The sequence below is a fragment of the Streptosporangium sp. NPDC006007 genome, from assembly GCF_040614315.1.
In the GTDB taxonomy this organism is placed as follows: domain Bacteria; phylum Actinomycetota; class Actinomycetes; order Streptosporangiales; family Streptosporangiaceae; genus Streptosporangium.
The window spans coordinates 56,510-97,874 of sequence record NZ_JBEXUG010000022.1 but is presented as its reverse complement, the minus strand read 5'-3'; the positions used below and the strand labels follow the sequence as shown (position 1 = coordinate 97,874).

The window sequence follows — 41,365 nt, the reverse complement described above, 5'->3', positions numbered from 1 at the left end:
CGGCCCGCCACGACGCGCGGTGTATCTGGCGAACAGCGCCGACAGAGTCGTCTTGCCACTGCCGCCCTTACCAACGAATGCCACCCTCACGACGATGATCCAATCTGATTATGAAAATCATTGCAGGCCTGAGAGTGATTATCATGCCACGGCCGAGCCGCGCGTGGGCCGGTTATGGCTGCGGAGAGTGAGGGCCGGGCGATGGCCTGACTGATATTGATGCTTTTCTGGTTAATAGTGATGTTTTGGGTGATTGTGGTGGATAAATCCGGAGGATTCTCCGGGTCGCCCTCGCCGGGATTTTCGTGGTGACGCCGGCCCCGGGCACGGCCGGGCTGGGACGCACGCTGAGGGCCACCCCGCCCGCGCCTGTGGAGGGACCGGGAAGGCCGTCATGGTGGCCGCCGGCACGGTTCCGCTCGCCGGCACGGTTCCGCTTGGCGGGCACGGTCCCGCCCGGCGGGGCGTCGCAGCGGTCCGGGGTGTCAGCGGTCCGGGCCGTCCGCCCGCCGCCGGCCGTGGCCGGTGTCGTCGGGCTCAGGGCCTTCCGCCGGTCGGCGCGGGCCGCGCGGCCCCTCCGGCGCGTCGCGCGGCGGCCGGAGGGGCTCGGCGCTCCGCGCCTCGTCCTCCTTCCGCGGATCTCCCAGGTGACCCAGGTCGTGGAAGCGGGTGGTGAACCAGGAGGCGAAGGAGGCGGTGACCACGCCCAGCAGGCCGAGGCCGCCCAGCATGAGCACCCCGCCGACCCATCGGCCCCTGGCGGTGACCGGATAGACGTCGCCGTAGCCCACGGTGGCGATCGTGCTGATCGCCCACCACGCGGCGTCACCGAAGCTGTGGATGGTCGCCCCCGGCGCGCCGCGCTCCACATGCAGTACGGCGAGGGCCGAGGTGAGCCCGAACAGCAGGGCGGTGAGCCCCGCGTAGGCCGCGACCTGCGCCTGGAACTCCAGCCTGCCCCGCCGGCGCCGGATCGACGCTCTGCTGATCATGCTCACCGCCCGGAGCGGGCAGAGGGTGGGTACGGCCAGGATCACCAGCGCCAGCCAGTTGCCCCGCAGGAACGCCCGGCGGTCGGGGGTGAGCGCCAGCCGTACGACGACGTCGGCGGCGAACAGCGTCCAGGTGCCCAGCAGGACCGTCCGGCACACCGCGGCCCACGGGTGGGGGAGGCCGGGGGCCAGCACCAGCGCCGCGAAGGCGGCCAGGAAGGCCAGGGAGGCGAGGATCAGCGGAATCTCGCTCGCGCCCTCCCAGCGCCGCAGCCGGGAGGGGACGCTCCCGGAGTGGGACGGCCGCGTGGGGACACCTCCCCGACGGGGCGGTTCGCCCGCCGCCGGGGCCTCCCCCTCAACTCGATGCCTGCCCGTAACGGACATGGTAGTTACGGGCGCCGGGCGAAGTGGTGGCGGGCGCCTGGGGAGGGGGCGGGTGTCGCGTGGAACGTCGCCGCGGGGTTCCGGAGATCAGGGTATGGCGGCGTACCAAACCGTATGGCACGGTAGGGGCGTGGCCGACAGAACAGGACCGGCTGGACGAGGGGCTCACGATTCCGGCCGCCCAGGGGGTTCCGGCGCTGACCATCGAGCCGCTGCGCGAGCGGCTCGCGCCGACCAGGGGGTCCTTACCCTGACCGGTGGCCTGCCCCGGCTCCGCGCGCTGATCGAGGGCGCCGACCACGTGGACGTCAAGACCGTCGAGGGGGACCTTCCCCTCAGAGAGTTCCTGTACGGGCTCCTCTCCTGGCAGCCGGGCTGGGTGCGATTCCTCTACCGGATCCGGGCCGTGCTCGTGCGGCTGCTCGGCATGCGGCAGGAGGGCGTGCCGTCCGCCTCGGGGATCCGGCCCGAGGACATCTCGTTCACCCCCGGTGACAGGGCCTCGTTCTTCACCGTGGTCGACGCCGAGGAGGACCGTTTTTTCGTGGCGGGCGTCACCGAGTCGCATCTCACCGCCCATCTCGCGGTGGTGGCCGAGCCCGGACGCTTCCACGTCGTCACGATCGTGAGGTATCACCGCTGGACCGGTCCGGTCTACTTCACCGTCATCCGGCCCTTCCACCACCTGGTGGTCCTGAGCATGGCGAGGGCGGGGGCCCGGGGAGCGCGTCCCTCGTGACGCGGGCGGGGGTGACCTCGCTGGGCGGGTTCTCCCCGTGCGCGCCCTCCACACGGCGGCCGGCGGGCCGGCGACCCCGGGCCGGCCGGCCCGCCGGGAGAGCCCGGGACCGCATGCCGGTCAGTCGCGCACCCGCTCCAGGCCCCAGCGGCGGCGCAGGGTGGTGTCGGCGGTCTCGAACAGCAGGTCGACGCCGATGCCGATGATCAGGATCACGATCATCGTGGCGAGCAGGCCCGCCGAGTCGGCGAGCTCGCGATCGTAGTAGAGCCGCTCGCCCAGCGAGGACTGGTGGGCGATGATGACCACCAGCTCACCGGCCATCAGCGAGCGCCAGGCGAAGGCCCAGCCCTGTTTGAGCCCGGCGAGGAACGACGGCAGCGACGCGGGCAGGATCACGTGCCGGTACAGCTGCAGGCGGCGGAAGCCGAGCACGTGACCCGCGCGCAGCAGGGTCGGCGAGGTGTAGTCCACCCCGGTGATCAGGCCGTTCGCGATGGACGGCGCGGCGCCGAGGACGACCACGAAGGTGATCGCGCTCTCGGTCAGCCCGAACAGCAGGATGGCCAGCGGGAACCAGGCGATCGACGGCATGGTCTGCAGGCCGGTGATCAGCGAGCCGAAGGCGGCCCTGAGCACCCCGACCCGGGACACCAGGGCGCCGACAGCCAGCCCGACCAGCACCGACACGGCGAAACCGGTGACCGCGCGGCGCATCGTCACCGCGACGGCCTGCCAGTATTCGGGGGTGGACAGGCGCTCGCCGAGCTTGCCGAAGGTCTCGGCGGGGCCGGCGAAGACGTACTCGGGCCAGCGTCCGCTCCACACCACGACCTGCCAGATCGCCAGCACGATGCCGACGGCCACGACCATCGGCCAGAGGCGGCCCCAGACGCGCCCGGCCCGTCCGCCGCTCCCGCTCCCGCCCAGTTCGAGGGCGTCCAGACCGGCGAGCCGCCGGGCGTGGAGATCCGAGGAGTCGGCGGGGGAGCCGGCGGGGGACGCCTGCTCAACGGCCATGGCGGAGCACCTCCTGGCGCAGCCGGTCGGTGATGGCGGCGGCGAGCGTGGCGACCCGGGGTGAGTCGATGACGCGGGGGCGGTCGATCCCGACCGGGAACTCCTCGGCCACCCGGCCCGGCCGGCTGCTCAGCAGGACCACCCGGTCGCCGAGCCGTACGGCCTCGCGGACGTTGTGCGTGACGAACAGCACGCTGAGCCCGCGCTTCTGCCAGATCCGTTCGAGCTCGTCGTGGAGCAGGTCGCGGGTCATCGCGTCCAGCGCGCCGAACGGCTCGTCCATCAGCAGCACGTCGGCGTCCTGGGCGAGCGCGCGGGCCAGGGAGACCCGCTGGCGCATACCGCCGGACAGCTCGTGCGGGCGCTTGGCGCCGAAGCCGCCCAGGTGGACGATCTCCAGGAACTCCGCGGCCCTGTCCCGCCGCTCCTTTCCGGCCACGCCCTGTACCCGCAGCGCCATCTCGACGTTGGCGGAGACGGTGAGCCACGGGAACAGCGCCGGTTCCTGGAACATCATGGCGATCTTCCGGCCCTGGGTGTCGATCCGGCCGGCGGTCGGCCTGTCCAGCCCGGCGACCAGCGAGAGCAGCGTGCTCTTGCCGCAGCCGGACGCGCCGAGCAGGCTGACGAACTCGCCCGGCCGGACGGAGAGTGAGACGTTGTCGAGAGCCGGCAGCCCGTTCCTGCCCTGGCCGTAGGTCTTGGAGACGCCGTCCAGCCGGATCGCGGGCCTGTCGCCCTCGGTCCGGCCGGCCGCCCGCTCCGTGAGCGGAGTCGTCATGTGCCCTCCTGGTGGTTGTCGGTCGGGCGGTTATCTGTCGGCTACCTCTGCCTGGCCGCCGGCCTTGAGGATCTCGTTGAGGGACCTCAGGTCGTAGATGCCGTTCAGGTCGACCGGCTCCAGCAGCCCGACCTTGACCGCGTGGTCCGCGCTGCCGATCAGCGAGGCGGCGATCGGGTCGTTGGTGAAGGTGATGTTCTTGAACGCGCTGTCCAGGACCTCCTGCTTGAGCGGCTTGCCGCTCAACCTCTCCAGCGCGGCGTTCACGGTCTTGGCGGCGTCGGCCGGGTCTGCGTTGATGGCGGCGTTGGCCTCGACGTGGCCTTCGAGAAGCCGCTTGACCGCCTCCGGGTGCTCGGCGGCGAACTCCTGGCGGACGATCAGGTGAGTGATCACGAACTGCCTGCCGGGCCAGAGGTCGCGCTCGTCGACGAGGATCTTGCCCTTGCCCTCCAGGACCAGGCGGCTGGCGAACGGCTCGGGCACCCAGGCGCCGTCGATGTCGCCGGTGGCGAAGGTCTGCAGGGTCTGGGAGTTCTCCTGGGGGACGATGTGCACGTCGCCGCCGCCCTTGGTGTCGGTTCGCAGGCCCTTCTCCCCCAGCCAGTGGCGCAGGGCCACGTCCTGGGTGTTGCCGAGCTGCGGCGTGGCGATCTTCTTTCCCCTGAGGTCCTCGGCGCCGTTGATCCCGGGTTTGACGACCAGGTAGACGCCCCCGGAGGCCGCACCGGAAATGATCTTGATTGCCCTGCCCTTCGACTTGGCCCAGGCGTTGACGGCCGGGTTGGGGCCGATGTAGGTGGCGTCGACGGCGCCGGAGAAGACCGCCTCGATCGCGGCCGGCCCCGCGTTGAAGGTGCTGGTGGTGAGCTTGGTGCCGCCGAGGTGCTTGGCGAACAGGCCCTTTTCGACGCCGACCAGCGCCGTGGAGTGGGTGATGTTCGGGAAGTATCCGAGCCGGACCTCCGCGAGGCCGTCCCCGCCGCCGGAGGCCGCGGCCCCCGGCGCCTTTGAGCCCCCGCAGGCGGTTGCCAAGGTCGTGAGCGTCAGTACGGCCAGCGCCGCCACCACCCCGCGAACCCCGCGAGCGTTCATGCCTACTCCCTAATTCCTACTTAATAAGTCGGTTAGGTGCATATAAGGGCTCGGTGAGGGTGTGTGTCAAGCCGGAAAGTCCGCAGCGGGAGGCACCGTTACCGCTTCGTACTCTTCCGTGCGGCCTCGGTGACCGTCCCGGGGGTCGATCGGGCGGACGGGTGCCCGGTGGACGCTCGAAGGTGACGTGAGGGGGGATCAGCGGGAGGGCTCGACGGGAGGGCTCGACGGGGCCGGCCGTGGCCGGCCGCGGGGCGTCAGCCGCAGATGGCGTCCAGGCTGGCGGGCCTGTCCGCGCCGTGCCGGTGGGCGTTGCCCGAGGAGCCGGAGGTGGCGGAGGAGGCGCCGGCCGACCTCGCCAGTACGGCGCCGACCTTGCGCTTGATCAGGTCGTAGTCGGGGTTGCCGGTGTCGATCAGCGGCGGGACGAACTGGAAGCTTCTGATCTTGGAGCTCTTCACCTTCTCCGACAGCTCGATCAGGTTCGGCAGCAACTCCTGCGGAATGTCGGTGGAGACCGCGTTCTTCGCGGCGTCGGTCAGCCTCTCGAAGCTCTTGAGCACCGTCACCGGATCGGCCTGCTTGGTGACGGCGTTCATCAGGCACTTCTGCCGGCCCATCCGGACATAGTCATCACTGTAGGTGCGAGCCCTGCCGAACCAGAGCGCCTCCTCACCCGACAGCCTGCGGGTGCCCGGCTGGATCAGGCCCTCGTTCTGCCTGCCGTACACGATGGGATCCTTGACGGTGAGCCTCACCCCGCCCATCGCGTCGATGATCTTCGCGAAGCCGAACATGTCGACCATCACGTAGTGGGTCACGTCGAGCCCGGTGAAGTCGCTGATCGTCCTCTTCAGCAGCGCCGGGCCGCGCCGGCCCTTGGCGGCGCCGGGGACCATGGCCGGGTAGTCCTCGGCGTACTGGAAGACCTCGTTGAGCATGCCCGGCGTGTACGGAGGCTCGCCCTTGAAACCGTAGGGGAAGCGGTCGTGGGCCGGACCGGGCGGCATCGGGACGTTCTCCAGGTTCCTGGGCAGGCTGAACAGGATGGTCGCGCCGGTCCTGGTGTCGACGCTGGCCACGGTCATGCTGTCGGTGCGCACCCCGGGCCGGCCGGCCGCCGCGTCCGCGCCGATCAGCAGGATGTTGAGCCGCTCGCGCCCCTTCCACGGGTCCACCGGGATCGGGATGGCGCTCTCGGCGAAGACGGAGGTCACCATTCTCTGGGAGAGGTAGGCCAGCCGGGCCGCGTAGGCCATCGGGGCCACGATCAACGCGCAGAGCAGCCCGACCGCGACGGCCGACAGGTAGCGGGCCGGAGCGGTCGGCGACTCCGGCCGGACCAGCTGGTAGGAGCGGATGACCACGGCCACCGTGACGGCGGCGAGGAGCAGCGCGCCCAGCGCGAAGGTCCAGAGCCAGATGGGCTGCACGGCCAGGGAGAGCAGTTCCGGCCGCGCGGTGACGAGGGCGGCCGTGATCGAGGTGACGATGATCGCGTAGACGCCCATCAGCGCGGCACCCGTCGCCCGCCGGCCCACCCACAGATGCGCCAGGCCCCACAGCACGGCTGATCCCAGCGTGAGCGCCAGGCTCGACCTGACGTTCAGACGACTCCTGTTACCTGCCATCTGCTCAACATCTCCCGTCCATTGCCCCCCATGTTGCAGATTAGTAACGGTTTTCGGGTGAATGGACTATGTACCCTCACGACGCGCTGAGAAGCCTGAGTCAAGATTCAGTGCGTGGATGTCCGACGGTTCCGGGGGTTACCGACCCTCAAATCACCGTCAAGAAGGACACCTGCCGGGTTTTGCCCGGCGGAGAGGGGGATTCCCAGGTAAGGCCTGCGAGGGAGACCCCGTGCGAAGAACGATCAGTGTGATCCTCATCGTGCTCGGCTGCGTTTCGGCGCCGCTCGCCCTGGTCGGATTCTGGGTGACGGAGGAGATCGGCAACACCGATCGCTACGTCGAGACGGTGGCCCCGCTGGCCGGGGACCAGGCCGTCCAGAACGCCGTCACGGAGCGGATCACCACCGCGATCATGCGGCCACTGCGGAAACTGGACCCCTCCGTCTCCGACGCCTCGGTACACGGGGCCGTGGACGCGGTCGTCGGTGGTGAGGACTTCCCCGCGGTCTGGGCGCGCGTCAACCGGGTGGCGCACCGGCAGGTCTCCGCGATCCTCTCCGGCGAGGGCAGCCCCCCGCTCTCCGCGCGGGGCGGGACCGTCGCCCTCGATCTCGCCCCGGTGTACGAGCCGGCCAGGCGGGCGCTGGTGGACGCCGGACTGCCGATCGCCGCCCGCCTTCCCGACCTGCACCCCATGGTCGAGCTGTTCTCCTCGGCGGAACTGGAGAGGGCACAGACCGTCTACGCCTGGCTGACCAGGCTGAAGCGGGTCCTGCCGGTCCTGTCGGTGGTCCTGCTCGTGGCGGGGGTGCTCCTGGCGAGGAACCGGGAGATCGCCCTGATCGGCGCCGGACTCGGCCTGGCCGCCGGCATGGCCGTGCTCGCCGTGGCCCTGGCCGTCGCCCGCGGCGTCTACCTGCCCACCCTCGACGGCGGAGGGGTACAGGCCGACGCTCTGACCGCGATCTTCCACGCGCTGACGGGTTTCCTCCGGGGCGGCATGCGCCTGATCTTCGCGGCCGGGCTGATCCTGGCGGGGACGGTCTTCCTCCTGCGCCGCAGACGGGCCTCCCGCCCAAGCCCGGCCGGTACGGGGCCCGCGACGGGGACGCGGATCTGACCCGTCGCCCGGCTCACCGGAACGGCGCGTCACCGGTCCGCTCGGCGGTGCGTCACCACCGTGCGGCGCCCGCCGGCGAGGTCACCACCGTGCGGCGTCCGCGAACGAGGTCGCGGCCGGACGGTAGCCGAGCCGGTCGCGGGCGGCGGTGATGTCCAGGGTCCGTTCCACGGCCAGGTGCCCCACCGCGTAACGGGTGAGCCGGGGCGGATCCGCCCGCCGGAGGAGCCGGAACGCCGCCTCGGCGGCGACGGCGAGCGGCTCCACGAGCGCGAGGGGCAGATAGTACGGCTCGGCGTCGACGCCGCGCTCCTTCAGGATCGCCCGCAGGGCGTCGTCGAGGACGACGGGTTCGGCGTCCGCGACGTTGAAGACACCGTGCCCGACGGGACCGGCCGCGGCGAGCAGGCATGCCTGGACGAGGTTGTCCACCGAGGTCAGGCTGATCCGCTGGCGCCCGTCCCCAACGGCCAGGAGCCTGCCCTTGCGCACCGCTCCGAGAACCCGGGGGAGCAAGGTCGTGTCCCCCCTGCCGTAGACGGCGTGCGGCCTGAGGACGACGGCCCTCTCCAGCACCCTCTCCGCGGCGGCCTTCGAGGCCCCGTAGGCGTTGACGTACCGATCGGCCGGCGCCGTGTCCTCGGCGGCCATGACGGTCGGCCGGAACGGGTCGTAGACGCTGGCCGTACTCACGTGCACGAACCTGGCCCGGGGGAAGGCCGCCGCGGCGTTGCGGGTGCCGTCCACGTTGGCCGCCCAGATCTCCTCCGGAGGCCCCCAGTCGGTGACGCTCCCGGCGCAGTGGATCACCGCGTCCACCTCCGGCGGTTCCGGCCTGTCGCCCAGGAGATCCCAGCGCGTGTACGGCGCGCCGCCCACGTGTCCGGGCTCCACGGCCGGCCTTCTGCCGAAGGCGGACACCGTCCACCCCTCGCGTACGGCCGCGCGGCAGACCGCCCCGCCCACGAACCCCGACGCCCCCGTCACCCCGACCCTCACCGCCCCCTCGCCCTCCTCCCCGAGTCCGCGGGGGGCGGGCTCGCGGGGGTCGGGTTCGCGTCTCCGCCCGGCCGGGTCCGCGGGGCGCCGGGCCGGTGGCCGTACCGCTCAGGCACGGCGGGCGACCAGCTCTCGCAGAGCCGCCCGGTCGAGCTTGTCGGCGCGGCCGGAGCGGGGGAAGGCGTCGAGGGGCTCGATGCGGTCGGGCAGGGCCGAGGCGTCCACGATCTCGGGAAGGGCCTTCCTGAGCAGGCCCTCGTCGTAGTCCCCGGCCGGGATGACGGCCAGCACGACCTCCTCGTCCCCGGTCTCGGGGTCGGCCAGCCCGACGATCGCGGCCTCGGCCACGCCGGGCAGGGCGGCCACGGCGGGTTCGTAGAGGCCGGGGTAGATGTTCACCCCGTCACGGAGGATCATGTCCTTCTTCCGGCCGAGCAGGACCAGCCGGCCCTCCTCAAGACGGACCAGGTCGCCGGTGGCGACCTCCCGCAACGGCTCCTCGCCGAGGTAACGCCGGGCGAGGTGCGGCCCGGACACGAACAGCTCGCCGTCGTCGGCGATCCGGACGCCCACCCCGGGAAGGGGGGCGCCCAGGAGGTCGCCCTCGGCCTGGGCGAGCTTCTCCCGGGCGGAGGCGACCGCGATCGGCAGCGCCTCGGTCATCGCGTAGACCGACAGCACCTCCGGTCCGGCCTCCATCGCCCGGCGGAGCACGGCCGGGGGCGCGGGCGCCGCGCCGAGCAGCAGGTAGCGCAGCGTCTCCGGCAGCCTGGGTGTCCGGCGCAGCAGCCGGTCCAGGTGCACGGGGACGGCGAAGGCGTGGGTGGCCCTCCTGGTGGCCAGCTCGTCGGCGAGGTCGCCGTTCCCCGGCAGCGACCAGGTCGCCCCGGCCAGTAGCGCGGGAAGTCCCAGCATCAGCTGGTCGGTGTGGACGATGTCGCCGGGTTCCAGCGGGAAGGCGCTCCGGAACAGCTCCAGTCCCGCGGCCAGCGACCCTCGGGTGTGCACCACTCCTCGTGGACGCGCCGTGGTTCCCGAGGTGAAGATCACCGCCGCTGCCTGATTTGCTGAAATTTCGGATATGTCCGGTGCCTTGGCGTCGGACATGTCCGCCGGGCCGGTGACGGGGTGAAGGAGGCGGGAGAGGCGTAGGGCGCCTCGGGGCACTCCCGGCAGCCAGGGGCCCGTGTAGAGGTGACGGACCGGGCGCCCGGGGAGGGGGTCGCGAAGGTTCGGCAGCAGCAGGCCCCGGCGGCGGGCCAGGCCCTTGAACGGCCCGCTCAGCGTGTAGAGCAGGGACTCGGCGATCACCCAGCTTGGCCGGGTGGCGGCCATGCGGGCGGTGAGCACCTCGGGGGCCAGCCCGGGGTCGGCGAGCACCAGCGTCCCGCCGGCGGCCACCGCCCCCAGCGCGAGCGCCACCGCGTCCACCCCCGGCCGCACCGCGAACAACACCCCGTCCCCGGACAGCCCGGCCGCCGCGCCGGCCCGCGTGGTCGTCGCGTCCGGCTGCCCGGCCGCCGCGCCGGTCCGCGTGGTCGTCGTGTGGAGCCGTCCGGTCATGGCGTCGCGGACCGCGTTCACCCGGCGGGCCAGCTCGGCGTAGGAGATCTCCCGGCCCCGGCCGTCGACGATGGCGATCCGCTCGGGCTCCCCCTCGGCGACGGACATGATCCCGGTGATGACGTCGTTCATGTCGCGGTGATCCACAGGTGTTCGTAGGTGGGAATGAGGACTCCTCTGGCCGCGCGCCGCCGTACGACACGCACGTGGTGGGAGAGCAGGACCGAGGTCACCGCACGGATCTCGGCGAGGGCCAGCGGGTAGCCGATGCAGAAGTGCGGACCGGCCCCGAACCAGAGCCGGCGCAGTTCGGGCGGGTGCCCGCGCGACGGGTCGAACGGGCCGTAGGCGCGGGCGCAGTTGTGCGTCACGATCAGCACCCGGTCACCGGGGCGTACCGGCACCCGGCCGACCCGCGCGGGCGAACCCACCGAGCGCAGCATCACCGGTGTCGGCGTGGTGACCCGCATGGCCTCCTCGATCACCCGGTCCAGGTCGTCCACCGGCGTCCGGTGGTCGTGCAGGAGGGCGATCAGCCGGGGCACGAAGGTGGCGACCGTCTCGGTGCCGGTCAGGAAGAAGGCTCCGGCCGCGCCCCGGGCCTCGGCCGCGGACAGGCCCTGCGCCCGCATCCGGCCCATGACGGTGGACTCGTCTCCGGCCTCGTAGGCCGCCTGCGCGACGTCCCCGATCCCGTCCAGCACGCGCCGGGCGCTCGCCACCTGCCGGCCGGTCAGCCGCCGCGAACGCAGCGAGACCATCGAGACGACCCGCTCCCCGTCAGCGAACAGCTCCCTGGCCCGCGCCTCGGAGATCTCGCCCAGCCCGATCACCCGGCAGATCACCGCCCCGGCCATCACCCGCATGGCGTCCACCAGATCGACCGTCTCACCCCGTCCCAGCCGTGCCGAGAGGTCGTCGAGCGGCTCCCGCAGGACATCGGCGACCAGCGCGGAGACGTACGCCGAGGTGAACAACGGCATCAGCTTGCGGCGCAGCGCCAGATGACCCGGGCCCTCCATGTTGAGCAGCACCGAGGGGCCGAGCACCGGCGTCCACAGGTCCCCGGGCGATCCGGGGCCGTCCTTGCGGAACCGCTCGTCGGTCAGTACGGCCCGCGCGGTGGCGGCGTCGTTCACCACCACCCCGAGCCGGGGGACCCGGACCACCGGCCCGAGACGGGCCAGCAGCCGCATCAGCGGGTAGACGAAGGGGTGCGCGGCCAGGTGGAGCCGGGTCTCGTGGTTCACCGGATGTCGATCACTTCGGGCCGGTAATGGTGGTCGGCGTACCAGGCCAGGGTGCCCGCCAGGCCGTACGCGCGCAGCCGGCGGACCGAGCCGAAGACGACCACGTCGCGGCGCGAGCCGTACGAGGAGGTGATCTTGCGGACCCGGTTCACCAGCGCGCGGTCCTCGTGCGTCTCCTCGATCGCGGTCCTGGGAAAACCTCCGGCCCGCTCGTACAGCGAGGCGGTGATGGCCAGTGTCGCGCCGGGCATCATCACGTACGGCCCGAGGTACTCCGGTGACCGGTTGCTCGGCCTGAGGCGGCCGAACGCGGCGGCCACGTCCACCACGAGCGGGATGAAGCGCCGCTCCCAGAACTTCAGCGGGAACTCGTCGGTCCTGGGCAGCAGCCGGCCGCCGACCATCTCCAGCCCGTCGCCGAACGCGCGCCGGATGTTGCGCACCCAGTCGGGGCGGGGCAGGCAGTCGGCGTCGGTCCTGGCCAGGTGGGTCGCGCCGTGCGCGATCGCGTGCCGCATGCCGGTGTCCGATGCGGCGCCGGTGCCCTTCCGGGACTCGGTGACCACCTGGACGCCGTGCCGCCGGACGATCTCGGCGGTGTCGTCGGTGCTGACGTTGTCCACCACGACGAGCGTGAAGTCGCGGTCGTCCTGGCCGGCCAGCGCCCGGAGGGTCGCCTCGATGCCCCCGGCCTCGTTGTAGGCCGGAACGATCACCCAGAGGTCCATCACATCTCCACCAGCATCACGCCCGTGCTGATCCCGCCGCCCAGGCCGAGGAGCGCCACCCGGTCCCCCGGTCTCCAGCCGCCCAGCGCGAGTTGGAGGGGCAGTGTGGCGGAGGCGCAGTTGCCGTGCTCGGGGAGGCTGACCACCAGCCTGTCGTCGGGGATGTCGAGCACCTTGGCGAGGAAGCGCAGGTACGGCAGCGCCACCTGGTGCACCGCCACGACGGCGAAGTCGTCCCAGGTCAGGCCGGTGCGCTTGAGCGCGTTGAGGAAGAGGTCCGGGCCGACCCGTTCGAACGCCTCCTTCAGCCGCCGTCCGTCGCCCCGGAAGTAGGAGTACTCCGGGTCGCGCGGGTGGGTGGAGCCGCCGCCCGGCAGGGTGCCGATCGCCCATGCCGTGGAGTCGGCGGAGAAGTCGCGGTAGAAGATGCCGCGTTCCGGGTCCGCGCTCATCAGCACCGCGGCCCCGGTGTCCGACAGCGTGTATCCGGCGAAGGAGTTCACGAACTCCGTCCGGTCCCTCACCTTCCATCGGATCGCCCGTGACGGGATCTCGCCGGAGCAGACCAGCACCTTGCGGTGGGCCCCGGACAGGATCAGCGCCTCGGCCACCTGGATCCCGTTGAGCATGCTGTTGCAGGCGTTCTTGACGTCGAACACCGGGCACGACAGCCCGAGTTTGGCCGCCACGATGTGCGCGGTCGCGGGCTCCACCATGTCCTGCGAGGCGGAGGCGAAGATCAGCAGATCGGCCTCCGCGTGGTCGAGCTCGCGGGCGGCCTCGGCCGCCAGGTCCGACGCCTGCTGGTGGTCGCCGGCGACATGCCGCGACCGGATACCGGTCAGCCGTTCGACGACACCTCGATAGGGGACGTATCCCTCAATCCGCCGTTCCACCTCCGCGCTGGTCATGGTCCGCTGCGGCAGATACGTCGCGACGCCCGTGATCCGGGCCTTCATCGCTCCCCCTAGCTGGCATCAATTTTCTGAATATCGCGAAATGTACCGAAAAGGCGGGCGATTGTCCTGGTCGGCTGTCCCGGCGGGCTCAGGAGACGGGCCGGACGGGGGCCGGGGTGATCGGCCGCCGTCGACCGCCGTCGGCCGCCGGAAGTGGTCCGCGTCCGGCGCGGCGGCGCGTCCGGACGCGGGAGGGGCGCCACGGGGTCGCGAGGCCGCCTGCCGGGCCTCCTCCCACCTGGCCACGTGCCCTCGTCGCGGCCGACGATCACCCGCCACCCGGGAATCACGGGCTCGGCGGGTGTGGCTCCAGCGCTCTCCAGAGCGCGGGGCGTGTTTCCCGGTGGCCCGGCGGTCCCGCCGTTTTCACCGGGATCCCCGCCGAGTTTTTCCGATGTGCCTCGCCGAGCCTCATGAGCGGGGCCGGCGCGCCCCGTCCAGATCCGGTGAAAGCGCTCCGTGATCTTTATCGCGGCGGGCCAAGTGGCCTCGTCTGCCGGGTTTCCCCGCCGAGCTGCGGCGATAAGTTGAAAAAAGTTCACTCTGTGAACGCCGCGGTGGGAGGGGCCTCGAAACGGCCCCTTCCGGGGGCCCTCAGGCGCCATCGGCGGGAAGGTGTCCGGCGCTCACCCAGTCTCGGTCGGGCCTTATATGAGGCTAAGTGCACCCGATATCTCTTTGATTGGAGCGATTTTTAATCTTCAGGCCCGCAGAGCGCGATGAGAAAGGCTCGCTATGGTTATGAAGGTGCAATTGACCGATATATCCGACCTGAAGGGCATCTTTACGAAAGAGTAAATTGAAAATAATCTTGTCATCGGAGTTGCCGTGTTCCGCCGACCAGGCTGGAGTCCACTGCCTTCATGGCTCATCCATTACCCAGGCCCTCGCCGGCCCCTCAGCCGTCCCCCACCGCTCAGTGGTCCGGCGGTGCCCACGCGCCGCCCACCGCCTCGCCCACCCCCGGTGAACCTCCGTCCGGCCCTCAACAACTCCCGGCCCCGCCCCGGGGAGTGGACGGCGAGTATTCGGGGATTGATCCCGCGCTGATGGACGACTTCGAGCGAGGACTCGGCCGGGCGGCGGACACGCTCGGCCGGAACGAGCCGAGGATCCGCCGCACCCTGCAACAACTCGACCTGGACACCTCAGGACTGAACACTCTGCGTGAGGTGCGGAACTGGATCGGGACCAGCCGTCCCGACCTGCGGCGCCGCAGTGAGACGATCCGCGCCGAACGCACGGAGTGGGGGTCCTTCGCCGGTCTCCCCGGCGGACTGACCGCCTTCGACGAGGCGCTGTACGGCAAGGCCGCCCGCGACCCCGACGTCTACGCGGCGATCGTCAAGCTGACCGAGGGCGCCGAGAAGGGCGAGGCCGACGGGAAGACCCTGGCGGAGCTGGAGAGGCGGACGGGAGACGCGACCTTCGCCACCGCGCTGATGAACGCGATGGGCGCGGCGCGGTTCCGCGACCTGATGGCGAAGACCGTGGGATACGAGAAGGACAAGAAGGTGAGGCGGCTGCAGGTCGCCCTCGGCAAGACGCTGGGCACGGCGAGCTCCCGGCTGGGCGACACCTGGCGCGACGGGCTGACAGCCGGTCTCACCCCCGGCTGGGAGGGGCGGGAGTACCGCGCGATCTCGCTGGCGCTCAAACACGGCGCCTTCGACACCGCCTTCCTGCTGACGGTCGCCAAGAAGATCGACAGTTGGGACCGCACACCGTACCCGCCGGGTACGGACTCGCTCGTCATGGTGCCCCTCATGGAGGCGCTCAGCCGTGATCCCGCCGCGGCTCAGGATTTCTTCGCGGGCGACCCCACCGCGCTGAAGCACTTCCTGACCGAGTGGAGCATGAGCGACGGCGGTGAGGCGCTGGGCAGGGCGCTGGAGGCCGCGATGCTCACCTTCCGTGATCACGACGGCTCGCCGCGGAACCCGTCGCGCGGATATCTCTCGGCCAGGCTGGCCTCGGAGTTCGTGCGTCTGGAAGCCGGGCGGATCAAGGCGGGCGATTCCTTCGAACCGTTCCTGAGACCCGTCACCGTCGGCCGCGTCCTCGCCGGCTACATCAGCGACATCGACTTCGCCGCGCAGAAGGGTGACTCCACGATTACGTCCGGAGTCGGGGGTGCCGACAATCCCAGCGCGCCTGGACAAGACCCCTGGGGGGCGCGGTTCAACAAGGCGGAGTTGCGCCGGGTGATGAAGGAGGCGTTCACGGACTCCAGGGCGTTCGCCTCCGTTCTGGCCGCCCAGACGGTGTTCACCGGCCGGCTTGTCGATCATGGCGCCCTGGAGATGGCCGCCGAGCGCGGCGATGACGCGCTCATGAGCGGCGCGAAACAGGCCGGCGCGGGCTTCGGCATGATCACTGATGCGGCCGGCCTTGCCAAGATCGAGGAAGGCGAGGAGTTGGACGAGGCGCGGCAGCGGAACATGAAAGTGCTCATGGCGGTGGTCAACACCGGATTCGCCGTACCGCAGGCGGGAACCTGGCCGATCACAGCCGGTGCGGTGGGAGCGTGGACGGGCCTGGTCGAGGACGCTTTCAAGGGAGACGCGGAGGCCAGAGCCCGTGACGACGCCAACGCCGCCGTCGACCAGACCCGGGGCCTGCTGCACGATCTCACCGCTCGGGCCATGCTCAGGCACGGCGTGTTCGGCTCGGCCGAACCCGCGGCCACAACGCACCCCTGGGGCTCGCTGGAAGGTCTGAGAAAGGGCGACGACCCCCGCGACAACCCGAACAACTTCCTCAAGGGGGATGGCCGGACGCTCATGACCAAGGACGAGATGATCGATGGAACGGCTACCAGCGGCACCGACAGGTATCGGCGGGTCGAGGCGTACCAGCGGTGGCTCTACCAGGGGCTGTCAGGAAAACCCTGGACGGACGTCGAGGGCCGGCTGGACCTGGGTTTCTCCACTGCCTTCGCTCAATACGCGTCATGACGGAAAGACCTCTGGCTCTGCTGGCGGTGCTGATGTGCGCACTGGCCTTCTCGACCGCGTGCCAGGGCGGCGACGTGAAAATCGACCGCAGTCCGCTGCCCGCGGTGGCCGCCCCGCCGTACATCTGCGGATACATTCCGCTGAAGGCGGTGGAACTGATGACCGGGGTGCATGACCCGCTGATTCGCGGTTACTTCGACCTCACGATTTCCGGAGGTCTCGGCGATGGAGAGTGCGCGGTTTACCGGCGAGATGGTGATCGATTAAAGGTATTGCAGGTCAGCCTTACGCCGGGAGGATACCCCGGAGAGGTTGAAGAGCAGCTCGAAGGTGGAGCCTCGCCGTTGCCGGAAGTCGTCCCCGGCGCCGTCGGCTATTACTTCAGGCGCGCAGGCGGTGAGAACAACGCCGCGTTTTCCACGCTTGTTCGAGGTAGGGCGGAAATTAACGTTCAACTGGAGATGGGCGTCGGAGGACGCGACAACGCCGCCGATGTCGTGGCGCTGATGAGGCTGATCGCGCCGAAGCTGATCACCGATGCCAGCGCTCCGTCGGCGAGCCCGTCGCCGACCCCGCCGGTGAGCCCGCCGGCGAGCCCGTCCGGGAGGACCGCGTCCCCCACCCCGGCGAAGGGCTGATCGGGTCATGGCCGCGCTGGTGCCCAATCCGCTCTACGAGGCGCTGGGAGATGCCCTGCGGACGGTGGAACCGCTGGTCCAGGAGATCGAGAAGGGCATCGAGGCGCCGTGCCGGGACTTTCACGCCGGCAGGGTGTGGACGGGGCCGGCCGCCAGACGCTTCGACGCGCAGCTCGCCCACCAGCGCGCGCGTGTCCGAAACTCGGCGGACAAGATCCTGGCCGACCTGCGCCGGACGCTGGCCCGCACACCACGTCAGGTGACGGAGGAGGAAGCCAGGACGATCAAGCGCAGGTACGGCCTGCCCTGAGGGGAGCTCGCGCACCCGCGACCTCGGCGTGTCGGCCCGCCGGTCTCCGGAGCGTAGACGTGGGGAGGCCGCGCACCCGCGACCGTGGTCGGCCCCGCTCGGGGCCGGACCCCGGCGGATCGTGATGGACCCGGAGTAGGCTGCGGCGAATCACGACGAATCTGAGGCTCGATTCGCATAATCCATTCCCATCGGGGAATTGGTACGATAGTGATTATCATTTGAGCAGCTGTTCAGGAGTTCGCCCATGGATGTCGTCACCGTCCCGGACGTGAGCACCACCGTGGAGCCGGGCGGGGCCGGGGTGGCACAGGACCGGCTTGTCACCGTGGAGGAGGCCACCCAGCTCGCCGAGCTGTTCCGGCTGCTGGGAGACCCGACCCGGGCCCAGCTTCTGTACGCGCTGCTCGAAGCCGGCGAGCTCTGCGTCTACGACCTCACCGAGACGGTGGACGTCAGCGACACCGCCGTGTCGCACGCGCTCCGGCTGCTCCGCACCGCGGGCATCGTGGCCAGCCGCCGGGCGGGGCGGATGATCTATTATCGCCTCGCCGACGGTCACGTCCGGATGCTCCTCGACCTCAGCCGCGAGCACCTCCGCCACGGCTGAGCGGTGAGCGGCGAGCGGCGGGTGGCCGGATGGCGCCGTTCCGAAGGCGCGGGGGGAGGTCGCGGCGAGGCCCCGACGGCCGCCCGCGTGCGCTGACGGCGGGGCGATGGGGCCCGGCCGTTTCCGGCGGGGCGATTCCTTGTGCCCCTCTTTGCGATCCGCGCCATGGCCACCCCGAGCCGCTGGGGTACTTATCGCCATGTGATCAAGTATTTGGCGGGAACGGCGCTTGTGTCCCTTGGCGTGCTGGGGTTCACGGCCCCGATGCCGACCGGTGATCGAACTCTGCATCCCGGTGACTACACGAAGGTGGTGGAGCGGTTGCAGCGGCGGCTTCAGAAGCTGAGGTTCTCACCGGGCCTGGTGAACGGCTACTACGGCGCCGAGACCCAGGTCGCCGTCTGGGCCTTCCAGAAGTCCCAGGGGTTCGTGCCCCAGGACGAGGTCGGGCCGGACACCTGGCGGGCGCTCGCCCACCCGCGCGTCCCGCCGCCGCTCGTGCCCGAGGGCCAGGCCAGGCGAGTGGAGATCGACCTGCGGAGCCGGCTTCTCACCGTCTACCGCGGCTACCGCCCGATGCTGTTCTCCCACGTCGCCACGGGCGCCGGGACCGCCTTCTGCCAGTACGGCCACACCTCCGTGACGACCACCCCGGCGGGGGATTTCCGAGTCGTCAAGCGCGCCCGGCGCCCGACGGCCAATCCTCTGGTGACGACGTACGAGACGTTCTCCTTCAGGGGCGACCCGTGGGCCGCTCTCGGCCTCGGCGCCGGCGGTCTCCTGCAGGGCGGTGTCGTCGGCGGCGTGACGGCGGGCGAGACCACCATCGGCCTGGCCGGGGATCCGGTGCGGCCGGCTTCCACGGCTCGGCCGCTCCCCTCGGCCCGCTCCACCCCGATGACCGGTCCGGCTCCGGCGGCCGGTCCGGTGCCGGCGGCGGGACCGGTCTCGGGATGCGTCCGCGTCCCGGCGCATCTCGCCGAGCGGCTCTTCCGCCTGGTCAGGGTGGGGGACCCGGTGAACATCCGGCACGGGAGGTGAACTCGTGGGCTCGGCTCCGCGGTACGTTCGCGTCCACGGGGCCCGCACGGGGCCGCACGGGTCCGCACGGGGTCTACACGGGGGCGTCGGTGGAGATCGGCAGCCGGAGGGTCAGCCGGGCGCCCCGGCCGTCCGCGCTGTTGGTGACGCGCAGGGTGCCCCGGTGGGCGGAGGCGATGTCCCTGGCGATGGGCAGGCCCAGCCCGCTCCCGCCCGCGTCGCGGCTGCGCGCGGAGTCCAGGCGCATGAACCGTTCGAAGACCTTCTCGTGATTCTCGGGCGGGATGCCGAGCCCGTCGTCGACGACCTCCATGACGGCGTCGTCCCCCTCCCTGCCGACGCGGATCTCCACCTCCTTCACCGCGTGCCGCTCGGCGTTGGCGAGCAGGTTGACCAGTAGCCGGGAGAGCTGGAGCCTGTTGCCCTTGACCACCACGCCGGGGTCGAGGTGAGTGGTCGTCTTGTGCCGGGACGGATGCCGCCGTATCTCGTCGGTGACCAGTTCGGCGAGGCGGATCGTCTCGGGTTCGTCCTGCACCCCGGCGTCCAGGCGGGCGAGCAGCAGCAGGTCGTTCACGATGGCCTGGAGCCGCTCGGCGTCGTGCAGCGCGGACCGCATCGTCGTGGCCGGGTCGTCGATCTCGGGGTCGGCGAGGGCGAGTTCGAGCTTGGTGCGCAGGCCGGTCAGCGGGGTGCGCAGTTCGTGCGAGGCGTCGGAGGTGAAGCGGCGCTGGTTCTCGACGGCCCGTTCCAGCCGTTCGAGCGTCGCGTTGATGCTCTCGGTGAGCTCCGCTATCTCGTTCTCGTTGCCGGGAACGGGCATCCGGCGGCTGAGGTCGAACGCGGTGATCTCGGACATCTCCCTGCGGATCCGCTCCACCGGTTCCAGGGTCCGGCCGACCGCCCACCAGGTGCCCCAGCCGAGCAGTGCGAGGAGCACCAGGGCGAGACCGGCCAGCATGATCTCCAGGGCGTGGCCGGTGAGCACCGCCGGCGCGGGCGCCGCCGCGTAGATCATGACGTTTCCGTAGGGGGAGTTGCTCCGCTGGAGGCCCACGATGATCGAGCAGAGCCGTTCGCCCTGGGGTGACGTCGAACAGGAGACCTTGTCCACCCGGGTGTCGCCGTCGGCGGGCCGGGCGCCGGTGAGCGGGGGCTGTCCCCGGACCGTGGGGCTGGCCGCGATGACCCGGCCGTCGACGTCGACCACCTGGAGGTCGGCGACCTGCTTCGTGGAGGTGAGACTCCTGCCCACCTGTCCTTTGTCGACGAGGTCGCTCGTGTGGCGGGCCGCGGAGGCCACGGATTCGACGGCCTGGTTCAGCGTCCTGGCCCGCAGGCTCAGCGACGTGGTGAGCGCGCCGATTCCCAGTACCACCGCGAAGATCATGACCGTGGTGAGTGTCGCCCGAGCCCGGATCGAGCGAGGGCCCAGCAGTACGGCCACGCTTCCCCCTTAAAAAGCTCTTTTAGCCCATTTAAGGTGTTAGATGTTCATCATTAAGTAAAGGGGATATAACCTCTTCTGGCTGTTTAGCTGAAAAGGGTAATCGTCGCCAGCTCACCACGTGAGGCGACACCAAGCTTGGGATACGCCTTGTAGAGGTGGTATCCGACCGTGCGCGGGCTCAGGAAGAGCTGGGCCGCGATATCCCGGTTGGACAGTCCCTGGGCGGCCAGCCGTACGATCTGCAACTCCTGCGGGGTGAGCCGGGCCAGCACCCCCGGGGCGGAGGCGGTGGGCGCGGCCGACCCGGTGGCGCTCAGCTCCACCCGCGCCCGGCGGGCCCACGGCGTGGCCTCCAGCTGTTCGAAGGTCTCCAGCGCGGCCCGCAGGTGGACGCGGGCGCCGGCCTTCCTCCGGGTACGGCGGAGCCGCTCCCCGTAGAGCAGTTCGGTCCTGGCCCGCTCGAAGGGCCGTCCGTCCAGCCGCAGCGCCGCGACGAAGTGCTCCTCCGAATCCTCAAGCAGGGCCCGGCAGCGCAGCACCAGGGCCTCGGCCCACGGCCGGCGCGTGTAGCGGGCCCACTCCCGGTAGCGCGCGAACGCCCCGGCCGCGCGTTCGGGGACGCCGAGCCGTACCGCCGCCTCCACCAGATCGGGCACGCACCGCGTCTGGGACACCTGGTATCCGCCCGCCGAGGGCTCCAGCCGGGACAGCGCCGCCTCCACCTTGCCGCACCCGAGGTCGAGGGCGCCCAGCGCCCACGTCGTCCACCCGGTGTTCGCCGTACCCTCGCCCAGGGCCTCGGTCACGTGCCTCCGGCAGCGCTCGTCGTCGCCCTCCAGCGCGGCGAGGTAGGCCAGGAAGCTGCCCAGCTGCCCGGCCCACTGCGCCTGCCCGGTGTCTCGCGCGATGCGCAGCCCCTCGGACGCGGTGGTCAGCGCGTCGCGGTGCCGCCCGTGAAACATCTCGGTCTCGGCCAGGAAGAACAGCAGCGTCGGCAGCACCCCGATGTTGCCCAGCGCCCGGGCCTCGGCCACCAGCGATCCGGCGGCCTCACCGACCTCCTCGTCCTGCCCGATCGTCAGCCCCACCCCGCAGAGCTGGACCAGGTCACGCGGGCTGTCCGCACCCGCCCGCCGGGCCTCGGCGACCACCTCGGCCAGCGACGGCAGCGCCGCGCTCCGCGACAGGGCCGTCGTGATGAACCCGACGACCGGTGCCAGCGGGTCCTTCTCGGGCAGGGGCAGCGCGCCGATCCTGGCCACGGTGCGGCCGAGTTCGGGAGCGCCGATGTACCACGCGGTGTGCAGCGCCTGGAGCAGCATGCGCGCCGCCCGAGCCCCCTCCGCCACCTCGGCGCCGCGCAGCAGCGCCTCGTGCGCGGTGTGCGGCGCCCCCCGCAGGAAGTCGGCCGTCGCGCGGACGTGGATGAGCCGTGCCCGAAGGGCCGGGTCCCCGGCCCGCTCCGCGTGGTCCCCGGCCCGAGATCCCTCCCCTTCGGGGAGTCCTCCGGTGGACGCGGGCGCGGCCGGTGCCGTGGAGGCGGCCTCCGCGATTGCGGCCAGCCGCCGCACCCCCTGTTCGGCGAGTGCCCCGGCCCGGTCCAGCTCGCCGGCCCACGCCGCCGTCTCCGCGGCCAGCGTGAGCCGCCGCGCCTGGGTCTCGGGCCGCGCGCTGAGCCGGGCCGCCCGCTCGTAGGCGGTGGCCGCCGCGGCGTAACCGCTGCGGTCACTCGCCCGTACGGCGGTGCGCTCCAGCTCGGCGGCCACCTCCTCGTCGGGGCCGGTCGCGGCCATGGCCAGGTGCCAGGCGCGCCGGTCGGCGTCGTCGGGGCCGTCGAGCGCGGCGGCCAGCGCCCGGTGTACGGCCAGGCGCAGGCTGGGCGGGGTCCCCTGGTAGACGGCGGCCCGGACCAGGGGATGCCGGAAGGTCATGATCCCCGCCTCGACCTGGACCAGCCCGGCGCTCTCCGCCGGGTGCAGGTCCTCCAGGAAGTCCCCGAACCCGGCCGCCGCCCGCAGCACGACGTCCAGGTCACCGGTGTCCTCGGCCGAGGCCACCGCCAGCAGCCCCTGGGTCGCCTCGGGCAGCTGCCTGACCTGCCCGAGGAAGGCGTCCTGGACCCGGCTGGTGAGCGGCAGCGCGGTGCCGTCGGCCGGGGCCGCCGCGGGCAGCTCGATGAGCGCCAGCGGGTTGCCCTGCGCCTCGGCCAGCACCCGGTAGCGGACGACCGGGCTGATGCCGTCGCCCAGCAACGCCGCGGACGCCGTGGCGTCGAGCCCCTTCACCGGCAGCTCCGCCACCCCCTGCGCGGTGAAGGGCTCCCGCGCGGCGATGATCAGCGCGACCCCCTCGGCGTCCAGCCGCCGAGCCGCGAACAGCAGCGCCTCGGTCGAGGCCCGGTCCAGCCAGTGCGCGTCGTCCACCAGGACCAGCAGCGGGCCGTCCTCGGTCAGCTCCGACAGCAGGGAGAGCACGGCCAGGCCGACCAGCAGCCGGTCCCCGGCCTGCACGGAGGCCAGGCCGAAGGCGGCCCGCAGCGCCCGCTCCTGCGGCTCGGGAAGGGCTCTCACCCGGTCGAGAACCGGCCGGAGCAGCAGGTGCAGCCCGGCGAACGGCAGTTCGGCCTCCGACTCCACCCCGGTGCCGCGGAGCACCCGCAGGTTCCCGGCGCCGGCCGCGTGGTTCAGCAGCGCGGTCTTGCCGATGCCTGGTTCGCCGCGTATGAGCAGGGCGCCGCTCCTGCCCGCCTGGGCCTCCGACAGCAGCCGGTTGATCACACCTTGCTCGGTGGCCCGCCCGTACAACATGCCTCGAACCCTACTCAAGAGGGATGATCAGGCGGCTGCGCAGGAGTCGTGGGTGGCGTCGAAACCCTTCAGGCTGTCGAGGTCGTTCCGCCTGGGCGGTTTGAGGCCCTTCCAGTCGTCGCCGATGGTCAGGATCAGCCTGGGCGTGGCCGCCCGCCGGACGAGCCTGCCGGTGGACGCGAGCAGGTCACGGGTGAGGGTGGGCGCCGCCGCCGCGCCGTTCGGCGAGTACGTGATCGTGGTCTTCGGATACGGCCTGCGCGGCGCGTCGCCGATCTTGGCGATGTGGTAGCCCCGCTCCTCCAGCTGGACGGCCACCACCGAGGCCAGGCCGGCGCGGCCGGTCCCGTTGCGCACCTCGACCTGGATCTTGGATCGGGACACCTTGGACTGCCCGCCTTTGACCCCGGACCCGGCGACCGTCTTGTCCCGGGCGACGATCTGGAACAGTTCTCTGCTCTGCGGCTCCACCCACTCCACCCGGCCGGGATAGGTGACCGAGTACCGCCAGGGGGTGGTGATGAAGTGGATCTGCCCGGCGGCGAGGCCCTGGGCGCTGGTCGCCAGGTCCTTCATCACGACCGGGGTGAGATCGGGGTCGGTGGTGACCGACCTGGTGGCCGCGTCGAGGAAACCGAAGAGCCTGGCCGGGTCGGTGAGCGTCTCGCCGCTCATCACCTTCTTGACCATGGAGGCGATGAACATCTGCTGCCGCTGGATGCGCCCGATGTCGGAGCCGTCGCCCAGGCTGTAGCGCGCCCGGACGTACCCCAGGGCCTGCTCGCCCTTGAGCGTCTGGCGGCCCGCGGACAGGTCGAGCAGCGCCTTCTTGTCGTGGATCGGCTCGGGCACGCAGACCTCCACCCCGCCGACCGCGTCGACCATGCCCTTGAAGCCGGTGAAGTCGACCTTCACGAAGTGGTCGATGTGGATGCCGGTGAGCGACTCCACGGTCCTCCAGGTGCAGGTGATCCCGCCGGAGTTGAACGACTCGTTGATCATGCCCAGGTGCGCCCGCTGACCGACCAGTCCCTGCTTGGCCCGGCACTCGGGAAGCTGGACCATCGAGTCGCGGGGAAAGCTGATGACCATCGCGTTGTCCCGCTTCGGCGAGATGTGCGCGAGCATGATCGTGTCGGTCCGCTCGCCGGGGAACCTGCCGTACTTGGCGTTCTTGCCACCACGCTGGTCCGAGCCGACGACCAGGACGTTCACGGCCTTGGTCGCGACCTTCACCGGCCGGGGGCCCAGATCCTCCACGGGGACGTCGATGTGCTTGACGTTGCCGGTCAGCTTGACATAGACGCCGACCACCGTCGCGACCACCACGACCGCGACGGCGGTGACCACGGAGGTCAGCCACCACAGCCATGTGCGCCGCCGCCGGGGCGCGGGCCGGCCCGCCGATTCTGTGGGCGCGTCGATCAACCCGCTACTCACGTGACTCCTGGAGAGAATGGGCCAGGGCGTGCGCCCGTGGCGGAGGAGCCGGTTCCCGGCCGTCGCCGAGTGTACTGATCCTCCGTAAGAGCGGGATAAAGAACGGTAATCAATCCACGTGAGATGAATGAAAGTGATGTCGAGGTAGGGATTCCGGCGGAATCGGTCTCCGAGGGGAAGTCCTTCCGAGAAGATCTGTCCCCGTCGCCATTCGCCGGATGATCCGCGATGGAAATTCCGGAGACATACCGGCCGTGCGGTGGATATTCGACGGCGCGGTGGCGTGGCTGGTCGCGCGGGGCCGTATCGGCAGGGCGGCCGACCGTCCATAATGGGGGCGACGTCCCGTTCCGGTGGAGATGGAACCGGTGGAGATGGAACCGGTGGAGATGGAACCGGTGGAGACGGGGCCGGTTGACCTCAACCGCGGTTGAGGGTACACGGTGGTGTCGAGACCCTTCGACCAGGGGAGACCGTGGTGCTCGACATCGTAGTGATCATCGCCGGCGCCCGGGAGGGTGGTTCGGGGGCGATGGTGAGCCGGTGGTTCCTCGGCCAGGCCCGGCGGCGGGCCGACCTGAGGCTGGACGTGATGGACCTGGTCCGTACCCCGCTGCCCCCGATCCCCTCCGCGCGATCCGACGGCGGCACCGGCGCCGGCGTCGAGGCCCGTGGGCTCGCCGCCAGGATCGGCGCCGCCGACGGCTTCGTAGTGATCACCCCGGAGCACAACCACGGCTACCCCGCGGACCTCAAACTCGCCATCGACGCGGTCCGCCACGAGTGGGCGGCCAAACCCGCGGCGTTCGTCTCCTACGGCGGGCGCTCAGGCGGCCTGCGCGCCGTGGAGCAACTCCGCCTCGTCTTCGCCGAGCTGCACGTGGTCTCCCTGCGCGACACGGTCGGCTTCCACCTGGTCGCCGAACGGTTCGACGAGGCGGGGGAGCCGGTCGAGCCGGACGGTGTCAACGGCGCGGCCAAGCTCATGCTCGACCAGCTCATCTGGTGGGGGATCACCCTGCGCGAGGGGCGCGCCGCCCGGCCGTACACGCGCTGAGAACACCTGCCGGGCCCGGGCGGGAAACGGGTCCGAGCGGGAAAGAGGGCGCGGGATCTGGGATCCCGCGCCCTCCTTTCGCCCGCTCCGGTGCCGTTCCGTCCGCGCTCCGGTGACGGGGTGGGTCTATCCGGCGCGGCCGGAGTCCAGAGAGTAGACGCGGAGCCAGTCCACCTCCATCCACGCCTCCCCCGAGTCGCCCTGGCCGGGGAACCAGTCCAGTTGCAGGCACGCCGACATCGGGGTGTGGGTGGCGTTGGACGAGCGGAACCACTCGCGCCCGTCGAGGTATCCGACGATCCCGCCGGAGGTGTTCTCCACGGCGTAGGTGTGCCAGGCGGTCATGTCCACGTCGGCGTGCGACTGCTCCTGGCCCTGAGGGGTGTGCAGGAAGAAGTTGGGCCGCTGCCTGCCGGGGTCGTTGATGACCTCCAGGAAGTCGACCTCCTCATCGGTGGCGCTCCGCACGCCTCCCCCGCCCTCCTGCGGCCAGAGCAGGGCGACGGGGTGATACGACCCGGCACCCCGGTAGAGCCGGATGCGGGTCTCCCAGCGGCCGTAGGTCTGGCTGCGGCGGCTGGCCAGTCCGGCGGTGGTGCCGTCGGCCTTGCCGTGCAGATAGAGCGCCCCGTTGCCCAGATAGAGCTGCCCGGAGGAGCGGCGGCCGTTGCCGGCGTGTCCCGGCGAGTCGTAGACCACCCAGTCGGACTGGTCGAGATAGTCGTCGAACTCCGCGCACCAGGTCGGCGTCCCCCAGCCGAGGGTCCCGGCGGCGCTGGGCCCCCCGGCCGGAGAGGGGCAGGCCGAGGCGGGGGCCGCCTCGCCCTGGGCGGCGGTGAGGCCGCTCACCGCCAGCGCGGAGACCATGCTGAGGACGGCCAGTCGCACATGGGATCGAGAGATCATGATCTTTGCTCCCCGGGTCTGGCGCAGAGCGCGGAGGGACTGAAACTCCAGCAGCCGGCCACGGCCGGTGACCACGTGGTGGACGCGCTCGGTGCCGGGACCGCGCGCGTGACGGGGACGACCGGCGGAGCGAAGGCCCACCGGGGCGTCGCCGGGGCCGCCTGCTGCTTGGCGGTCAGCGGCGACGCGGTCACGTCGGCGGTACGGCTGCGCCAGGGCGCGAGACTCCAGCACGTCGCGGCCTGCTCCGCGTCACAGAGGTCCGTGGCGGGGGAACGCCTCAGCGGCGGCAGCGGGACGACGGGCCGGGGTGCCGGAGACGGCGGGAACGGCGCGGTGGTCGGGTGGCTCCCCTGCCCGTCGGCCGGATTCTGGGTGGGAACGGCGGGGGCGGCGGGTTTGGCGGTCGGGGCGTCGGTCGCCGGGCCCGTCGTCGGCTTGGGGGCCGGCGGCGTCTCCTTGGGCTTCTCCGTCTCCTTCGTCTCCTTCGTCTCCTTCGGCGGGGCCGGCTTGGTGGTGCCCGGCTCCGGGGCGGTGGCCGTCGCCGTGGGGGTGGGAGCGGGGGCCGGGGTGGTCGGGGCGGCCGTCGGCTTGGGCGCCGGAGGCGTCTCCTTCGGAGACGTCTCCTTGGGCGGGGCCGGCTTGGGCGTGGCCGGTCGCGAGGTCGTGGGTTTGGCGGTCGGTGTCGCCGAGGGCTTCGGCTTCGGGGTCTTCTTCGGCGGAGCCGGCTTCGGGGTCTCCTTCGGCGGGGTCGCCTTCGGAGGCTCGGGTTTGGCGGTCGCGGTCGAGGTGGGGCTCGCGGTGGCGGTGGGGGTCGGGGCGGCGGTCGCGGTGGGGCTGGGCGTCACCGTGGGGGCCGGGGGGTCGCTCTTGGCCGGTGCGGGGGCCGGCGTCTCGTCGGCTCCGGGGAGGGGCGTCGTGAGCGGCTCGGGGTCGGACTTCTCGGCGGTGACCTTGAACGACTTGTTCTCCGCCGGCTCCCCGGTGGGCACGCTCTTCGGCGGTGCCGGAGCGGACTTGTGCTGCGATGCGACCGGAGCGGACTTGTGCTGCGATGCGACCGGAGCGGACTTGTTCTGCGGCGCGACCGGAACGGGCTTGGGCTTCGGGCGTGACTGGATGGTCTTGCCGTGCTGGTACTTGGGAGCCGAGGTCTGAGGGGAGGCCGAGGTCGGATGTTTCGGAGGTGCGGGGGCCTTCTTCTCAGCCGCCGGGGGCTCCTTGTCCGGAGCGGGCTCATTGCCGGAACCGCCGTCGGAGCCACCGGAGCCACCGGAGTCGCCGGTGGAAAGGTCGGGCTCGGCCGGCGCGCTCTCCTGCGGGACGAGCGGAGAGAGGTCCGCGGGGCTCTCCACGGCAGGGGACGTCTGCTCCGACTCGGGGGCAGTGGGTTGCTCGGAGGGGACGGAGGAGGTGACCGACGGCGCCGAGGTGTTGGACCCCGGATCCGCCAGGGCCACCCAGGGCTGGGCGATGATCGCGCTGGTCGTCGCGGACACCGCGGCCAGGAGAAGTCCGGAGACCAGGGTGACGCGCCGGGACTGGCTGCGTGGGGGCATGAATGCTTTTCCTCGATCTAGGGGGCGGGGTCCGGGCCGGAGAGAGGCTTCCAGCCCGCGGCGGTGAACTCGGGGGTGCCGGGCAACGCGACCTCGGGTACGGCCGCGGCGACGGGATCGGGGATGTTGACCCAGTCTCCGCGGCCCGAGCCGCGCATGCCGGGATTCCAGCTCATGAGCAGGCTCATGGCGTACGGACTGGAGTAGGTGGGGTCGGTGTCCTGAACACCCTTGGTCGCGGTCACCTGGACCAGAACGGAGACCTGGACCAGATCCCTGGCCCGGGGATGCCACTGGATCCCGATCGTCCTGGTCCGCATGGCCGCCCCTTCGGGAAGCGCTCCGCCCTTGGGGAGCCCGAGGGTCTCGCGCCAGCCGGCGACCGCCGACCGCGCGCCCGCGCGGGCCGCGGCCCGCTGCTCCGGCGGGGCGTACAGCGTCGCCGCGTGCTCGGCCTGGCGGACGTCCAGCGTCCACGCCGCCTCCAGCGCCGCCGCCGCGGCCGAGGCCGCTCCCAGCTCGCTGCGGGGAAACCCGATGGGGTAACCGGCCTCGCCCTCGTAGCCGGAGGGCGGGGCGAGCACGACCGTCCCCTCGACGGCCTCCGAGGTGGAGGCCGTCGAGGCGTCGGGTCCGGACCCCAGCAGGCGCCATCCGCCGATCACCAGCAGTATCGTGCCCACGATCGAGACGACCACGAGGACCATTCGCCGGTTGGTGCGTGACGGCGACCCCAGATCCCAGTCCAGCGAGGAGTCCTCGCCGATCGACGATCGCACTAACGGCTCCGTTCCGGCCGCGGCGCGAACGCCTGACCGGCCGCCGCGGCCAGGCGCAGGTAGGCGCCTCGGGTGGTGGGCCGGAGCCGGACCAGGTCCACCTCGGCGCCCTCCTTGAGATGAGGGTCGTAGGGCACCCGGATCACGGCCCGGCAGCGGGAGCCGAAGTGGCGTTCCAGCAGCTCGACGTCCACATCCGACTTCGGCTCCACGGCGTTCAGCACGACGATGGCGTTCTTCACCAGGTCCGAGTGGCCGTGGGCGGTCAGCCAGTCCAGGGTCGCGGCGGCCGAGCTGGCCCCGTCCACCGCGACCAGGCTCACCAGCACGATCTGGTCGGCCAGTTCCAGCGTCGCGCCCATGGCCCCGTGCAGGAGCCCGGTTCCGCAGTCGGTGATGCAGATCGAGTAGTAGCGCTCGATGAGCCCGGCGACCGTCCGGTAGTCCTCGGCGTTGAACGCCTCGCTCACGGCCGGGTCGGTGTCGGAGGCGAGCACCTCCAGCCGGGCCGGGGACTGGGAGGTGAAGGCGCGGGCGTCGGCGTAGCGGACGATGTGGGGTGCCTCGGCGAGCAGGGTGCGGATGGTCGCGGCGGTCTCCGACTTGACCTTGAGGCCGAGGGTTCCCCGATCCGGGTTGGCGTCGATCGCGATCACCCGGTCCCCGCGCAGGGAGGCCAGGGTGTTGCCGAGGGCGACGGTCGTCGTGGTCTTGCCGACGCCGCCCTTGAGGCTCATCACCGCGATCCGATGGTGGCCGCTCGCCACGGGGGTCTGAGCCTGGGCTATCAGCGTGCGGCGTTCGAGCTCCGCCGTGGACTCCGCAGGGGTGATCTTTCCGCCGGAGAGCTGCCACACGAGACGGCGCCATCCGCCGGTCGGCTCGGGCCGCCGGTTGGTGAGCAGATGCTCGGCGGTGAGGGGGACCGTCTCCTGGAACTGTTCGCCCTGCGGGGGCGGTGAAGCCTGGATCCGGGGGGACGTCTCCGTCATTGCGAAGGTCCTTTCACAGAGAACTTTTTGCGGGGACGCCGTCAGCAGGTCTGCCAGCGCACCGTCGTGCTGATCGAGTCGGTGGGACCGCGAACGGTCAGTGGGGTGGTGACGAGGGAGGGGGTTCCGCACCAGTGGCGGATCCGGTGGGCCCGCAGAGTGATCACCTCGGTGTGTCCCTGGTTCGACGTGCCGCCGGCCGGGTGCACGGTCAGGCCGGGGGCCGATATCCGCCATGTCAGGGAGGGGCCCGTCACGGTGAGGAGCATGCTTCCCTGGCCGAACTCGTCGAGCGTCACCACCGGCGGGATCCGCAGCCGCCCGGAGAGTCCGCCGCCGGTGCCGGAGGCCTCACCCGGCATGGTCTCCGGCGTGTTCTCCTGGGCGGCGGAGGACCGCAGAGAGCTCGTCGGCTCCCTGACCCCGATCGCCGGCGCCAGCAGGTTCATCCCCGTCAGGGTGCCCGCGGCCCCGGCGACCACGATGATCATGATCTTGATCGTGGTGCTCCGGATCCGGTCTCCCACCCACGCCAGCGCCTCCAGGACGCGGACCCCGGAACCGAACCGCTCCCGCGTCTCCTCACCTTCCGGCCCGGCGTGGGCCCTCGCCGCGGACGCCCGCCGGTTGGCGGGGCCACCGGCCGCGGACGGTATGGCCGGCATGGACGGGACGGTGAAGTCCGCGTCGCCGGGGCGCGCCGGGGTCTCACGCGACCACGCCCGGCTGAGCAGGGCGTCGTAGAGCGGGGTGTCCTGCGCCGGGGACGGTGAGCCGGGCGGTGAGCCGGACGGCGGAACGGACGGCGGGATGGGCGGCGAGGCGGATGGTGAGGCGGACGGCGGACCGGCCGGTTGGGCGGGCAGCCTGGGCAGGGACGGCAGCGTGGGCCGATCCTGGAGGGCGGGGCCGTACGGAAGCCTGGAGCGGTCCCGGCGATCCCGCCCGCCCGGACGCTCCCCGCCGTCCGGATGGTCCCGGCGATCCGCACGGTTCTGACGGACCGGGCGATCCTGCTGGTCCTGGTGGTCCTGCCGGCTCGGGGACGCCGGTCGGACGGGCTGGTAGGGGAGCGTGGAGCGATCCTGACGGGTCGGCCGGGTCTTCTCCCTCGGTGCGGGGGCCGGTTCCCGCGCCTGTGCCGCAGGCGCGGCGGACGCCGGGGCCGGACGGGGATCGGCCACCGCGACGGGGGCGGCGAACGGGGTGCCGAGGCCGGACGCGGACGGGTCCACACCGCCGGAGAGCGCGTCCACGAGCCGTCGCTTGATCTTGGCGGTGAGCGGCCGGAGCCTGGGGTTGGAGATCATCTGCGGGGCCGTGTAGCGGATGTTGATCGGCCGCGTGCACACGGGGCACTTGACCATGTGCGACAGCAGCTGCGCGCGCGCGTCGCCGTACCCGGTGGAGGGCAGGGGCCCCTCCTCGTCGGGGAAGACCGCCTCGGCCAGCGGGGCGAGCTCCGGGCAGGTACGGCGCCGGTTGGCGAGCGAGTCCAGCCCGCTGGCCAGGATCTCGATCAGGTCCTGGGTCCGGGTCACGAGCCTGCCCGCGTCCTCCGGCGGCACCCCCAGCACATGGGGGAGATCCTCCACGGGCAGCCCGTGGCGATACACCAGTCTGAGCGCCTCCGTGCCCAGCGGATCGACGATCGTCCAGACCCGCTCGATCACCTCGTCGTCCGGCATGCCGGGGCCGGAGTCCGGCACATACCGCTCCCGGTAGCCGGGAGCGGCGAGACAGTCGCGCCGCAGTACGGCCAGCAGGCGCCCCCGGACGGAGACGCCCTCCGGTGGCGGCCGGACGCCACAGGCGGTCATCGCGGAGACGACCGCCGACAGCGCCTGGCCGGGGGTGAGGTGCGAGGCGGCGTAGTCCATCAGATGCGCGCCGTGCTCACTCACCCAGGCCGCCCCCGGCCCGGTGCCGGGCGCGACACGCCCGGCCCCGGTAGGCGTGCTCATGGGCCGGTGTACCCGTCCGATTCCGGCTCGACCTGGCCGGGGCCGGGATGGACGGACTGACCCGGGCCGTGCTGGTCAGGCCGGGGAGGCTGCGCCGGATCGACCCGCCCCGACCCGTCGAACCGGCTGGAGCGGTCGGGACTGTCGGGCCGCGCCGGGTCGAACCGCCCGGACTGGGTGGGGTGGCCGGGCTGCGCGGGCTGTACGGGCTGCGCGGGGTCGACCTGGCCCGGCTGGTCGGGCTGGGCCGGAGACGGGTTTGTCACCACGAGCTCCAGGTTCCGCTCGGGCAGGCCGGTGAACTTGGTCCAGTTGCTGGTCTGCCCGGCCTCCGGCTCCGCGTAGAGCCAGCGGATGAAGGCCGGCCAGAGGCACGAGTCACGGGGGATGACCGCGCCCTGGGGCGTGCTCAGCGCGCGGAGCTCCGCGGCGGAGTAGTCACGGCACGGCGGGGTTCCCGGCGGGGCGATGTTGAGGTCCCACACCCCGTTCTCGTCCGTGTACCGCATGTTCTTGTCCAGCCCCAGAGCCTCCTGGGCCCGCCGGAGCAGCTCGGGATCCTTGAAGATCGGCAGAGACTCGGCACCCTCGGGAATGCCGCTCTTGGTGGTCGGCTGGGCGGGCCGCAGCACGGTCCCGTCGGGGGCGGCGGCGGGAGGCCGCGCGCCCGCGGACGGCGCGGCCGGACGCGGATCCCCCTGCCCCTGCTGGGAGGGCCTGGCCGGGTCCGCGGGCTTGGCGGGCAGAGCCGGCTTGAGGGTACCCGAGGGCTTGGGGGCCGCGGTGGGCGCGGAGGTGGGCAGGGCCGGCTTCTGAGTGCCCGAGGGCTTCGGGGTGCCGACGGGCGGAACCGGTTTGCCGGTGTCCTGCGGCACCGTGGGCTTCCCGGTGCCCGAGGGCAGGGCGGGCTTGAGGGTGCCCGACGGCTGGTCCGGCTTGGAGTCGTTCGTCTGCTTGGCCCCGCGCTCGTCGGAGACCTTCGGCCCGGACGAGGGCCCGATGTTCAGCTTCGGCTTCTCCACCGGACGCTCGATCAGGCTGCCGCTCTCCGAGATGTTGCCGCTGACCTTCTTCGTCGGCACCGGCGCGGGAGCGGGCGACGGGCGGTATGTCGCCGGCGGCTGCGCGGGTGCCGTACGGCCGGGGTCCGGGGCCTGCCCGCCCGCCGTACGCCCGGGGTCCGGGGCGGGCTGCGCCGCCTTCGTGCGGTTGGGCTCCGGCGCCGAGGACTTCGCCGGGGAGGACTCCTTCTTGGGAGTCGCGGTCGCCGTGCTCTTGGGGTTGCCCGGCCGCTGCATGGGCGCGATGGCGCTCGCCAGGACGGGAAGGGCGACGCAGCCTCCGGCGCCGCCCGCGACGGCGTGCCCGTCGGCGGTCGCGGTCAGGCAGAGCTTCGTGTCCTTGGACCCCTTGTTCGTGATCGTGCTGCCCTCGTCCGAACCCGAGAGCGGGACGGGGTCGTTCCCGCCGCCTCCCCCCTGGGACCGCCACGCCTGCTCCCCGTCGTCCAGGTGGTAGGTGCCCGCGGCCAGGCGCATGACCTCCCGCTCGCTGGGCTGGGAACGAGAGGCGATGACGGTTCCCAGCCCAGCGCTGGCCCCGAACACGCCGATGGCGATGCTCGCAGTGATCACCGTCGCGCGTGAAGGCTTACGTGAGGGTGTCATCATGGATGTTCCTCTTCTTCCGATGGGGACGTCAGTCGCCGTGGCTCTCCAAGACATCGCTCCACTCGCCCAGCACGCGGACGGGCTCGGTGGAGCCGGCGGGGGGGACATAGGTCACGTACATGCGCCCGTAGGTCGCGCTCACCGAATGGGCGAACGACCTGTTGGCGGTGCGGACGGCGGCCGATCCCTTCAGGCTGACCTTCGCGCCCACGCGCTCGGCCAGACGTGCCTCGGTGGAGCGGGTTCCGTACCAGACCAGGGCGCCCCCGTCCCCGGTCCGCAACGCCCGCACCGGGCCCTGCGGGACGTACGACAGGCTGAGGATCCATCCGGCCTGCTCCAGCTGGGAGCGCTCCTGCTGCCAGAACAGCACGCTCTCACTCGTCCACGGCCCGTCCTCGAACCTCCGGTCGAGTTTGGCGCTCTCCAGGCTCGCCAGGTGGGCGCGGGCGATCTGACGGGGGGTGGCGAGCAGGCCGGAGGCGTTCTCCGGGAGGCTCGTGGCGTAGCCGTCGGCGTCGGTCGCGATCTTGGGGAAGCGCGCGGGGGTGGCTCGCGTGTCGGCCCCGGAGGCCACCAGCCGCCAACCGGCGGGGGTGGAACTCATCACGTCGACGATCCGGGCCACCCCCGGCTCGTGGGAGACCGCCACGAACCAGTCGGCGGCACCCTCGACGTGCCGGGCCACCCAGATCTGCGGGTTCGGCCAGATGCCCGACGCCACGGACTCGCCCCGCATCCGGGCGGTCTTGAAGCTCGCCCGCGTCATCTCCACCGCCAGCCCGGCCTCCAGCCTCCCCATCGCGGCCTGGTCGAGCCTGGCCTGGGCGGCCGACAGCCCCTTCTGGTAGCGGCCGTGGACGCGGTACGCCTCATCGACGGTGAGCTGGGACGCGCTCGCGTCACGTGTCCGGTCCGTGATGATCTGCTGGGGCCGCTCGGAGGGCTTGAGCTTCTTCGAGCCGTCCGAGCGGTCCGGGGTCGTGGACCCCTTCCCCAGGGGCGGCGTGGAGGGGATCGGCTGCCTGCCGACCGAGGCGGGGAGATCTGTGGCCGAGGGCGACGGGGGCACCGCCGCCTCCAGGCCCGTCCCCGGCCTCTGCGGAGACGGGTCGGCGACCAGGGTCTGCTGCCCGGAGGTGTTTCCCCTGATGAACCAGATCCCTCCTCCGCAGAGGAGCACCAGGACCGTCCCGAACAGAACGACCTTCCGCCAGTTGAATGTGGGGAGCTGCTCGGGATACCAGTCGGACAGATGATCGGATCCATCTTCGCCGGAAGCGTCGCCCCGCCTGGAGCGGGCGGCCTGTCCGTCTGAGAAATCCGATGCACGCCATGACATAGGTCCAAATATTAGACTGACCTTGATCTATTGGGAAGGTAAAAGGGTCTGGTAATCGACCCTTATGGTTATTAGGTTATAAATAATACCTAATTGACATTAAGGTCTGTCCGAAACCTCCGGGGCGGGGACCTGCGGCATCGCCCGCGCCCTGTATCGGGGCTTCTCTGGAGATCTGTGCCTATCTGATGGTTTCGGCTGGTCCACCGGGTTTTCCGTTGGCCTGCCTTTTCGCTGGACGCGGTCCGCCGTTCATCCTGTCGTGAATTGCCGGTTCCCGCAGGGGTCACACGCTGCGGGCGGCAGGTATGAAAACGTTTCCAAGGTTCGGATTGGCGAGGGCCCTTCCGGGGGGCCGATACGAATGCTCTTCACACATTCGGGTCATCCCTCGGAGGTCGGCCGGAGAGAGAAGATCCGACCTTTCCGTGGGGCGCGGGCGCCCGGACTCGGTCCGGAGGGCGTCCGCTGGGTCGAATCCCCGCCACGCTGGGCGGGTGTACGAGTGTCCGGGGCGGGGCGCTGGGGCGCCGAGGTGCCGGGGCGGCGGTTCCGGTGCCGGGAGGGATGCGATCCCCTACATGTGTCAAACCGTGACTGGGTATCCCACTGCATCCTCATGTGACATATATCCCCCATGGATGCATTTTGAGTAATTAAAGCCCCTTATATGACATAAGCCTAGGGTGATCTGGTTATCACTACGTGTGATGACATCTTGTTGGGTTCACGAGGAGAGGGGCCGACATGGTGCACGACAGGCAGGACAGGCAGGTGACCGGCTGGGTCGGCTGGATCTGGTTCGCCGCGATCATGATGATCCTGGTGGGGGTGTTCAACCTCATAGTGGGGCTGTTCGCCCTCTTCAACGGGGACTTCTACGTCCAGACCAGAAACCAGGTGGTGGCGTTCAACCTGACGGGCTGGGGCTGGCTCCACCTGATCCTGGGCATCCTTCTGATCGTCGTCGGCGCGGCCCTCAGCATTGGGCAGACGTGGGCGCGCATCACGGCGATCATCATCGTCGCGCTGAACGCCATCGAACAGATGATCTTCTTCCCGGCCTACCCCTGGTGGTCGCTGATCGTCATCGCGATCGACGTGCTCGTGCTCTACGCCCTGATCGTCCACGGCCGCGAAGCAGAGACCCTACGCCCATAGCCTCCGGCCGCGCCGTCATCGGCTCCCAACCGGCCGCCGACCCGATCCGGTTTCCCCGGGCGGCAGTCGACCCCCCACGCCGACCACCGGTTTCCCCGAGGCTTACCCAGAGTGACCGCCACCCCTACCTGCGCCGACCATGGGCCCCACCAAGGCGCCCCCACCGGACCCCGGCTCACCCCCACGGGCGTGGGGAGGACGAGCGAGAGGCACGCAGGCGCCTCCGTGAGGGCGGCTCACCCCCACGGGCGTGGGGAGGACAGCTGGGCGAGCGATACCCCGGCCGGTGCGGAGGCGGTGCCGAAGCGCGCCTCGTACATCCGGACCGCCACCTCCAGACGACTCTTGTCGTCGGCCCAGGCACGCACCTGTTTCTCCAGCCAGGCCGTGGTCAGTGAGGCGGGTTCAGCAGGGGAACCCGGATCTGTTGCGATCCATGGTGAAGACCATGGCCGAGACGTTGATGTCAGCCGAGGCCGACGGTGTGTGTGGCGCCGAGTACGGCATGCGTAGCGACGAGTGCACCAACCGCAGCAGAACCCGATCCCGCAGACACTTACCGCTTAACCTGCAGAAAAAGGATCACGCGAAGGTCAACTCATACACCACTTCGCTGGACGTGACCCGACCCTCACCTGGCCTACATCGGCCTATAACGCCAATAGTCCTAAAACTTGTGATCGGCTCAGTATGTCGGCACGCGGTCACGAAGGCTTCGTTCGATCACGGTCTCGCTCAGCTTCGTAGCTGCGAGGATTTCGGTCATCAGCGGGGCGGGGATCGCGCCGAGCCCAAGCCCGGCCGACTTCACCGCAGAGGTGAATTCATGTTGCTCGGTACGGCTCAGCATCGCACTGGCCCGCTTGTGGGCCAGGATTTCCCGCGCGGCGTACCCGTCCGCTGTCGAGACGATGTCGCTGATCAGGAAGGTGAACGGGCGATCAGCCAAGGCCCGGTCGGTGTCAGCAGCCAGGTCGAGGACGGTCAATCCCAGGCGGGTGCGGAACATCACCAGGCCCGGCGTGGGATCGAGCTTCAGGTACTGGCGTTGGACTTCGGCGAGCGTGTCAGCTATTGGGTGTCCGGCCGCGCGGCTGCACAGCGCGCTCAGGCAGTTGGCCACCGCGCGCTCCCACGGCTGGTCCGGTTCGCTGTCGGCGACGAGCTTCAGGGCGGTGTCGATGCGCCCGGCCAGGCAGTGCGCGATGATGGTGGCCTGCCGACCGTCCAGGAGTCGTTGACCGACGCCGCGGTATTGCTGTGCGTGGGCAACCGCTTGGTCCCACTGGCTCGCGCTGATGAGGGCTCGGATGCCCTCGGCGAGGAAGACGCCCCAGAGCCACTCGCGGACCGTGCGGAGATCCTCTCCGGTGCGGGTGAGGCGGTCGAATGTGAGGCGGTGGCCGTCGATATCGGCTGTGCCGCCGCTGGTGACCGCGCGGAAGAGGGCATCCAGCAGGAGATAGCCGCGAGGTCCGTCGTGTTCCCGGATAGCCAGCCGGGCTAGGTTGACGAGCGGCTCCAGGGCATGGCGTGCCTGGTGTGCGTCCAGTGGCCAGGCGGGTTGGTAAGCGGTGAAGTGTCGCCGGCACAGAGATCGGGCCATAGCGGAGTCGCCGCAGTCGCTCGCGATCAGCGCCGCCTTGTTCAGCGCCTCGGAGGCAAGCGTGAGATGGTTGGCGTCCGTGCCCTGGGCAGCCGTGTCGCCGAGGTCTCGCAGCTCGGCGACGCGTGCCCTGAGGGGCAGGCATGCCGGGCGGGGGCGCGCGATCAGGGGGAAGCGCTGCGCAGCCTGCTCCAGCAAGGGGTTCATCTTCGCTCGCTCCTCGTTCCATCGAGCTCCGGGGCGGTGGGATCGCATCCGAACACAACCTCTTTGGCGGTGTGGGCCAGGACGGCCTGGGCGGTGTAGGGCATGCCGAGCCGGTTCCAAGCGAAGATGACGTGGTGGGCGAGGACGGCGCGCAGGCCGCGGTTCAGCCGTCCGTCGGCTGCCAGGCCGGCCAGTTCTCGGCCGGCGGTGGCGAATGCTGCTGACCATTCGGCGGCGAAGGCCAGGGCTGCGCCGTCGCGCATGAGGGCGGTGACGTCCACGCCCATCAGCCGCAGCAGACTGGCCTTCAGAGTGGGCCGCCGCTCTGGGGAGATCAGGTCGGGGAGGTCGCGGTGGTCGGCTACCCGTGCCCACACGTCGCCCTGCTCGTACCAGTCCAGTCCGGCAGCGCGCAGCAAGATCGTGCAGAGCAGGATCGACAGTTCGCGGCGGTGCTCGGTGCCCGGCGAGCGGACGAGGTGGTTGAGCAGGTGCCGGCTGTCGAGGTGGAAGAGGTCGTGGGCGCACGCCATGGCGCTGGTGCCGCCGAAGGCGCGCGGCTCGGGCTCGTAGATGACCTCGGTCGCGGTGTCGATGTGACCCTGCTGGATGAGGTCCTTCAGGTGGTTGTGGAGGTGCGCCTGCGTCCGGTCGTCGCTGGATACGTAGCGGACGCGCCAGCAGGGCGTTTTGCGCATGAAGAACCAGGCGGTGATGAGCCGGTCGGCTTCGGCCTTGGCCAGCAGCGGGGCGAGATGGGTCACGGCGGTGTGCTCGGCTTCGGTCCAGCTGGGGAAGGCGACGTTGACTTGCCGCCACACGCGGGGATCCATGCGGGTTGCCTCCGGCGGTCAGGCCAAGAGCAGGCAGGCGTCCCAGCCCGACGCCGCGGCGCCGGTGCCGGTGGTGTGCAGGGCGAGCGCGGCCCCTGCGGCGCCGTCCAGGAGCCCGGGAGGTGTGGAGTGCGCGAGTTGCGCGGTGAGCCGGGCGATCATTCTGGGGAGTTCGTCGCTGATCTGGGGGGTTCGGGCGTCGGGGGCCATCCGCCATGCGGCTTGGAGCAACCCAGCGGTGCCGTGGCACAGTCCGATCTCCGGGAGCTGATCGAGCTGTGCGGGATCGCGCAGAGTGGCCAGCATCGCCTCTTCAGCGGTCTGCTGCCGCGTCTCGTCCGCGAGCGCCAGCCCGGCCAACTGCTGGGCGCGGGCTGTGCCGCTGATTCCGTAGCACCATGATGGCCGGGGCCGCAGCGACGGGTCGATGCGGCACTCGCGCACCTGCTGGGCGGTGACCAGACCTGGCCACCATAGACCCGCGCTGTCCTGTTGCTGCCACAGGTCGGTCCATGCGCAGATCCGTTCGATCGCCTCTTTCGCGCCGGCCACGGGCACGTTGCGCAGCACGGCCAGTGACAGCAGGGCCAGGGCCGCGCCGATGCCGTGGGACATGCCCAGGTTGCCATGCCCGTGCGGGTAGTCCGAGCTGGGGTCGCCGTTGGGGGCGGCGGTCGTCCACCACGGCGGCAGTTCACCGCGCGCGGGCAGCGGCTCGGTCAGGCGCACCAGGTAGGACAGCACATCGCGGCTGATCGGGCGGTCGGGGTGGCGCCGCAGGTGGTAGGCGCCCAAGCCGGTCAGCCCACGGATCAGGTCGAACTCCCTCATCGGGGGCCGTTCGCCACGGTCGATGCGCGCGTGAGCTTCGGCCAGGCGGGTGCGGGTGATCGACGTGACCGCGTCGTTCAGGCGATCCAGCGCATGCCCATAGCGGCCTGACGTGCCTGCGGCCGCGTGCGTGACGAAGGCCAGCGCGGGAGCTCCGAAGAACAGGCTCGCGTTGGCCGCCGCCGTCAACGTGCCGGAGGCGGCCACTTCCAACCAGGTGTGCGCGGTGCGGGGGGAGCCGTGCCCGGAGCGGGCGCGCTCGACATGCAGCAGGGCGATGCCTGCTGCTCCGGCCCACAGCGATTGGGGCCAGACCAGGCCGCTGCCAGGTGGTTCGGCTGTCCACGGCTGCGGGTTGGCCAGCGCCGTGGCTATGGCGTTGGCGGCGGCGAGCGCCTCCGTGCTGGGCTGGCTCATGGTTTTCTCCTCGCGCGGGCGGTCCAGCTCAGGGCGGCGGCGCGGGCCAGGTGCAGGGACGCCCGCTCCCCGGCCGGCGAGGGCCCGGCCATACGGACGTGGTGCAGGTGCAGCAGATCGGGCAGTACGACGGTCAGGGGGAGCGTGCCCGCGTCCTCCAGCACGCGGCGGTAGGCGGCGAGCGTCTGCCGGCGCCACGCCCAGCGGGAGACGGTCTGCTCGCCTGCCGGGTGCGCGGTCAACGCGTGATCGTCTGGTTGGGCCAGGCGTATGGCCTGGTCGTAGATGGCCCGGTCGGGTGGGGAGGCGTCGGGGCGGGTGTGGTCGATCAGCCATCGCATCGCCGTGCCGGTGTCGCCGAGGAAGGCGGTGGCGATGTCGAGCAGGCTGGCGGCGGTCAGGGCGCGCGGGTGGGGCCCACCTGATGAGCTGATAGCGGTCACCTGGGCGAGGGCGGTAGCCGAGTCGGCGGCGAAGTATGTCTCGGCTGCCTCCATGGCGCTGGGGCCGCCGAAGCGAGCGGTCTCCGGGAAGTAGGTGTCCCACTGCACGTGCGCCGTCAGTCCGGCCCGACGCACCTGCTCGCTCCACGCGCTGACCTCGCTGGCTGCGTCGGCGAACGCGCCAGCGGGCACGGTCAGGCGGATGCGGAGATGGTGATCGGGATCGTGGTAGCGCAGGAACCACCACCGGACGTCGCCGCCGAGCGCATCCGCCAGGCGCGGCAGGTGGCGGGTCAGGAGGGCGGCGTGACGGTCGGGGTGGCCGTACAGCTTGAGCGAGATCCGCCCGTGCCGACCAGGAAGGTGGCCGTGCTCTCGGGAGATCACCTCGCGTGGGAGCCGGGGTGGTTCGGCGGCACGGCCGGTTGCGGCGAGCGGGATCACGATCTCGTGGGGTCGGCCGCCGATCCACCCGGCCGCATCCGAGTCGGGGGCGACGCGCAGTACGGCGGTGCTGGCTCGGTCCACCTGGGCGCGCAGCAGGGCGCGGTGCGCGGGCTCGCCGAGATTCAGCCGGAGGTGCTGGTCGCCGCCGCCGAGATTCACCGTCTCCGGCAGCGCCGTCATCTCCCGCCAGGCAGTGAGGGTGTCGTCCCACTGCTGCCAGTCGGCCGAAGATGCGGGCAGGTCGGCGGCGGTGAGCCGCCACCGTGCGGGCGAGATGATCGTGCGCCGATAGCGGAGCGCTGGGACGAACGGCAACGCGGCGGCGGCGCCCCAGTCGAAGCCCGCGCACGGGGCCCGTAGGGCGTGCGGCGCTTCGAGGAGGAACCGCGCCAGCGGGTGCGTGTGCTGAACCAGGTTGATCGCGTTGAGGACCACCGGTTCGACGGCGCGGTGGCGCGACAGCGACACCAGGTAGATGCCGTGCAGGTCGGCGGTAACGGCGAGGTCGTCCAGCGCGAGCACCTGCGCGGCGTCGGGGGAGTCGCCGACTGGCAGCACGTGCGGCAGCACCTGCGGGGCGCGGGCGACGTTCTCGGTGCCGGCGTACGGTGCGGGCGCCGACACCTGGACG

35 protein-coding genes (1 of these 35 only partly in view) are annotated in these 41,365 nt (G+C 71.3%); 10 read left to right on the top strand and 25 right to left on the bottom strand.

Features of this window, described 5'->3' with window-relative positions; genetic code table 11:
- Positions 1 to 485 precede the first annotated feature (485 nt).
- Positions 486 to 1,379: a potassium channel family protein gene (locus ABZ194_RS18710; protein WP_355597781.1), complete on the bottom strand. Its 894-nt coding sequence runs from the start codon at positions 1,377 to 1,379 to the stop codon at positions 486 to 488.
- 59 nt (positions 1,380 to 1,438) lie between these two features.
- On the opposite strand from ABZ194_RS18710, the gene ABZ194_RS18705 reads away from it, so the two are divergent.
- Both ABZ194_RS18705 and ABZ194_RS18700 read left to right on the top strand, forming a co-directional pair.
- The gene (locus tag ABZ194_RS18705) at positions 1,439 to 1,633 is read left to right on the top strand and encodes a hypothetical protein (protein WP_355597793.1); all 195 of its coding nucleotides are present in this window, start codon (positions 1,439 to 1,441) and stop codon (positions 1,631 to 1,633) included.
- Positions 1,630 to 2,118, top strand: coding sequence for a DUF2867 domain-containing protein (locus ABZ194_RS18700; protein ID WP_355597791.1), 489 nt, complete (start codon positions 1,630 to 1,632; stop codon positions 2,116 to 2,118). Before ABZ194_RS18705 ends, ABZ194_RS18700 begins: the two co-directional genes overlap by 4 nt.
- Positions 2,119 to 2,238: 120 nt before the next feature.
- Here the strand turns inward: ABZ194_RS18700 and ABZ194_RS18695 are convergent, their stop codons facing one another.
- From ABZ194_RS18695 to ABZ194_RS18680, 4 genes are all read right to left on the bottom strand, one after another.
- Positions 2,239 to 3,138, bottom strand: a complete 900-nt coding sequence (locus ABZ194_RS18695) for an ABC transporter permease (protein ID WP_355597779.1) — start codon at positions 3,136 to 3,138, stop codon at positions 2,239 to 2,241.
- Positions 3,128 to 3,919: an ABC transporter ATP-binding protein gene (locus tag ABZ194_RS18690; RefSeq protein ID WP_355597777.1), complete on the bottom strand. Its 792-nt coding sequence runs from the start codon at positions 3,917 to 3,919 to the stop codon at positions 3,128 to 3,130. Before ABZ194_RS18690 ends, ABZ194_RS18695 begins: the two co-directional genes overlap by 11 nt.
- Positions 3,920 to 3,949: 30 nt before the next feature.
- Positions 3,950 to 5,014 carry an ABC transporter substrate-binding protein gene (locus tag ABZ194_RS18685; RefSeq protein ID WP_355597775.1) on the bottom strand — a complete coding sequence of 355 codons (1,065 nt, stop codon included), beginning with the start codon at positions 5,012 to 5,014 and terminating at the stop codon, positions 3,950 to 3,952.
- Positions 5,015 to 5,271: 257 nt separating this feature from the next.
- The gene (locus tag ABZ194_RS18680) at positions 5,272 to 6,645 is read right to left on the bottom strand and encodes an LCP family protein (protein ID WP_355597773.1); all 1,374 of its coding nucleotides are present in this window, start codon (positions 6,643 to 6,645) and stop codon (positions 5,272 to 5,274) included.
- 232 nt (positions 6,646 to 6,877) lie between these two features.
- Here ABZ194_RS18680 and ABZ194_RS18675 point away from each other — a divergent pair, with 232 nt between their 5' ends.
- Positions 6,878 to 7,768, top strand: coding sequence for a hypothetical protein (locus ABZ194_RS18675; protein WP_355597771.1), 891 nt, complete (start codon positions 6,878 to 6,880; stop codon positions 7,766 to 7,768).
- An 81-nt stretch (positions 7,769 to 7,849) separates the two neighbouring features.
- Here the strand turns inward: ABZ194_RS18675 and ABZ194_RS18670 are convergent, their stop codons facing one another.
- From ABZ194_RS18670 to ABZ194_RS18650, 5 genes are all read right to left on the bottom strand, one after another.
- Positions 7,850 to 8,767 carry an NAD-dependent epimerase/dehydratase family protein gene (locus ABZ194_RS18670; protein ID WP_355597769.1) on the bottom strand — a complete coding sequence of 306 codons (918 nt, stop codon included), beginning with the start codon at positions 8,765 to 8,767 and terminating at the stop codon, positions 7,850 to 7,852.
- A 108-nt stretch (positions 8,768 to 8,875) separates the two neighbouring features.
- Complete coding sequence (locus ABZ194_RS18665; RefSeq protein ID WP_355597767.1) at positions 8,876 to 10,462, bottom strand: class I adenylate-forming enzyme family protein; 1,587 nt, start codon at positions 10,460 to 10,462, stop codon at positions 8,876 to 8,878.
- Positions 10,459 to 11,580: a cytochrome P450 gene (locus ABZ194_RS18660; RefSeq protein WP_355597765.1), complete on the bottom strand. Its 1,122-nt coding sequence runs from the start codon at positions 11,578 to 11,580 to the stop codon at positions 10,459 to 10,461. The genes ABZ194_RS18665 and ABZ194_RS18660 overlap by 4 nt, the downstream gene beginning before the upstream one ends.
- On the bottom strand, positions 11,577 to 12,308 hold the full coding sequence (locus ABZ194_RS18655) for a glycosyltransferase (protein ID WP_355597763.1): 732 nt from the start codon (positions 12,306 to 12,308) through the stop codon (positions 11,577 to 11,579). Before ABZ194_RS18655 ends, ABZ194_RS18660 begins: the two co-directional genes overlap by 4 nt.
- Complete coding sequence (locus tag ABZ194_RS18650; protein ID WP_355597761.1) at positions 12,308 to 13,267, bottom strand: ketoacyl-ACP synthase III; 960 nt, start codon at positions 13,265 to 13,267, stop codon at positions 12,308 to 12,310. The genes ABZ194_RS18655 and ABZ194_RS18650 overlap by 1 nt, the downstream gene beginning before the upstream one ends.
- 1,049 nt (positions 13,268 to 14,316) lie before the next feature.
- Here ABZ194_RS18650 and ABZ194_RS18645 point away from each other — a divergent pair.
- The 5 genes from ABZ194_RS18645 (at position 14,317) to ABZ194_RS18625 (ending at position 18,823) form a co-directional block, all read left to right on the top strand.
- Positions 14,317 to 16,224, top strand: a complete 1,908-nt coding sequence (locus ABZ194_RS18645) for a hypothetical protein (protein ID WP_355597759.1) — start codon at positions 14,317 to 14,319, stop codon at positions 16,222 to 16,224.
- A complete protein-coding gene (locus ABZ194_RS18640; RefSeq protein WP_355597757.1) occupies positions 16,221 to 16,862 on the top strand; it encodes a hypothetical protein in 642 nt (213 codons plus the stop codon). The genes ABZ194_RS18645 and ABZ194_RS18640 overlap by 4 nt, the downstream gene beginning before the upstream one ends.
- A gap of 7 nt (positions 16,863 to 16,869) precedes the next feature.
- The gene (locus ABZ194_RS18635; protein ID WP_355597755.1) at positions 16,870 to 17,172 is read left to right on the top strand and encodes a hypothetical protein; all 303 of its coding nucleotides are present in this window, start codon (positions 16,870 to 16,872) and stop codon (positions 17,170 to 17,172) included.
- Between the two features lie 247 nt (positions 17,173 to 17,419).
- On the top strand, positions 17,420 to 17,782 hold the full coding sequence (locus tag ABZ194_RS18630; protein ID WP_355597753.1) for a metalloregulator ArsR/SmtB family transcription factor: 363 nt from the start codon (positions 17,420 to 17,422) through the stop codon (positions 17,780 to 17,782).
- A 201-nt stretch (positions 17,783 to 17,983) separates the two neighbouring features.
- On the top strand, positions 17,984 to 18,823 hold the full coding sequence (locus ABZ194_RS18625) for a murein L,D-transpeptidase (RefSeq protein WP_355597751.1): 840 nt from the start codon (positions 17,984 to 17,986) through the stop codon (positions 18,821 to 18,823).
- Positions 18,824 to 18,896: 73 nt separating this feature from the next.
- On the opposite strand, the gene ABZ194_RS18620 is transcribed toward ABZ194_RS18625, so the two are convergent.
- The 3 genes from ABZ194_RS18620 to ABZ194_RS18610 all read right to left on the bottom strand — a co-directional run bounded on the left by ABZ194_RS18620 (position 18,897) and on the right by ABZ194_RS18610 (position 24,520).
- Positions 18,897 to 20,270 (bottom strand): HAMP domain-containing sensor histidine kinase, encoded by a 1,374-nt coding sequence (locus ABZ194_RS18620; RefSeq protein WP_355597749.1) that lies wholly within the window; start codon positions 20,268 to 20,270, stop codon positions 18,897 to 18,899.
- Between the two features lie 86 nt (positions 20,271 to 20,356).
- Positions 20,357 to 23,080 (bottom strand): AAA family ATPase, encoded by a 2,724-nt coding sequence (locus ABZ194_RS18615; protein WP_355597747.1) that lies wholly within the window; start codon positions 23,078 to 23,080, stop codon positions 20,357 to 20,359.
- A 27-nt stretch (positions 23,081 to 23,107) separates the two neighbouring features.
- Entirely contained in the window at positions 23,108 to 24,520 is a 1,413-nt protein-coding gene (locus ABZ194_RS18610; protein WP_355597745.1) for an LCP family protein, read from the bottom strand.
- Positions 24,521 to 24,998: 478 nt separating this feature from the next.
- Here ABZ194_RS18610 and ABZ194_RS18605 point away from each other — a divergent pair, with 478 nt between their 5' ends.
- Entirely contained in the window at positions 24,999 to 25,577 is a 579-nt protein-coding gene (locus tag ABZ194_RS18605; RefSeq protein ID WP_355597743.1) for an NAD(P)H-dependent oxidoreductase, read from the top strand.
- 126 nt (positions 25,578 to 25,703) lie between these two features.
- On the opposite strand, the gene ABZ194_RS18600 is transcribed toward ABZ194_RS18605, so the two are convergent.
- From ABZ194_RS18600 to ABZ194_RS18570, 7 genes are all read right to left on the bottom strand, one after another.
- Positions 25,704 to 26,483 (bottom strand): glycoside hydrolase family 16 protein, encoded by a 780-nt coding sequence (locus ABZ194_RS18600; protein WP_355597741.1) that lies wholly within the window; start codon positions 26,481 to 26,483, stop codon positions 25,704 to 25,706.
- The gene (locus ABZ194_RS18595) at positions 26,480 to 28,042 is read right to left on the bottom strand and encodes a hypothetical protein (protein ID WP_355597739.1); all 1,563 of its coding nucleotides are present in this window, start codon (positions 28,040 to 28,042) and stop codon (positions 26,480 to 26,482) included. The genes ABZ194_RS18600 and ABZ194_RS18595 overlap by 4 nt, the downstream gene beginning before the upstream one ends.
- Positions 28,043 to 28,059: 17 nt before the next feature.
- Complete coding sequence (locus ABZ194_RS18590) at positions 28,060 to 28,821, bottom strand: hypothetical protein (protein ID WP_355597737.1); 762 nt, start codon at positions 28,819 to 28,821, stop codon at positions 28,060 to 28,062.
- Entirely contained in the window at positions 28,821 to 29,813 is a 993-nt protein-coding gene (locus ABZ194_RS18585) for a MinD/ParA family protein (RefSeq protein ID WP_355597735.1), read from the bottom strand. Before ABZ194_RS18585 ends, ABZ194_RS18590 begins: the two co-directional genes overlap by 1 nt.
- Positions 29,814 to 29,854: 41 nt before the next feature.
- Complete coding sequence (locus tag ABZ194_RS18580; protein ID WP_355597733.1) at positions 29,855 to 31,777, bottom strand: hypothetical protein; 1,923 nt, start codon at positions 31,775 to 31,777, stop codon at positions 29,855 to 29,857.
- A complete protein-coding gene (locus ABZ194_RS18575) occupies positions 31,774 to 33,411 on the bottom strand; it encodes a hypothetical protein (RefSeq protein ID WP_355597731.1) in 1,638 nt (545 codons plus the stop codon). Before ABZ194_RS18575 ends, ABZ194_RS18580 begins: the two co-directional genes overlap by 4 nt.
- 64 nt (positions 33,412 to 33,475) lie before the next feature.
- Positions 33,476 to 34,789, bottom strand: a complete 1,314-nt coding sequence (locus ABZ194_RS18570; protein WP_355597729.1) for a hypothetical protein — start codon at positions 34,787 to 34,789, stop codon at positions 33,476 to 33,478.
- A 747-nt stretch (positions 34,790 to 35,536) separates the two neighbouring features.
- On the opposite strand from ABZ194_RS18570, the gene ABZ194_RS18565 reads away from it, so the two are divergent.
- Positions 35,537 to 35,950: a hypothetical protein gene (locus ABZ194_RS18565; RefSeq protein ID WP_355597727.1), complete on the top strand. Its 414-nt coding sequence runs from the start codon at positions 35,537 to 35,539 to the stop codon at positions 35,948 to 35,950.
- Positions 35,951 to 36,186: 236 nt separating this feature from the next.
- Here ABZ194_RS18565 and ABZ194_RS18560 read toward each other — a convergent pair whose 3' ends face one another.
- From ABZ194_RS18560 to ABZ194_RS18540, 5 genes are all read right to left on the bottom strand, one after another.
- The gene (locus ABZ194_RS18560) at positions 36,187 to 36,318 is read right to left on the bottom strand and encodes a hypothetical protein (RefSeq protein WP_355597725.1); all 132 of its coding nucleotides are present in this window, start codon (positions 36,316 to 36,318) and stop codon (positions 36,187 to 36,189) included.
- 317 nt (positions 36,319 to 36,635) lie between these two features.
- The gene (locus ABZ194_RS18555; protein WP_355597723.1) at positions 36,636 to 37,763 is read right to left on the bottom strand and encodes a hypothetical protein; all 1,128 of its coding nucleotides are present in this window, start codon (positions 37,761 to 37,763) and stop codon (positions 36,636 to 36,638) included.
- Positions 37,760 to 38,596: a thiopeptide-type bacteriocin biosynthesis protein gene (locus ABZ194_RS18550; protein ID WP_355597721.1), complete on the bottom strand. Its 837-nt coding sequence runs from the start codon at positions 38,594 to 38,596 to the stop codon at positions 37,760 to 37,762. The genes ABZ194_RS18555 and ABZ194_RS18550 overlap by 4 nt, the downstream gene beginning before the upstream one ends.
- 18 nt (positions 38,597 to 38,614) lie before the next feature.
- Positions 38,615 to 39,844 carry a lanthionine synthetase C family protein gene (locus tag ABZ194_RS18545; RefSeq protein ID WP_355597719.1) on the bottom strand — a complete coding sequence of 410 codons (1,230 nt, stop codon included), beginning with the start codon at positions 39,842 to 39,844 and terminating at the stop codon, positions 38,615 to 38,617.
- Positions 39,841 to 41,365, bottom strand: the 3' end of a protein-coding gene (locus ABZ194_RS18540) for a lantibiotic dehydratase (protein ID WP_355597717.1). Its footprint extends 1,541 nt past the window's final position; only the last 1,525 of its 3,066 coding nucleotides appear in the window; its start codon lies off the right edge, out of view; its stop codon occupies positions 39,841 to 39,843. Before ABZ194_RS18540 ends, ABZ194_RS18545 begins: the two co-directional genes overlap by 4 nt.

What these genes read in the sequence shown, in the direction of transcription:
- ABZ194_RS18710 (WP_355597781.1), bottom strand. Translation starts at nt 1,379, where the DNA reads ATGTCCGTTACGGGCAGGCATCGAGTTGAGGGGGAGGCCCCGGCGGCG.
- ABZ194_RS18695 (WP_355597779.1), bottom strand. Translation starts at nt 3,138, where the DNA reads ATGGCCGTTGAGCAGGCGTCCCCCGCCGGCTCCCCCGCCGACTCCTCG.
- ABZ194_RS18690 (WP_355597777.1), bottom strand. Translation starts at nt 3,919, where the DNA reads ATGACGACTCCGCTCACGGAGCGGGCGGCCGGCCGGACCGAGGGCGAC.
- ABZ194_RS18685 (WP_355597775.1), bottom strand. Translation starts at nt 5,014, where the DNA reads ATGAACGCTCGCGGGGTTCGCGGGGTGGTGGCGGCGCTGGCCGTACTG.
- ABZ194_RS18680 (WP_355597773.1), bottom strand. Translation starts at nt 6,645, where the DNA reads ATGGCAGGTAACAGGAGTCGTCTGAACGTCAGGTCGAGCCTGGCGCTC.
- ABZ194_RS18665 (WP_355597767.1), bottom strand. Translation starts at nt 10,462, where the DNA reads ATGAACGACGTCATCACCGGGATCATGTCCGTCGCCGAGGGGGAGCCC.
- ABZ194_RS18655 (WP_355597763.1), bottom strand. Translation starts at nt 12,308, where the DNA reads ATGGACCTCTGGGTGATCGTTCCGGCCTACAACGAGGCCGGGGGCATC.
- ABZ194_RS18650 (WP_355597761.1), bottom strand. Translation starts at nt 13,267, where the DNA reads ATGAAGGCCCGGATCACGGGCGTCGCGACGTATCTGCCGCAGCGGACC.
- ABZ194_RS18645 (WP_355597759.1), top strand. Translation starts at nt 14,317, where the DNA reads ATGGACGACTTCGAGCGAGGACTCGGCCGGGCGGCGGACACGCTCGGC.
- ABZ194_RS18640 (WP_355597757.1), top strand. Translation starts at nt 16,221, where the DNA reads ATGACGGAAAGACCTCTGGCTCTGCTGGCGGTGCTGATGTGCGCACTG.
- ABZ194_RS18635 (WP_355597755.1), top strand. Translation starts at nt 16,870, where the DNA reads ATGGCCGCGCTGGTGCCCAATCCGCTCTACGAGGCGCTGGGAGATGCC.
- ABZ194_RS18630 (WP_355597753.1), top strand. Translation starts at nt 17,420, where the DNA reads ATGGATGTCGTCACCGTCCCGGACGTGAGCACCACCGTGGAGCCGGGC.
- ABZ194_RS18615 (WP_355597747.1), bottom strand. Translation starts at nt 23,080, where the DNA reads ATGTTGTACGGGCGGGCCACCGAGCAAGGTGTGATCAACCGGCTGCTG.
- ABZ194_RS18600 (WP_355597741.1), bottom strand. Translation starts at nt 26,483, where the DNA reads ATGATCTCTCGATCCCATGTGCGACTGGCCGTCCTCAGCATGGTCTCC.
- ABZ194_RS18595 (WP_355597739.1), bottom strand. Translation starts at nt 28,042, where the DNA reads ATGCCCCCACGCAGCCAGTCCCGGCGCGTCACCCTGGTCTCCGGACTT.
- ABZ194_RS18585 (WP_355597735.1), bottom strand. Translation starts at nt 29,813, where the DNA reads ATGACGGAGACGTCCCCCCGGATCCAGGCTTCACCGCCCCCGCAGGGC.
- ABZ194_RS18580 (WP_355597733.1), bottom strand. Translation starts at nt 31,777, where the DNA reads ATGAGCACGCCTACCGGGGCCGGGCGTGTCGCGCCCGGCACCGGGCCG.
- ABZ194_RS18570 (WP_355597729.1), bottom strand. Translation starts at nt 34,789, where the DNA reads ATGTCATGGCGTGCATCGGATTTCTCAGACGGACAGGCCGCCCGCTCC.
- ABZ194_RS18565 (WP_355597727.1), top strand. Translation starts at nt 35,537, where the DNA reads ATGGTGCACGACAGGCAGGACAGGCAGGTGACCGGCTGGGTCGGCTGG.
- ABZ194_RS18555 (WP_355597723.1), bottom strand. Translation starts at nt 37,763, where the DNA reads ATGAACCCCTTGCTGGAGCAGGCTGCGCAGCGCTTCCCCCTGATCGCG.
- ABZ194_RS18550 (WP_355597721.1), bottom strand. Translation starts at nt 38,596, where the DNA reads ATGGATCCCCGCGTGTGGCGGCAAGTCAACGTCGCCTTCCCCAGCTGG.
- ABZ194_RS18545 (WP_355597719.1), bottom strand. Translation starts at nt 39,844, where the DNA reads ATGAGCCAGCCCAGCACGGAGGCGCTCGCCGCCGCCAACGCCATAGCC.